At 60.7% G+C, this 56,627-nt stretch carries 51 protein-coding genes (2 of these 51 only partly in view); 23 read left to right on the forward strand and 28 right to left on the reverse strand.

Annotated features, from left to right (window positions below; translation table 11 throughout):
• On the reverse strand, positions 1 to 1,371 hold the 5' portion of the coding sequence (locus tag NH234_RS01985; RefSeq protein ID WP_367255526.1) for an ABC transporter permease. Its footprint begins 228 nt before the window's first position; the window shows 1,371 of its 1,599 coding nt (coding positions 1–1,371); it begins with the start codon at positions 1,369 to 1,371; its stop codon lies off the left edge, out of view.
• A 304-nt stretch (positions 1,372 to 1,675) separates the two neighbouring features.
• On the opposite strand from NH234_RS01985, the gene NH234_RS01990 reads away from it, so the two are divergent.
• On the forward strand, positions 1,676 to 2,689 hold the full coding sequence (locus NH234_RS01990) for an ABC transporter substrate-binding protein (protein ID WP_367255528.1): 1,014 nt from the start codon (positions 1,676 to 1,678) through the stop codon (positions 2,687 to 2,689).
• A gap of 39 nt (positions 2,690 to 2,728) precedes the next feature.
• On the opposite strand, the gene NH234_RS01995 is transcribed toward NH234_RS01990, so the two are convergent.
• Positions 2,729 to 3,649 carry a LysR family transcriptional regulator gene (locus NH234_RS01995; protein WP_039764497.1) on the reverse strand — a complete coding sequence of 307 codons (921 nt, stop codon included), beginning with the start codon at positions 3,647 to 3,649 and terminating at the stop codon, positions 2,729 to 2,731.
• Between the two features lie 181 nt (positions 3,650 to 3,830).
• Between NH234_RS01995 and NH234_RS02000 the strand changes: the two genes are divergently transcribed.
• On the forward strand, positions 3,831 to 4,751 hold the full coding sequence (locus tag NH234_RS02000) for a TauD/TfdA dioxygenase family protein (protein WP_367255529.1): 921 nt from the start codon (positions 3,831 to 3,833) through the stop codon (positions 4,749 to 4,751).
• 48 nt (positions 4,752 to 4,799) lie between these two features.
• Here the strand turns inward: NH234_RS02000 and NH234_RS02005 are convergent, their stop codons facing one another.
• Together NH234_RS02005 and NH234_RS02010 are read right to left on the reverse strand one after the other, a co-directional pair.
• Positions 4,800 to 6,410 (reverse strand): alkaline phosphatase family protein, encoded by a 1,611-nt coding sequence (locus NH234_RS02005; protein WP_367255530.1) that lies wholly within the window; start codon positions 6,408 to 6,410, stop codon positions 4,800 to 4,802.
• Positions 6,411 to 6,511: 101 nt separating this feature from the next.
• Positions 6,512 to 7,456: a LysR family transcriptional regulator gene (locus NH234_RS02010; protein ID WP_085733371.1), complete on the reverse strand. Its 945-nt coding sequence runs from the start codon at positions 7,454 to 7,456 to the stop codon at positions 6,512 to 6,514.
• A gap of 165 nt (positions 7,457 to 7,621) precedes the next feature.
• Here NH234_RS02010 and NH234_RS02015 point away from each other — a divergent pair, with 165 nt between their 5' ends.
• The 13 genes from NH234_RS02015 (at position 7,622) to NH234_RS02075 (ending at position 20,374) form a co-directional block, all read left to right on the forward strand.
• A complete protein-coding gene (locus NH234_RS02015; protein ID WP_367255531.1) occupies positions 7,622 to 9,982 on the forward strand; it encodes a TonB-dependent receptor in 2,361 nt (786 codons plus the stop codon).
• A 23-nt stretch (positions 9,983 to 10,005) separates the two neighbouring features.
• A complete protein-coding gene (locus NH234_RS02020; protein WP_367255532.1) occupies positions 10,006 to 11,349 on the forward strand; it encodes an aryl-sulfate sulfotransferase in 1,344 nt (447 codons plus the stop codon).
• 181 nt (positions 11,350 to 11,530) lie between these two features.
• Entirely contained in the window at positions 11,531 to 11,857 is a 327-nt protein-coding gene (locus tag NH234_RS02025; RefSeq protein WP_007952780.1) for a hypothetical protein, read from the forward strand.
• Between the two features lie 381 nt (positions 11,858 to 12,238).
• Positions 12,239 to 13,051: an energy transducer TonB gene (locus NH234_RS02030; RefSeq protein WP_367255533.1), complete on the forward strand. Its 813-nt coding sequence runs from the start codon at positions 12,239 to 12,241 to the stop codon at positions 13,049 to 13,051.
• Between the two features lie 45 nt (positions 13,052 to 13,096).
• Positions 13,097 to 13,822, forward strand: coding sequence for a MotA/TolQ/ExbB proton channel family protein (locus NH234_RS02035; RefSeq protein WP_085733367.1), 726 nt, complete (start codon positions 13,097 to 13,099; stop codon positions 13,820 to 13,822).
• Between the two features lies 1 nt (position 13,823).
• Positions 13,824 to 14,225, forward strand: coding sequence for a biopolymer transporter ExbD (locus NH234_RS02040; RefSeq protein ID WP_003220570.1), 402 nt, complete (start codon positions 13,824 to 13,826; stop codon positions 14,223 to 14,225).
• Positions 14,226 to 14,393: 168 nt separating this feature from the next.
• A complete protein-coding gene (locus NH234_RS02045) occupies positions 14,394 to 14,975 on the forward strand; it encodes an alpha/beta hydrolase (RefSeq protein WP_085733366.1) in 582 nt (193 codons plus the stop codon).
• Between the two features lie 56 nt (positions 14,976 to 15,031).
• Positions 15,032 to 15,964 (forward strand): sigma 54-interacting transcriptional regulator, encoded by a 933-nt coding sequence (locus NH234_RS02050; protein ID WP_085733365.1) that lies wholly within the window; start codon positions 15,032 to 15,034, stop codon positions 15,962 to 15,964.
• Positions 15,965 to 16,128: 164 nt separating this feature from the next.
• Positions 16,129 to 16,926: a MetQ/NlpA family ABC transporter substrate-binding protein gene (locus NH234_RS02055; RefSeq protein WP_085733364.1), complete on the forward strand. Its 798-nt coding sequence runs from the start codon at positions 16,129 to 16,131 to the stop codon at positions 16,924 to 16,926.
• Positions 16,927 to 17,399: 473 nt separating this feature from the next.
• The gene (locus NH234_RS02060) at positions 17,400 to 18,065 is read left to right on the forward strand and encodes an amino acid ABC transporter permease (protein WP_007918712.1); all 666 of its coding nucleotides are present in this window, start codon (positions 17,400 to 17,402) and stop codon (positions 18,063 to 18,065) included.
• Complete coding sequence (locus tag NH234_RS02065; protein WP_367255534.1) at positions 18,046 to 18,705, forward strand: amino acid ABC transporter permease; 660 nt, start codon at positions 18,046 to 18,048, stop codon at positions 18,703 to 18,705. The genes NH234_RS02060 and NH234_RS02065 overlap by 20 nt, the downstream gene beginning before the upstream one ends.
• On the forward strand, positions 18,702 to 19,499 hold the full coding sequence (locus NH234_RS02070) for an amino acid ABC transporter ATP-binding protein (protein ID WP_085733362.1): 798 nt from the start codon (positions 18,702 to 18,704) through the stop codon (positions 19,497 to 19,499). Before NH234_RS02065 ends, NH234_RS02070 begins: the two co-directional genes overlap by 4 nt.
• Positions 19,496 to 20,374 carry a transporter substrate-binding domain-containing protein gene (locus NH234_RS02075; RefSeq protein WP_085733361.1) on the forward strand — a complete coding sequence of 293 codons (879 nt, stop codon included), beginning with the start codon at positions 19,496 to 19,498 and terminating at the stop codon, positions 20,372 to 20,374. The genes NH234_RS02070 and NH234_RS02075 overlap by 4 nt, the downstream gene beginning before the upstream one ends.
• 46 nt (positions 20,375 to 20,420) lie before the next feature.
• Here the strand turns inward: NH234_RS02075 and NH234_RS02080 are convergent, their stop codons facing one another.
• A complete protein-coding gene (locus NH234_RS02080; protein WP_085733360.1) occupies positions 20,421 to 21,581 on the reverse strand; it encodes an AAA family ATPase in 1,161 nt (386 codons plus the stop codon).
• A gap of 144 nt (positions 21,582 to 21,725) precedes the next feature.
• Here NH234_RS02080 and NH234_RS02085 point away from each other — a divergent pair, with 144 nt between their 5' ends.
• The 3 genes from NH234_RS02085 to NH234_RS02095 are packed head-to-tail and all read left to right on the forward strand — an operon-like array spanning position 21,726 to position 26,934.
• Positions 21,726 to 22,829, forward strand: coding sequence for an efflux RND transporter periplasmic adaptor subunit (locus NH234_RS02085; protein ID WP_367255535.1), 1,104 nt, complete (start codon positions 21,726 to 21,728; stop codon positions 22,827 to 22,829).
• Complete coding sequence (locus NH234_RS02090; RefSeq protein ID WP_367255536.1) at positions 22,826 to 23,890, forward strand: efflux RND transporter periplasmic adaptor subunit; 1,065 nt, start codon at positions 22,826 to 22,828, stop codon at positions 23,888 to 23,890. Before NH234_RS02085 ends, NH234_RS02090 begins: the two co-directional genes overlap by 4 nt.
• Complete coding sequence (locus NH234_RS02095) at positions 23,887 to 26,934, forward strand: efflux RND transporter permease subunit (RefSeq protein WP_085733357.1); 3,048 nt, start codon at positions 23,887 to 23,889, stop codon at positions 26,932 to 26,934. Before NH234_RS02090 ends, NH234_RS02095 begins: the two co-directional genes overlap by 4 nt.
• Positions 26,935 to 26,967: 33 nt before the next feature.
• Here the strand turns inward: NH234_RS02095 and NH234_RS02100 are convergent, their stop codons facing one another.
• The 12 genes from NH234_RS02100 to NH234_RS02155 all read right to left on the reverse strand — a co-directional run bounded on the left by NH234_RS02100 (position 26,968) and on the right by NH234_RS02155 (position 39,044).
• Complete coding sequence (locus NH234_RS02100) at positions 26,968 to 27,594, reverse strand: class I SAM-dependent methyltransferase (protein ID WP_367255537.1); 627 nt, start codon at positions 27,592 to 27,594, stop codon at positions 26,968 to 26,970.
• Between the two features lie 48 nt (positions 27,595 to 27,642).
• Entirely contained in the window at positions 27,643 to 28,287 is a 645-nt protein-coding gene (locus NH234_RS02105; protein WP_065261159.1) for a methionine ABC transporter permease, read from the reverse strand.
• Positions 28,277 to 29,401, reverse strand: coding sequence for a methionine ABC transporter ATP-binding protein (locus tag NH234_RS02110; protein WP_367255538.1), 1,125 nt, complete (start codon positions 29,399 to 29,401; stop codon positions 28,277 to 28,279). The genes NH234_RS02105 and NH234_RS02110 overlap by 11 nt, the downstream gene beginning before the upstream one ends.
• A gap of 2 nt (positions 29,402 to 29,403) precedes the next feature.
• Positions 29,404 to 30,213: a MetQ/NlpA family ABC transporter substrate-binding protein gene (locus tag NH234_RS02115; protein ID WP_007952748.1), complete on the reverse strand. Its 810-nt coding sequence runs from the start codon at positions 30,211 to 30,213 to the stop codon at positions 29,404 to 29,406.
• Positions 30,214 to 30,226: 13 nt separating this feature from the next.
• Positions 30,227 to 31,597, reverse strand: a complete 1,371-nt coding sequence (locus NH234_RS02120) for an LLM class flavin-dependent oxidoreductase (protein ID WP_367255539.1) — start codon at positions 31,595 to 31,597, stop codon at positions 30,227 to 30,229.
• Positions 31,597 to 32,790: an SfnB family sulfur acquisition oxidoreductase gene (locus tag NH234_RS02125; protein WP_085733352.1), complete on the reverse strand. Its 1,194-nt coding sequence runs from the start codon at positions 32,788 to 32,790 to the stop codon at positions 31,597 to 31,599. Before NH234_RS02125 ends, NH234_RS02120 begins: the two co-directional genes overlap by 1 nt.
• Before the next feature lie 38 nt (positions 32,791 to 32,828).
• Entirely contained in the window at positions 32,829 to 34,070 is a 1,242-nt protein-coding gene (locus tag NH234_RS02130; RefSeq protein ID WP_367255540.1) for an SfnB family sulfur acquisition oxidoreductase, read from the reverse strand.
• Between the two features lie 209 nt (positions 34,071 to 34,279).
• Positions 34,280 to 35,044: a hypothetical protein gene (locus NH234_RS02135; protein WP_367255541.1), complete on the reverse strand. Its 765-nt coding sequence runs from the start codon at positions 35,042 to 35,044 to the stop codon at positions 34,280 to 34,282.
• Positions 35,045 to 35,519: 475 nt separating this feature from the next.
• Positions 35,520 to 36,269: an L-cystine ABC transporter ATP-binding protein TcyN gene (gene tcyN / locus NH234_RS02140; protein ID WP_367255542.1), complete on the reverse strand. Its 750-nt coding sequence runs from the start codon at positions 36,267 to 36,269 to the stop codon at positions 35,520 to 35,522.
• Between the two features lie 4 nt (positions 36,270 to 36,273).
• Positions 36,274 to 36,939 (reverse strand): cystine ABC transporter permease, encoded by a 666-nt coding sequence (gene tcyL / locus NH234_RS02145; protein ID WP_085733348.1) that lies wholly within the window; start codon positions 36,937 to 36,939, stop codon positions 36,274 to 36,276.
• Positions 36,939 to 37,739 (reverse strand): cystine ABC transporter substrate-binding protein, encoded by an 801-nt coding sequence (gene tcyJ, locus NH234_RS02150; RefSeq protein ID WP_085733347.1) that lies wholly within the window; start codon positions 37,737 to 37,739, stop codon positions 36,939 to 36,941. Before tcyJ ends, tcyL begins: the two co-directional genes overlap by 1 nt.
• Positions 37,740 to 38,051: 312 nt before the next feature.
• Positions 38,052 to 39,044 carry a D-cysteine desulfhydrase gene (locus NH234_RS02155; protein WP_367255543.1) on the reverse strand — a complete coding sequence of 331 codons (993 nt, stop codon included), beginning with the start codon at positions 39,042 to 39,044 and terminating at the stop codon, positions 38,052 to 38,054.
• 190 nt (positions 39,045 to 39,234) lie between these two features.
• Here NH234_RS02155 and epsC point away from each other — a divergent pair, with 190 nt between their 5' ends.
• Together epsC and betT are read left to right on the forward strand one after the other, a co-directional pair.
• Positions 39,235 to 40,161, forward strand: a complete 927-nt coding sequence (gene epsC, locus NH234_RS02160) for a serine O-acetyltransferase EpsC (RefSeq protein ID WP_367255544.1) — start codon at positions 39,235 to 39,237, stop codon at positions 40,159 to 40,161.
• 288 nt (positions 40,162 to 40,449) lie between these two features.
• On the forward strand, positions 40,450 to 42,411 hold the full coding sequence (gene betT, locus NH234_RS02165; RefSeq protein WP_367257113.1) for a choline transporter BetT: 1,962 nt from the start codon (positions 40,450 to 40,452) through the stop codon (positions 42,409 to 42,411).
• Positions 42,412 to 42,435: 24 nt separating this feature from the next.
• Here betT and NH234_RS02170 read toward each other — a convergent pair whose 3' ends face one another.
• Positions 42,436 to 42,696 (reverse strand): hypothetical protein, encoded by a 261-nt coding sequence (locus NH234_RS02170; protein ID WP_085733343.1) that lies wholly within the window; start codon positions 42,694 to 42,696, stop codon positions 42,436 to 42,438.
• Positions 42,697 to 42,929: 233 nt separating this feature from the next.
• Here NH234_RS02170 and mgrA point away from each other — a divergent pair, with 233 nt between their 5' ends.
• Complete coding sequence (gene mgrA, locus NH234_RS02175) at positions 42,930 to 43,967, forward strand: L-glyceraldehyde 3-phosphate reductase (protein WP_234206254.1); 1,038 nt, start codon at positions 42,930 to 42,932, stop codon at positions 43,965 to 43,967.
• A gap of 48 nt (positions 43,968 to 44,015) precedes the next feature.
• Here mgrA and tauD read toward each other — a convergent pair whose 3' ends face one another.
• The 7 genes from tauD to NH234_RS02210 form a co-directional block, all read right to left on the reverse strand.
• Positions 44,016 to 44,858 (reverse strand): taurine dioxygenase, encoded by an 843-nt coding sequence (gene tauD / locus NH234_RS02180; RefSeq protein ID WP_367255545.1) that lies wholly within the window; start codon positions 44,856 to 44,858, stop codon positions 44,016 to 44,018.
• Between the two features lie 57 nt (positions 44,859 to 44,915).
• Entirely contained in the window at positions 44,916 to 45,755 is an 840-nt protein-coding gene (tauC, locus tag NH234_RS02185) for a taurine ABC transporter permease TauC (protein WP_085733337.1), read from the reverse strand.
• On the reverse strand, positions 45,752 to 46,546 hold the full coding sequence (gene tauB, locus NH234_RS02190; protein ID WP_085733336.1) for a taurine ABC transporter ATP-binding subunit: 795 nt from the start codon (positions 46,544 to 46,546) through the stop codon (positions 45,752 to 45,754). The genes tauC and tauB overlap by 4 nt, the downstream gene beginning before the upstream one ends.
• Before the next feature lie 16 nt (positions 46,547 to 46,562).
• Positions 46,563 to 47,540: a taurine ABC transporter substrate-binding protein gene (tauA, locus tag NH234_RS02195; protein WP_085733335.1), complete on the reverse strand. Its 978-nt coding sequence runs from the start codon at positions 47,538 to 47,540 to the stop codon at positions 46,563 to 46,565.
• Positions 47,541 to 47,714: 174 nt separating this feature from the next.
• Positions 47,715 to 49,298 (reverse strand): glutamate--cysteine ligase, encoded by a 1,584-nt coding sequence (gshA, locus tag NH234_RS02200; RefSeq protein WP_085712708.1) that lies wholly within the window; start codon positions 49,296 to 49,298, stop codon positions 47,715 to 47,717.
• A 215-nt stretch (positions 49,299 to 49,513) separates the two neighbouring features.
• Positions 49,514 to 49,897 carry a PaaI family thioesterase gene (locus NH234_RS02205; RefSeq protein WP_085733334.1) on the reverse strand — a complete coding sequence of 128 codons (384 nt, stop codon included), beginning with the start codon at positions 49,895 to 49,897 and terminating at the stop codon, positions 49,514 to 49,516.
• Positions 49,897 to 52,221 (reverse strand): Tex family protein, encoded by a 2,325-nt coding sequence (locus NH234_RS02210; RefSeq protein WP_085733333.1) that lies wholly within the window; start codon positions 52,219 to 52,221, stop codon positions 49,897 to 49,899. The genes NH234_RS02205 and NH234_RS02210 overlap by 1 nt, the downstream gene beginning before the upstream one ends.
• 360 nt (positions 52,222 to 52,581) lie before the next feature.
• Between NH234_RS02210 and ompR the strand changes: the two genes are divergently transcribed.
• On the forward strand, positions 52,582 to 53,322 hold the full coding sequence (ompR, locus tag NH234_RS02215) for a two-component system response regulator OmpR (RefSeq protein WP_007952694.1): 741 nt from the start codon (positions 52,582 to 52,584) through the stop codon (positions 53,320 to 53,322).
• 114 nt (positions 53,323 to 53,436) lie between these two features.
• Positions 53,437 to 54,750, forward strand: coding sequence for an ATP-binding protein (locus NH234_RS02220; protein WP_085712711.1), 1,314 nt, complete (start codon positions 53,437 to 53,439; stop codon positions 54,748 to 54,750).
• Between the two features lie 35 nt (positions 54,751 to 54,785).
• Here NH234_RS02220 and rimK read toward each other — a convergent pair whose 3' ends face one another.
• The 3 genes in view from rimK to NH234_RS02235 are tightly spaced (at most 50 nt apart) and all read right to left on the reverse strand, a layout consistent with a single transcriptional unit that may run on beyond the window.
• Positions 54,786 to 55,691, reverse strand: a complete 906-nt coding sequence (gene rimK / locus NH234_RS02225; RefSeq protein WP_007949201.1) for a 30S ribosomal protein S6--L-glutamate ligase — start codon at positions 55,689 to 55,691, stop codon at positions 54,786 to 54,788.
• Positions 55,688 to 56,134, reverse strand: a complete 447-nt coding sequence (locus tag NH234_RS02230; RefSeq protein WP_169432582.1) for an ATP-dependent zinc protease — start codon at positions 56,132 to 56,134, stop codon at positions 55,688 to 55,690. Before NH234_RS02230 ends, rimK begins: the two co-directional genes overlap by 4 nt.
• A gap of 50 nt (positions 56,135 to 56,184) precedes the next feature.
• Positions 56,185 to 56,627: the 3' portion of an EAL domain-containing protein gene (locus tag NH234_RS02235; protein WP_367255546.1), read on the reverse strand. 337 nt of this gene lie beyond the right edge of the window; 443 of the gene's 780 nt are visible here — the last part of the coding sequence; its start codon lies off the right edge, out of view; its stop codon occupies positions 56,185 to 56,187.

A 56,627-nucleotide genomic window follows, 5' to 3' on the forward strand; every position in this document is an offset into this window, starting at 1 on the left:
AATCCCCGGCGCGGCGCCCGGCAGCACCAGTCGCCGAAGGCGTTGAGCGAGGTTCAGGCGCAGCACCTGCGCGGCTTCGTTGAGTTGCGGCGAAAGATTGGCGACGCTGCGTTGAGTCGCGACAAACAACGGAAAGAAAGCGGCCAGGGCGACGAACACCCATTTCGCCAGTTCGCCGAGACCGAACCATGCGGTGAGCAGCGGCACCCAGGCGAAAATCGCAATCTGCCGCAGGGCGGCGAGGGTCGGGCCGAGCACGCGTTCGCTGGTGCGTGAAAGACCCAGCAGCAAGCCCAGCACGAGGCCGAGGCCGCCGCCAATCAACAAGCCGCCGAGTGTGCGGCCGAGGCTCAGGGCCATGCCCGAGATCAACGTGCCGTCGAGCAATCCGTTTTTCGTTGCCTCGAGCACCACCCACGGACTGACCAGAATGTTGGCGTCGATCCATTGCTGATCGACCGCCAGTTGCCACAGCGCGAACAGCGCCAGTGGCAGCAGCCACGGCTGCACGCGTTGCCAGCCTTCATAGCGTGGGCCGCGACGAATTTCTGCCGTGGCGGGATGCGGCCAGTGCACCAGTTTCCTGTCAAGCAGACCGATGCCGCGATCCATCGCCACACCGATCAGGCCGATCACCACGATGCACACGAAGACGATGTCGAGCATGAACAACTGACGCGCCCAGACCATCAGGTAACCGATGCCTTCGCTGGAGGCCAGCAGCTCGACGGCAAGTAATGAAGTCCAGCCAGCGGCGAGCGCCAGTCGCACGCCGGCCATGAATGCGGGGAGGGCGGCGGGCAGCACCAGTCGGCGAATCAGCAGGCGTGGCGGCAGGCGTAACACGGCGGCGGCTTCGCGTAGTTTCGGTTGCGCATCACGCACGCCGACCAGCGTGTGCAGGGTGACCGGCACCACGATGGCCTTGACCAGCACCACCAGTTTCAGCGTTTCGCCGATGCCGAAAAACACCATGAACAACGGAATCCACGCCAGCGTTGGCACTTGGGCCAGACCGGCGAAGGTCGGGAAGATGAGGCGTTCGAGGCGACGGCTGAAGCCCAACGCTGCGCCGAGTACCGCGCCGGCGGAAACGCCCGCCAGCAAGCCCCAGAACAACCGTTGCAGGCTGATCCACAGGTGGCTCCACAACTCGCCCTGGGACAGCTCGATCGCACTGTTCCACACCAGTGACGGCGCCGGCAGAATCTGTTCGCTCATCCACTGATTGCGCGCCGCCAGCCACCACAGGGCGAACAGTCCGAGCGGCAATAACCAGGGTAAGACGCGGTGGCTCAGGCTTGGCAAGGTGCGCCGGTTTTTCAACGGCGGTGCGGCCAGTGGCAGGCTGAGCAGGGATTCACGGGCCATGGGTGACCTCCGTTGTCGGGTTGGATCGTGTCAGCGGAATTAGCTGTAAAGTAATCGTTATAAGTAAATTGAAAATTAAGTATTTTGGAGATAAGCAGCGCCATTTAAGGCCTCCAGCCCTGCGCGCATCCAATGCATTCGAAGAATATTTTCGATGCTCTCTCTGCATACCGCTCTGCATGTCCCGACTTTGCTGGCTTAGCTTGAATAGCTATAAAAATGTTCTTTTTAAGTATTTAAGTGCTGATACGGATTGCGCCTACTTTCGGCTCCTCAATGCCCGCCGTGATCAGGAGCCGCACCCATGAACTTTCCTTTCAAACGTGTCATCAGTCTGTTTGCCGCGCCGGCCCTGGCGGGTCTGCTGGCGTTCTCTGCCCAGGCCGACGAGCTCAAGCAAATCAGGATTGCCGTGCCTGATCTGAGCGCGGGTACTCAACACAGCGGCGGGGGCATCGTGGACGTGCTGCGCGATCAGCAGATCTTCGAAAAGGCCTTCGCCGATCAGGGCATCAAGATTCAGTGGAGCTTCTTCAAGGGCGCCGGACCTGTGATCAACGAGGCGTTTGCCAACGGCCAGGTGGATCTGGCCTATCTCGGAGATCTGGCGGCCATCATCGGCAAGTCCAACGGACTGGATACGCGCCTGCTCAGCGCCAGCGCCCGGGGTGTGAAGCAATACCTCGGCGTGGTGCCGGGTTCGGGGATCAAGACGTTGCAGGATCTCAAGGGCAAGCGCGTGGCGATCTTCCGGGGCACCGCGACCCAGTTGTCGTTCGATGCGGCGCTGGCCAGCGTGGGCCTGAGCGAAAAGGACGTGAAAGTGATCAACCTCGATTTCAATGCAGCGGTTGCCGCGCTGGCGGCGAAGCAGATCGACGCGTCGTGGGGCAGCTCCGGGCTGACTGCATTGCAGGCCAAGGGACTGGCCGAGTTGCCGCTTAACACCAAAGACCTCGGTGGCGCCGGCAGCGTGCAGTCGGTGCTGGTGGGTACCGGCAAGTTTGTCGACGGCCATCCGGACGCCGTGGCGAAGCTGCTCAAGGCGCAGCAACAGGCAGTGGAGTGGCTGACTCAGGACAGCAACAAGGACGCTTACGTGCAGCTTGTGTCGGGGCTCGCAAGCTACCCGCCGGTGATCCTGAGCCAGGATCTGAAGGATCAGAATCTGAGCGAAGTATTCCCGTCGACACTGGACCCGCTGTTCCTCGAAAACCTGCAGGGTAAAGTGGATCTGGCGGCGCAGCAGAAGCTGATCCGCAAGCCGTTCAAGGTGAGCGAGTGGGTGGCGCCTGAGCTGGCGGCTGCGAAGCTCTGAGTCATGCGGTCATTCCCGCGCAGAGCGTGGGAATGACCCTCAAACCGCGACGCTGATTTCCTGCTTGTCCACCGCCACCAACGTCTCGATCATCGCTCGCGCTGCCGGTGAAAGCCGGAATCCCGTGCGGCTCACAATCCCGCACCGCGCATTCATGCTCTCCAGATTCTGCGGCAGGTTGCGCCAGTGCAGCAGCGCCAGCGAGCCCTGGGCGATGTCCTCGACAAACGCCTCTTCAGTGCCGACGCCAATCGCGTTGGATTGCAGCACCACTTTCACCAGCGCCGGAAAGTGCTCGGTCTCGATGGTCGGTGAAAAATCGATCCTGCCGCTGAGATTTGCCAGCAGTTTGCGAATCCCCGGCGGGATCAGCGTGGTCGCCAGCGGGTAGTCGAACATGTCGTTGGTCGACAGGCTTTCCTTGGCCAGCAACGGATGCCCCGGCCGGCAGAAAAATACCCCGCGCTTGGGTGTCAGCGGCTGGGTCTGGAAGTTCGGGTCGGACTCGAAATGACGGATGTCGGCGATGAAGAATTCGATCTCTTCGCGGCTCAGGGCACGGCTGAGTTTTTCCCAGTTATCCACCTGAAAGCAGGTACGCACTTTCGGGTGCGCATTGATGAATTGCGCCACCGCGTCCGGCACCAGTTTCACCGCCGGCGCCGGGCCGCAACCAAAGTGCAGTTCGCCGGCATCGAGCTTGGTCATCTGCGTCACTTCGGCGCTGAGCAATGCGGCGCCCTGCACCAGGGTCAGGGCGTGCTGCAGCACCACCTGGCCTTCGGGTGTCGGGCGCAGATCCTTGTTGCCGCGGTCCACCAGCACGCAGCCGAACTCCTGCTCCAGCCCTTGAATGCTGCGGCTGAACGCCGGTTGAGTGATGCCCATGGCGTCGGCCGCGCGGACAAAACTGCGGTGTTCATTGAGGGCGATGAAGTAGCGCAACTGGCGAAGATCCATATGCTTTTCCGGCATCCTAAAAATAGCTCGAAGGCATTTGCGACGAGGGTTGCTTGAGGTTTTAAATGCAAGCTCTTATTCCGTCAATGAAGCATGTGAATATCTATTAGATGTAAATGGAATATAGATAGAGCGTTGTTTCGCTGCCGTCCAACCGCAAGCAGTCGATGAGGGTCTACCCATGAGCAATGCCGCACTCGCTGTAAAACCCGCTGTCCACGCGCTGGACATTCATCCGGTGGCCGGCCGTATCGGCGCCGAAATCCGTGGCGTGCACCTGTCCGGTGAGCTGGATGCCGCGACGGTTGAAGCCATTCAACAGGCACTGGTGCAGTACAAGGTCGTGTTCTTCCGCGAGCAGACTCAGCTCGACGATCAGCGACAGGAAGCCTTTGCACATCTGCTTGGCGAGCCGGTGGCGCACCCAACCGTGCCGTCCCGCGAGGGCACCCGCTACCTGCTGGAACTGGACGGCGCCGAAGGCCAGCGCGCCAACTCCTGGCACACCGACGTGACCTTCGTCGATGCCTACCCGAAAGCCTCGATCCTGCGCTCGGTGGTGGCCCCGGCATTCGGTGGCGACACGCTGTGGGCGAATACTGCGACGGCGTACAACGAACTGCCGACCGAATTGCGCGAGCTGGCGGACAAACTGGTGGCCGTGCACAGCAACGAATACGACTACGCCGGGGCGAAGCCGGATGTCTCGGCAGAGAAGCTCGAGCGCTATCGCAAGATCTTCACCTCGACCGTGTATGAAACCGAACACCCGGTGGTGCGTGTACACCCGATCAGCGGCGAAAAGAGCTTGTTGTTGGGACATTTCGTCAAACGCATCAAGGGTTATTCCCAGGCCGATTCTGCATATCTGTTCGGGCTGTTGCAGAGCCATGTGATTCGTCAGGAAAACACCGTGCGCTGGCGCTGGAAAGCGGGTGATGTGGCGATTTGGGATAACCGTTCGACGCAGCATTATGCGATTGATGATTACGGAACCCAGGATCGGGTGGTGCGTCGGGTAACGCTCAAGGGTGAAGTGCCGGTCGGGGCTTCGGGGCAGCGTAGTCTGACTATCAAAGGCGCTGAGATCGTCGGCGTCTGATCTACCCCTTCACGGGCAAGCCGGCCATCCGGCTTGCCCGCAGTACTTTCACCAGACGCCGATCTGAACGAGCTTTTCGGTCTCCGGCTCTCCATAACGAAACCGCTGCCCCCGTAAATCAATCTCCTGATGACTGATGGTCGTGCGCCGCTTCAACCCGCGTACCCACTCGAACAAATACCCCGCATGCTCCTCGCGCACCGCCGCATACGCCGGATCCGCGCCCAGATCCTGCAGCTCCTGCGGATCATTCAACAGATCGAAAAGCTGCGGCCGGAAGCCGTCGTACGCCAGGTATTTCCAGCGTTCGCTGCGCACCATGGTCATGCGGCAACGGTCGATCGGCTGGCCCAGTCGCTCCCGCGCCGGGGCCTGGAAGGCGTAGTCGTACTCGCTGATCGCGTAGCGGCGCCAGTCCGGGTTTTCACCATGCAGCAGCGGAATCAACGAGCGACCTTCCAGTCGATGCTCGGCGCCCGTCACTCCCAGCGATTCGAGAAAGGTCGGCACGCCGTCGATGGTTTCCGCCAGTCGATCCTCCACAGTGCCCCGCGTGACATCCGCCGCAGCACGCGGGTCGCGCACGATCAATGGCACGCCCACCGCTTGCTCCAGCAAAAACTCCTTCTCGCCCAGCCAGTGATCGCCCAGGAAGTCGCCGTGATCGCTGGTGAACACGATCAGCGTGTCCTCCCAGCGTCCGTTGCTCTGCAGGAAATCGAACAGCCGCCCCAGCTGATCATCGACCTGTTTGACCAGGCCCATGTACGTCGGGATCACCTTCAGTCGTACCGGATCTTTGGAGAAATTCAGGCTTTCCTCATGCTGGCGAAAGGCCTGATAGACGGGGTGGTCGCTTGGAGAGGCATTACGTACCGGTTCGAGAATCGATTTCGTACTGTACAATGTGTGGTACGGAGCCGGTACGATGTAGGGCCAGTGGGGTTTGATATAGGACAGGTGTAAAAACCACGGTTTTTCACCTTGCTCACCGATGAAGTCGATGGCTCGATTTGTAGTGTAGACAGTCTCTGAATGTTGCTCGGGAATTCGCGCCGGCAAATGGGCGTTGCGCATTTTCCAGCCGCTGAGGATCTCGCCATTGTCGCCTTCGGCCGCGTTGGCCCAGTCGTGCCAGGGGTTACGCCCTTCGAAACCTTGCTCGCGCAGGTAATGGGTGTACGGCGCGGATTCGCGTTTGTCATCGAATAACGGGTCGTCGGGGAAGATGCCGTCGTGGCGAAAGTAGGGCTCGAAGCCGACTTCATTCAGCACTTCGGCCTGGGCGCTTTCAGGGTTGATCGCCAGCCGCTGCAAGGCATCCACGTTGGCCGTGGCGTGGGTCTTGCCGACCAGCGCAGTACGAATGCCGTGGGGGCGCAGGTAATCGCCGATGGTCAGCTCTTCCAGCGGCAGCGGCACGGCGTTCCATGCCACCTGATGGCTGCTGACATAACGCCCGGTGTAGGCCGACATCCGCGACGGCCCGCAAATCGTGCCCTGGGTGTATGCGCGGCTGAAGCGCACGCCGGCGGAGGCCAGGCGATCGATGTTCGGGGTGTGCAGATGCGGGTGGCCGTAGCAGGACAGGTAATCGCGGCGCAGCTGATCGCACATGATGTACAGCACGTTGCGCACGGGGTTTTGCGGGTTGGACATGGGGTTCACCGGTCAGAAAGACAGGTGAGGTTTTTCGCTTTCGGCGAGGGTGTTCGGCAAGTGCATTCGGGGAATGCTTGCCATGCATGAAACGCATGGGCTCAGATGGCCAGGTTCGCCAGTGAACACACCTCTTCTTCCACCGCATCGATCGCTTTGATCTGCTCGATCATCGCCTCGGCCAACGGCGACAGCCGATACCCGGCGCGGCTGACAATTCCGTAACGGGTGTAAAGCTCCTCCAGATCATCCGGCAACCCTTCGACCTTCAAACACACCAATTCGCCACGAGCCTGATGCAGCGCATCCGAATAGGCGCCGACGATGCCGATTGCATCGGAGCGCAGCACCACACCGAGCAGGCTGGCGCTGTTTTCACATTCCACATTCGGGACGAAATCCGGGCGGCCACTGAGGTCGACGATGACCTTGCGCAGGTTCGGCGGACGAATGCTCACGGCCAGTGGATAACTCATCAATTGCTCGGCCGAAACCCGATCAAAAGCGGCCAGCGGATGCCCGGCGCGGCAACAGAAATGCCATTTGCGCGGCCGCAATCGGTGGGTCAAGTAATCCGGATCCGCCTCAAAATGCCGGGTGTCGGCGACGAAGAATTCAAACTCTTCGCTTAGCAGCCGCTTGCTCAGGCTCTGCCAGTCATCGACCTGGTAATGCACCCGCGCTTTCGGGTAGCGGCCGATGAAGCTGCCGATCGCTCTCGGGATCAATCCTGCCGCTGGCGCCGGGCCACAACCGAAGCGCAATTCCCCCGCCTCCAGCCCGTTGAACTGACTGATCTCGTTGGCCATTTGCTGTGCACCACTGACCAGTCGCCGAGCATGTTCAAGCAGCACCTGACCCTGTTTGGTCGGCGGTAACTCCTTGCGCCCACGATCCACCAACTGGCAACCGACGCTGTGTTCCAGCGCCTGAATGCTTCGGCTGAACGCCGACTGCGACAGGTTCACCGCCTGCGCGCCCGCAACGAAGCTGCGTTGTTCGGCGAGGGCGATGAAGTGTCTGAGCTGGCGCAAGTCGATATGCATTTTTCACATAAAAAATATCCGGGAAATGCATTGGATATGCATTAGGTCGACTCCTTATAAAGGCAATCTCTTATGCAGTAAATCTTTGTAAAAACATAAATAAATAACTCAAAAGAATATGCGGCACGGAAGATGTCTGCGTGTTTTTTGACCAGGAGCAGCCCCATGAGTCCGTTGAACCTCGCTTCACCGCCGCCGCCACGACGGCTCAAACGTCTGCCCCTGGCCCTGTTGCTGGCGGGGAGTGCCAGTTGGAATCAGGGTTACGCCGATGATGCCCAAACCCCTGTCTCGGCACCCGCAGGCAAAACCGCGACCGCGACTTCGCAACTGGAAACCGTGACCGTCACCACCCGCCGTCGCGAAGAAAGTTCTCAGGATGTGCCGACGCCGATGAGCGTGGTCAGCGGCCAGACTCTGGAAACGCAACGGGTCTATCGCATCCAGGATCTGCAGCAACTGGTGCCCAGCGTCAACGTCGCCTACATGCATGCGCGCCAGTCCAGCGTTTCGATTCGCGGCCTGGGCAACAACCCGGCCAGCGACGGCCTGGAAGGCAGTGTCGGCCTGTACATCGACAACGTTTATCTGGGCCGTCCGGGGATGGCGGTTTTCGACCTGATGGACATCGAACAGCTTGAAGTCCTGCGGGGGCCGCAGGGGACGCTGTTCGGCAAGAACACCACCGCCGGGGTGATCAACATCAGTACTCGCGCACCGAGTTTCACCCCGGAGCGCAGCATCGAAACCTCGGTCGGCGAGGACGGTTACTTCCAGACCAAGGGCACGCTGTCCGGGCCGCTCAACGATGAGCTGGCGGGACGCATTTCCGCCTATCGCACCCGTAGCGACGGCGACATCAAGAACGAATTCAACGGCCATGATCTGAACGGTGGTTCCCGCGACGGTTTCCGGGCGCAGTTGCTGTTCAAGCCCAACGAAAACTTCAATCTGCGCTGGATCGGTGATTACAACGAAGAGGATTCCAGTGCCGGCACCCGCGTGTTGTACAACACCGGGCCGACCATCAATGGCGTCAACCTCTATCAGTCCCGGGCCAATGCTGCCGGCGCGACGCTGGTCAACGGCTCGCACCGCAAGGTCAATCTGGACAACGACCAGCACGTCACGGTGCATCAGGGCGGCACGTCGGTGGAGGCCAATTGGTCGTTGCCGAGCGACTTCACCCTGACCTCGATCAGCTCCTATCGCTACTGGAATTTCACCCCGGCCAACGACGATGGCCTCAACGTCGCAGCGACCTATAACGCCGGCGTGTCGGTGGAGGACAAGCAGTACTCGCAGGAATTTCGCCTCGCATCGCCCAAGGGCGAGTTCTTTGATTACGTGCTAGGCGCGTACTACTTCGGTTCGGATCTGGACAACAAATCCTTCGCTTATTACGGCCCCCAGGCCGACATCTGGAATGGCACGCCACGGGGGGCATTGGCCAACGTTGGCAGCGTCGGTCGCGGCCACATCCAGACCGACAGTTTTGCGCTGTTCGCCCAAGGCACCTGGCACCTGACTCCGCGTCTGGATTTCACTGCCGGGGTGCGAGGCACCTATGAAGAGAAGAACGCCTGGGTCAATCGTGATGCGCCGGTGGGTGGCGCAGCGGTGACCGGCGCCGCTGCCACTGCGCGACGCGGCCGGACCGGCGCCTACGATTCCGGCGATCTGAATCAGTACAGCTCCAGCCCGTCCGGCTTGCTCAACCTCAGCTATCGCATCACCGATGATCTGCTCGGCTACGCCACGTTGTCCCACGGCGAGAAATCCGGCGGGATTAACCTCGTGGTCGGCTCGGCTCCGACCGCTGGCGCCGACTCGCTGTTGATCGGCACCGAACGCGCCAACAACGCCGAACTCGGCTTCAAGAGCACCCTGTGGGACCGCCGCCTGCAGCTCAACGCCAACCTGTTCTGGACCCAGGTCAACGCTTACCAGACCAACGCCTACGACGACGTCAACCGCGTGCAATATCTGACCAACGCCGGTTCTGTGCGCTCGCGTGGTGTGGAGTTCGAAAGCACCGTGATTCCGCTGCGTGGCCTGACGCTGAACTTCAACGGCTCGTTCAACGACGTTAGTTACCTCTCGTACAAGGATGCGCCGTGCCCGCCGGAAGTCAGTCTCGCACCGCGTGCCCCGGCCTCTTGCGACCTCACTGGTCACCAAGTGGTGGGGGCCTCGAAATGGATCGGCAACGCCAACGGCAAATACGAATGGAATCTGGCCAACGGGCTGCAACCTTACGTCACCGGCAGCTACGCATTCCGCTCCAAAGCGGTGGGCACGGTCGAGGATTCCGACTACGGCCAGATCCCGAGCTACGCGGTGGTCAATCTCTCCACCGGCCTGCGCGGCGATTTCAATCAGGGTCAGTGGGACGTCTCGCTGTGGCTGAAAAACGCCTTCGACAAAACCTACTACACGACCCTGTGGACTGGCGGCAACGGCGGCTATGAAGGCTTGCTCGGTACGCCGCGCACCCTCGGCGTCACCGGTCGCTACGACTTCTGATCGATCCCTCAAGGAGCTGCATCATGTTGCGCATCAAAACCGCATTACCGGTGTTGTTGTCCGGCGCAGTGCTCAGTGCCGGGGCGCTCGCCGCGCCCAGTGTTTACCCCACCGGAGTCACCCGTTACGACCCGGCCAAGGCCTTCAATCAATATGTGATCTTCAGCGGTGCCGACAAGCAGACACACCTGATCGACATGAACGGCAACGAGGTCAAGAACTGGTCTCAAGCCGGATTCCCGTCGGCAATCATCGACCCGAAACTGGTCGGTGGCGAGCGTGGCCATGTGTTGCTGCAACTGAGCGACAAGGATCCCGGCAAGTTGGGCTCTGCCGGCAACGGCCTCGGTAATCAGAGCGTCGGCGAGCTGGACTGGAATGGCAAAGTCGTCTGGCAGTGGGGCGATCAGGCACCCGGCGGCGCCGCGCAACAGCATCACGACCTACGTCGTCTGAGCAACGGCAACACCGTGGTGCTGGCGAACAAGGTGCACAAGGTCAAAGGCTTCAAAGTACCCGAGGTGATCGACGATGCGATCTACGAAGTCAGCCCCACGGGCGAGGTGAAATGGCAGTGGCTGGCGTCGGATCACTTGAACAAGTTCGGCTTCACCGCCGAGCAATTGAAGCTGGTGCGTGCCAGTGAAAATCCGGATTACCTGCACATCAACAACCTCAGCCTGGTCGGGCCGAACAAGTGGTTCGATGCTGGCGACAAACGCTTCAATCCGGACAACCTGCTGCTCGATTCTCGCAACGCCAACTTCATTGCAATCATCGACAAGCACAGCGGCAAAGTGGTGTGGCGCCTGGGGCCGAACCTACCGCTGGCCAACCCGAAAACCGCGCAGCAGATTCCGCGTCCGGTGGACCAGTTCGTCGGTCAGCATGATGCGCACATCATCCCGGCTGGGCTGCCCGGTGCGGGCAATCTGCTGGTGTTCGACAATCAGGGTTCGGCGGGTTATCCGAACGTTACGCTGGGGCTGATTTCCGGCTCGCGGGTGCTGGAAATCGACCCGGTGAAAAACGAAATCGTCTGGCAGTACAGCGCCGCCAATTCGAAGCAGCCGGAGTGGGCGTTCTACAGCTCGTTCATCAGCAGCGCGCGGCGCTTGCCCAACGGCAACACGTTGATCGACGAGGGTATGAACGGACGGTTTTTCCAGGTAACGGCCAGCGGCGAGAACGTCTGGGAATACGTCAGTCCCTATCTGGGCAAGGCACCGGGCAGCGACGCGATCAGCAACTGGGTCTACCGGGCTCTGCCTGTGAGTTATGACTGGGTGCCAGCAGGGACGCCGCGTTCGGAGACGGCAGTGATTGCGCCGGCCATAGGTGTGCAACAGACCCATGCCAGTCGTTAGTTATTAGGGCTCTTCCGAATCGAAATAAGTTATGAGCGACATGAATAGTGCATATAGCAATATCGTTGAAAAGTCGCGTGGACAATAAATGAATGTCCAACCATCCTGAGTGTCGTGAGTTTCCAGGAGGAAACTTGCTCTCATCGGAAGACACTTATCCAACGATAAAGGAAATCTCGTTATGTCGAGCATTAATGGCAACTATGTAAACGCTAACGCTGGCGCCAAACTGACGATTACCGATGGCAACGACTCCAACGGCACCTTCAGCGGAAAGTTCAGCCAGAACGGCGTGAACTACGACATCGCGTACGGTCATTACCACTTCCAGAACAGCACCGGGCAGCCTACGATCATTACTTTCGCGGCTCTGAATGACGGCACTGGCTATCAGTCCTGGACCCTGTTCTCGCCGGATCACAACTACTCGAAAGTTCGCGCGGTGGGTTCGCGCACAAACTTTGACGGTGATGTAGTCGGTCTGGCCGGAGAGTTTGTGAAGCAATAAGAAATTCTGCAAGTCGAAGGCCGATGCATTAAAAATGCATCGGCCTTTTTATTTGTCTCTTGAAAAGATTCGTCAACTATCACCTTGGAATTAGTTGTCACTGAATCCCGGGTCATCGATAACCCGATGCCTTGGATGAATACTTTTTATGCCGGGAAAGCATGCCGATTCTGGCGCAACGCTGGAAGCCTTGAGGGCCGTGGCTTTGGTGGAAATGACCGCTTTATATATTCCATAAACGTCTATTCATAACATGAAAGATTACTTTCGGAGATAAGCCTTAAGACCCAATGATTGACCCATCGATCACGCCGTGGGGGATTCAACAAGCGGCGAATCGGCTACGCGAAAAAACGCAAAGAGACCGCAGGGAGTAAATCAATGGGCAATGTCCAGACCGCCGCCAGTGCACAGGAGGTGCTGTGGCGCCAGGCGCCGAGCGGCGAGTTGGTCGATCTCGGCCGGCCCCATCGTGTGCCGTTGGGGCAGCTGCGCTTGCAGCGTGCACCCAAGGGCATTCTGAGCCGCCGCGAAACGATTCTGCTCGGCGTTCTGGCGCTGGTGGTGCATGGCGCGGTGATCTACTGGATCAACCAGCATCCGACGCCGGCACTGCCGATCGTGCCGCCGGAAATTCCACCGATGACCATCGAATTTTCGCGCCCGGCACCCCCGGCGCCGCCTGTGGTTGTACCGCCGCCACCGGCACCTGTGGTCGAGCCACCACCGCCGGTGGAAGACGAACTGGCAACCAAGCCGCCACCAAAACCGAAGCCGGTTCCCAAGCCGAAACCGGTCGCCAAACCGGTACCGAAGCCGGCGTCCAAAGCCATTGAGCAGCCACCGGCTCCGCCACAACCGGCCGCTCCGGTCGCCGCGCCTGCGCCACCTGCACCGCCGGCGCCTGCTCCGGTGATACCGGCCTCGGCCAATGCCGCGTACCTGAAGAACCCGGCGCCGGAATATCCGTCACTGGCCCAGCGTCGCGGTTGGGAAGGCACGGTGTTGCTGCGGGTGCACGTGCTGGCCAGCGGCAAACCGGGCGAGATCCAGATTCAGAAAAGCAGTGGCCGGCAACAGCTCGACGACGCGGCGCTGGACGCCGTGAAGCGCTGGAGCTTCGTGCCGGCCAAGCAGGGTGATGTCGCCCAGGACGGCTGGGTCAGCGTGCCCATCGATTTCAAGATTCACTAAACCGAAACCAAATTCGCGCGAAATGTTTACACGAGGGAACACATCATGACGTTACTGGCATCTCCACTGGAATCCATCGAAAGCGCGGTGATCTGGCTGCTGGTGGTCTTCTCTGTCGTCACCTGGGGCCTGGCATTGCTCAAGGCTGTGCAGTTCGGCCGGTTGAAGGCGCAGGATCGCAAATTTCACAAGCGCTTCTGGGCGGCGTCGAGTCTGGACTCCGCCGCCGAGTTGAGCGAAACCCAACCCGGCGCGGCAGCGCGGGTGGCACAGGCCGGTTATGCGGCGATTCAAGTGGGCGAAGCGCCGCAGGCCAATGACCTGAGCCAGGCGATCAACCATCAGGACCGCCTCGAACGTGCCTTGCGCCAGCAGATCGTCCGCGAGCGGCGTTCGCTGGAAACCGGTCTGGCGGTGGTCGCGAGTATTGGCAGCACCTCGCCGTTCATTGGCCTGTTCGGCACGGTGTGGGGAATCATGGAAGCGTTGAAAGGCATCAGCGCGGCGGGCTCGGCGAGCCTGGAAACGGTGGCCGGCCCGATCGGTGCAGCGCTGGTCGCCACCGGTGTGGGGATTGCGGTCGCGGTGCCGGCGGTGCTGGTTTACAACTACTTTTTGCGTCGTCTGAAACTGACGGCGGCGGACCTGGACGACTTTGCCCACGACTTCTACAGCCTGGCGCAAAAGAGTTCGTTCCGCGTGCTGATCCACCCGACCGCACACAAGGCTGCGGCCCAGGGCAACGCGACAAAAGTGAAGGAGGCGTCCTGATATGGCCTTCTCCACGCAAGACAGCGACGAGGTGCTGAGCGAGATCAACGTGACGCCGCTGGTGGATGTGATGCTGGTGCTGCTGGTGGTGTTCATCGTCACCGCGCCACTGCTGACCAACGCGATACCGATCAACCTGCCGAAGACCGAAGCGGTGGCGCCGGTCGAGCAGAAAGACCCGTTGGTGGTGAGCATCGACGGTGCAGGAAAACTGTTTATCAACAAGGACGAAATCCAGCCGGATCTGTTGGAGTTCAACCTCAAGTCGGCCAAGGCCAAGGACCCGGAAGTGCGCGTGCAGTTGCAGGCGGACGACGGGGTGAATTACGGCGAAGTGGCGCGAGCCATGGCTTCGATTGAGCGGGCGGGCATCACCAAACTGTCGGTGATCACTGCACGATAAGGGTTTCACGTTTTTCCGGGGCCGTCTCCTTGGCAGGGTGCGGCCCCTTTTTTGTCTGAAACTAGATATTCTTTTCAGGTCTTAATAAATAGCTTCTTATTCCTTAACGAATATAAATCCCGTCCCTATACTCGATCAGGAACAGACACGACGCAGGAGAGCTCCCCCATGCGCAATGAATCAATCCGCTATCTGATTGTGCCGGGCTGGCAAGGATCGCCAGAAGATCATTGGCAAAGCCATTGGCAGAATAGCCTGCCCAACAGCGCGCGGGTGGAGCAGGCCGACTGGCTGACGCCGCGTCGTGAAGACTGGGTCGCGGCGCTGGCCGAGGCGATTGCCGCCGACAGCTCGCCGGTGATTCTCATCGCTCACAGCCTGGGCTGCATCACCGTGGCGCACTGGGCGGCCACCGCACCGTTGCAGCACCTGCGTCAGGTACGCGGTGCGCTGCTGGTCGCGCCGGCGGATGTGGAGCGTCCGGCCTGTGTGCCGGCGCTGCGCAACTTTGCACCGATTCCGACCGACCTGCTGCCGTTCCCGAGCCAGGTCGTCAGTTCCGACAATGACGCTGCCGTCAGCGCGCCGCGCGCGCTGGAACTGGCGCGCAACTGGGGCGCCGAGGCAGGGATTCTCGCGGGCGCCGGCCACATCAATGTGAAGTCCGGGCATCAACGCTGGGAGCAGGGATTCGCGTATCTGTATCGCCTGCAAAACCGCATGGAACACCACGCCCGGCGTCGTGCCTGACCAATTTTGTTTTTTCAACGCCCCCGTCTCCCGGCGATTTGGGGCGGGAGTCTGCCATGAGTTTCGAAACCTTCGGCCAGCCGTTGCTGACCTTTCCCGATGCGGAAAAAAGTCCCCTGAGCATTCGCGCCAAGGCGCTGGTGTTCGTTGATCCACGCTCGCGCCAGTTGCGTGAAGAAATGGCCCAGCTCGCACCGCGCTCGACGTCGGTGCTGATTCGCGGCGAGACCGGCACCGGCAAGGAACTGCTTGCCCGCCATATCCACCGCGCCAGTGATCGCAGCGGATTGTTCGTCTCGGTCAACTGCGGGGCGATCAGCCCGACTTACGCCGATGCCGAATTGTTTGGCTACGCCGCCGGCAGCTACAGCGGCTCGGCCAGCAGCCGCGCCGGCTGGTTCGGTTCGGCCAACGGCGGCACCTTGTACCTGGACGAGATCGGTGACCTGCCGCTGCCGATCCAGATCAAGTTGCTCGCCGCGCTGGAAAACCACGAAGTCACCCGCGTCGGTGCCCATCAACCGAGCCCTGTGGATGTGCGGCTGGTGGCGGCGACCAGTATCGATCTGGGGCAGGCGGTGGCGGCGGGGAAATTTCACGAACGGCTCTATCACTATCTCGGCGAGGGACACCTGGAGCTGCCAGCATTGCGCGAGCGGGTGGGCGACATTCTGTCGTTGGCCGAGTACTTCCTCGGCATTTACAGCCAGCGCCTGGATCTTCCTGTGCCGCTGATCAGCGAAGCGGCGCAGCAGGTTCTGGAACAACACAGCTGGCCGGGCAATACCCGGGAGCTGGAAAACGTCATTCATTTTGCGCTGCTGGTGAGCACCGGCGACGAAATCCTGCCGGAGCACCTGAACCTGCACGAGGTGTCTGGACCGCTGGTTCAGATCGAACGTCAGGTGGCGAGCCTCAGCCTCAACGGCACTGCCGATGAACGTAAGGCATTGAAAGAATTGCTGTTGAACCTGAGCGAAGCGTTGTAACCATTTTGTTCAATATGAACAAAATGGAATATGAAGCTGAATAAACGTTATTGTCCGGGAATAAAAAATCCCGGTATTGTCCGCTTCACGTCAGCAGTAGCACATCGCTGGCACTCGTATTAACGCCGTCGTCGATGACGACCGATTTTCGATAAGGACACTGCATGAAAAAGGTTCTGTTGTTTTCCGCATTGGCGGCTGCTCTGACTGCTTCCCTGGCCCAGGCCGGCGAGAAACTGGTAGTCGCGGCCACCCCTGTACCGCACGCCGAGATCCTCGAACTGATCAAGCCGACCCTCGCCAAAGAAGGCGTGGATCTGGAAGTCAAAGTCTTCACCGATTACGTGCAGCCGAACGTGCAGGTTGGCGAGAAGCGGCTGGACGCCAACTACTTCCAGACCAAGCCTTACCTGGACAGCTTCAACGCCGGTAAATACAAGGATGACAAGGCCAAGTACCTGGTGACCGTGCAGGGTGTTCACGTTGAACCGTTCGGTGGCTACTCCAGCAAGTACAAGACCCTGGCCGAACTGCCTGATGGCGCAACCATCGCTATCCCTAACGAAGGCAGCAACAGCGGCCGCGCACTGATCCTGCTGCAGAAGGCTGGTCTGATCGAACTGAAAGATCCGAAAAACGCTCTGGCCACGCCGAAAGACATCGCCAAGAACCCGCACAACTTCAAGTTCAAGGAACTGGAGTCGGCCTTGCTGCCGCGTGTTCTGAAAGAAGTCGACCTGGACATGATCAACACCAACTACGCGCTGGAAGCCAAGCTGAATCCGACCAAGGACGCTCTGGTGATCGAAGGCGCGGATTCGCCTTATGTGAACTTCCTGGTGGCCCGTGAGGACAACAAGAACAGCGACGCCATCAAGAAACTGGCCGCTGCCTTGACCAGCCCGGAAGTCAAAGCGTTCATCGAGAAGAAGTACAACGGCGCGGTACTGCCGGCGTTCTGACCTGACGCGACAACAACTCCCTTCAAAGTTGAAAAAAACGCCGATGACCAGCGATGGTCATCGGCGTTTTTGTGTGTGCGGGTGAGGGGGTCTAAAGCTCAGGCTATCCCGGTTTTCAACGCCCGGCGCAACGCCACCAACAATTTCACGATTTCCTGCGGATCCAGTCGCTGCGGCACTTTTACGTCCATGTTCTCTTCCTTGTTATGGGGTGGGCCGGGGGAGTCTGGCCAAAAGCTGTTCGTCCTTGGAGGGCTTTTATGCAAAAAAGATCCGTCCTACAGCGCTGGGGACAATAGCCTTCCTCCTTCTTCCCGGCAAACCCGTCGATTAGTTTTTTTGCGTGATATCAATATGCTTTAACGGTATTTAAATTCTTCTTTTTATACCTTTAAAGTCGGTGCCTGCAGGACAGCTACCCGCTGTCCATGGACTGCACCACGGTCGCTTACCGAGCGACGTCAGGATGATTCATGACCTTCGATTACGCATTTATCCTCAGCACCCTGCCGGCGTTTTTAAAAGCCGTGGGCGTGACGCTGCAGGTCGGTTTGATCGCCATCGGCACCTCGCTGCTGGTAGCGCTGCTGAACGCGACAATTCTGGTGTTTCGCACGCCTTACCTGCAAAAACTGGTCGGGCTGTATGTCGAGTTGGCGCGCAACACGCCGCTGCTGATCCAGCTGTTCTTCGTCTACTTCGCGTTGCCAGCCTTGGGGATCAAGGTTTCCGGATTCACCGCCGCGATCATCACCATGACGTTCCTCGGCGGCGCTTACCTCACCGAAGTGCTGCGCGCCGGCGTCGATGCGGTGCCCCAGGCGCAGCTTGAGTCTGGCCGTTCCATCGGCCTGTCCCACGGGCAGTTGCTGCGTTACGTGATCCTGCCGCAAGCGGGAATACTCAGCCTGCCGTCGCTGTTCGCCAATTTCATTTTCCTGCTCAAGGAGACCACCGTGGTCTCGGCCGTGGCGGTGCCGGAGATTCTCTACACCACCAAAAGCTACATCGCGCTTTACTACAAAACCTACGAAATGCTCGCCGTGCTGACGCTGATCTGCGTGCTGTTGTTCCTGCCACTGTCGCTGCTGTTGAGCCGTCTGGAAAGGAGGCTCCAGCATGGCCAGTTCGGGTCTTGAACTGCTCTGGGTGTCGTTGCCGCAATTGGCCAAAGGCGCGGGGCAAACCCTGTCGATCTCGTTCCTGAGCATTGCCGTCAGCACCGTCGGCGGCGTGCTCTACGGCGTACTTCGCACGCTCAACGTGACGTGGCTGAACGCGCTGCTGCGGATCTATCTGGAGCTGTTCCGGGCGATCCCGGTGCTGGTCTGGTTGTACCTGCTGTTTTTTGGCCTGCCGATTTTCTTCGGCCTGAGCCTGCCGAGCTTCTGGTGCGCGGTGCTGGTGCTGTCGCTGTGGGGCGCAAGCGAGGTCGGCGAAGTGGCGCGCGGTGCACTGCATTCGTTGCCGCGCGGGCAGCGTGAAGCGGGGCTGTCGATCGGTCTGAATGCGACGCAGCTCTACGGCTACGTGCTGTTGCCTCAGGCGCTGAAACGCATGACGCCACCGACCATCAACGTCTACACGCGGATCATCAAGACCAGTTCGCTGGCGGTGCTGATCGGCGTGGTGGATGTGATCAAGGTCGGTCAGCAGATCATCGAGCGCACCTACGAATCGGTGCTGATCTACGGCGCGCTGTTTCTGTTTTTCTTTTTCATCTGCTATCCGCTGTCGGCCGCTTCGCGCGTGCTGGAGCGGCGCTGGACGCAAGCATGAATGCATTGATCGAGTTTCAGGGTTTCAACAAATTCTTTGGCGAACAGCAGGTGCTCAAGGGCATCGACCTGCAAGTGAAGTCCGGCGAAGTCATCGTCATCCTCGGCCCCAGCGGCTGCGGAAAAAGCACCCTGCTGCGTTGTCTCAACGGTCTGGAAGTTGCCCACGGCGGCAGTCTGAAATTCGCCGGCCGCGAGCTGCTGGACAAGGCCACCGACTGGCGTGAAGTGCGTCAGCAGATCGGCATGGTGTTCCAGAGTTATCACTTGTTCCCGCACATGAGCGTGCTCGATAACTTGCTGCTCGGCCCACTCAAGGTGCAGAAACGCGAACGCCGCGAAGCCCGGCAGCAAGCCGAAGCATTGCTCGAACGCGTCGGCCTGGCGGACAAGCGCGATGCCTTCCCGCGCCAGCTCTCCGGTGGCCAGCAGCAACGCATCGCCATCGTCCGCTCGTTGTGCATGAACCCGCGAGTCATGCTCTTCGACGAAGTCACCGCCGCCCTTGATCCGGAGATGGTCAAGGAAGTGCTGGAGGTGATTCAGGGCCTGGCCCGCGAAGGCATGACCCTGTTGATCGTCACTCACGAAATGGCCTTCGCCCGCGCGGTGGCCGATCGCATCGTGTTCATGGATGGCGGGCGCATCCTTGAACAGAACCCGCCCGAGCTTTTCTTTACGAACCCGCAAACCGCACGCGCGCAGCAGTTCCTGGAGAAGTTCTCCTACGTCGAAGCACTGACTTCAACGACTTCGCCCACAACGTCTCAAACCAAGGAACTGGAACTGCCATGAAAACTGCCAAAGCCCTATTCGCACTCCCGCTGATCAGCCTTGCGCTGCTGGCCGGCTGCAACAAGACCGAAGAACCGGCCAAGCCGAAAGTCGCCAGCGAAAGCACCGCGCCGGCCGGTTATCTGGACAAGATCAAGGCCCGCGACAAACTGATCGTCGGCGTGTTCACCGATAAACCGCCGTTCGGTTTCGTCAATGAAGCAGGACGCTATGTCGGCTTCGATACCGACATCGGCCGCCAGTTTGCCAAGGATCTGCTGGGCGATGAAAACAAGGTCGAGTTCGTGGCCGTGGAACCGGCGAGTCGCATTCCGTTCCTGCAAAGCGACAAGGTCGACCTGATCCTCGCCAACATGACCGTGACCCCGGAGCGCAAGGAAGCGGTGGAATTCACCAATCCGAATCTCAAGGTCGCGGTACAGGCGCTGGTGCCGCAGGGCAGCGACGTGAAGAAGCTGGATGACCTGGCGACCCGCACCACCATCGTCACCACCGGCACCACCGCCGATATCTGGCTGACCAAGAACCACCCGGACTGGAAACTGCTGAAGTTCGAGAAGAACTCCGAGTCCCTGCAAGCCTTGGCCAACGGCCGTGGCGATGCCTACGCCCAGGACAACCTGGTGTTGTTCAGCTGGGCCAAGCAGAACCCGGGCTACCGCGTGCTGGATGAAAAACTTGGCGCCGAAGCCCCGATTGCTCCGGCGGTGAAGAAGGGCAACATTGAATTGCGCGACTGGGTGAATGCGGAGTTGGCCAAGCTTGGGGAAGAGAAATATCTGCTCAAGCTGTATGACCAATATGTGCGTAAAGAGCTGAGCGATGACACCAAGCCTGAGAGCGTGATTGTCGAAGGCGGGAAATGGCAGGGCTGAACCGATGCTCGTTCCCGCGCATGCGTGGGAACGATCGATCAACAAGCTAATCCGGCCAGTTCCACGCCGGCTCATCCAGAACCCTCTGCCCGACGATCCCGGTCTGGCCGAGGGTTTTTTCCAGCACGATGCAATTGCATTCCTCATCTTCCTGTAACGCCGAAATCAATCGCCGTGCGTGTGAAACCACCCACACCTGACATTCCTGCGATGCGCGAATGATCAACCGCGCCAGCGCCGGCAACAGATCCGGATGCAGACTGGTTTCCGGTTCGTTCAATACCATCAGCGACGGCGGACGTGGCGTCAGTAGCGCTGCGACCAGCAGCAGATAACGCAGCGTGCCGTCCGACAACTCAGCCGCCGACAATGGCCGCAACAATCCTTCCTGAAAAAACTCGATGGCAAAGCGTCCGCCGGCCAGCGGTGCGATGTTCAACCGTGCGCCAGGAAACGCGTCGCTGATCGCAGTCTGCAGCGCCTCGGGATCGCCGATTTCGCGGATGGTCTGCAAGGCTGCCGCCAGATCGCGGCCGTCGTGATGCAGCACCGGCGTGCGTGTGCCGAGTTGCGGCTGGCGCACCGGGGCGTCGGCGTCGCTGCGAAAGTGATCGTAGAAGCGCCAGCGGCGGATGAACTCGCGCATCTGAAACACTTCCGGCGAGGTGCGCAGGCTGCCGACCTGATCGAACAGGCTGTCGAAGTTCGGCGTGTGCTGCGCCAACACGTCCCAGCCGCGACCGTCACGGGTGCGGATCATTGGCCCGTCGCGATCCACCAGCAGACTGGCCGGGCGATAGAGTGGCCCGGCCCAGATGCATTCCTTTTTGATTTCCGGGTCGAGGGAAAAGAACGAAAGGGTCGGCTCGGGCAATCCAAGGGCAATCGAATAACTGAAATCCTCTCCGGCAAACCCCAGCCGCAGACGTTTCACACCCTGGCGGACTGTCGATTGAATCGGCACTTCGCCATTGCGCATGCGCCGGCTGATGGTTTCCGGCCCGGCCCAGAACGTCGAGTCCAGCCCGCCCTCACGGGCCAGCGCATTGACCACGCCGCCCTGAGCGGTTTCCGCCAGCAGTCGCAGCGCCCGGTAAAGGTTGGACTTGCCACTGCCGTTGGGGCCGGTGATCAGGTTTAGCCTTCCCAGCGGGATCACCAATTTATTGATCGAGCGGTAATTGGCTACCGCGAGGGTCTTGAGCATGAAAGTCCTTCCTGGATGCCCTGAAATCCGGGTCAGGATACCCGTTGCACAGAATTGCATAGATCGCCCGGACGAAGGTTGAACCCTGTTCTAAGCTCACAGTCGTATCGTCACTTGCACGTTCGTACACAGGAAGGAGTCTGCATGGCGAGTCCCGGATTGAAAACAGCGGTCATGCTGAGCCTGCTTGCTTTGCTCGCGGCCTGCAGCGAAAAGAAGCCGCCCCAGGAATACCTGCCACGGGTCTTTGTGCAAGAGGTCAAACCCGCGGACTTCGCGGCATCCGTGACCCTCACCGGCGATGTTCAGGCCAGGGTGCAGACCGAATTGTCATTCCGGGTCGGCGGCAAGATTATCCAGCGCATGGTCGATGTCGGTGACCGTGTCTCGGCCAAGCAAGTGCTTGCCAAACTTGATCCCAAAGATTTGCAGACCAACGTCGACTCCGCTCAGGCCCAGGTGTTGGCCGAGCAGGCGCGGGTCAAACAGAGCGCCGCCGCGTTCGTCCGCCAGCAGAAACTGTTGCCCAAGGGTTACACCAGCCAGAGCGAATACGATTCCGCGCAGGCCGCATTGCGCAGCAGCCAGAGTGCCTTGAGCGCGGCCCAGGCACAGTTGGCCAACGCCAAGGATCAACTCAGTTACACCGCGCTGATCGCCGATGCGCCAGGCATCATCACTGAGCGTCAGGCCGAAGTCGGCCAGGTGGTTCAGGCCACCGCACCGATTTTCACGCTGGCCCGGGACGGCGACCGCGACGCGGTGTTCAATGTTTACGAATCGCTGCTGGCCGAGCGCCCGGCCGAACGTTCGATTGTCGTCAGTCTGCTCGATAACCCACAGATCAAAACCACCGGCACCGTGCGTGAAATCACCCCGGCGGTGTCGGCGCAGTCCGGTACGGTGCAGGTCAAAGTCACCCTCGACAGCCTGCCGCAAGGTATGCAGCTCGGTTCGGTGGTCAGCGCCACCGCCAAGGGCAGCGGTAAATCGGCGGTGGAATTGCCGTGGTCGGCCCTGACCAAAAACATCAGTGAACCCGCTGTGTGGATGGTGGACGACAAGGGCGAGGCGCAACTGCACAACGTCACTGTCGGCCGTTACCTGACCGGTCACGTGATCATCAGCGCCGGGCTTACGGGCGGAGAGAAAGTGATCATTGCCGGCGGGCAACTGCTGCATCCGGGCATGAAAGTCGAGATCGCCGAGAACACCTACAAGGAACTGCAACCGGGAGCACAGCCATGAAGCCTTTGTGGTTGATGTCCATCGGGCTGCTGCTGGTTGCCTGTTCCAAGAGCGAGCCACCGCCCGAACCGGTGCGGCCGGTGTTGTCGATCAAGGTCGAAGTACTGAACGAAGAAAACCTCGGTCGTTTCGCCGGCAGCATTCAGGCGCGCTATGAGAGCAACACCGGTTTCCGTGTTGGCGGGCGTATTGCCAGTCGTAACGTCGATGTCGGCGCCGAGGTGGAGAAGGGTACTTTGCTCGCCACCCTCGACCCGTCTGACCAGCAGAACCAGTTACGTTCGGCTCAGGGTGATCTGGCGAAAGTCGAGGCGCAACTGATCAACGCCCAGGCCAACGCCCGGCGTCAGCAGGCGCTATTTGATCGCGGGGTCGGCGCTCAGGCGCAACTGGACATCGCCACCACCGATTTGAAAACCACCCAGGCATCCCTCGACCAGGCGCGGGCGGCGGTCAACCAGAGCAAGGATCAGCTCGGCTACACCGAACTGCGCTCCGACCACAAAGCCGTGGTCACCGCGTGGAACGCCGAGGCCGGACAAGTAGTGACGGCCGGTCAACAAGTGGTGACGCTGGCGCAACCGGACATCAAGGAAGCGGTGATCGATCTGCCGGACACGCTGGTCGACCAGATCCCCAGCGATGTGGTGTTTCTGGTGGCCGCGCAACTCGATCCGAGCATCAACACCACCGCCGTCATCCGTGAAATCGAACCGCAGGCGCAAAGCGCCACCCGCACCCGTCGTGCTCGGTTAACCCTGGCCAGCACACCACCTGGATTCCGCCTCGGTACGGCAATCAGCGTGACCCTCAGTTCAGCTATCAAGCCGCGAATCGAATTGCCCGCGACAGCCCTGCAAGAAGCCGACGGCAAAACCCAGATCTGGGTGATCGACCCGCAAAGCAAAACCGTCGCCCCCCGTGACGTCAGCGTGACCAGCCGTACCGACAGCACCGTGATACTGGCCGGCGGGGTCAAGTCCGGCGAGCGTGTGGTAAGCGCCGGCGTCAACAGTCTCAAGCCAGGGCAAGCCGTGAAACTCGACGAGGACAGTCAATGAAAGGGTCTTTCAATCTCTCCGAATGGGCCCTCAAGCATCAGTCGTTCGTCTGGTACCTGATGTTCGTTGCATTGCTGATGGGCGTGTTTTCCTACTTCAATCTGGGACGTGAAGAAGACCCGTCGTTCACCATCAAGACTATGGTGATCCAGACCAAATGGCCGGGCGCAACCCAGGAAGAAACCCTCAAGCAGGTCACCGACCGTATCGAGAAAAAACTCGAAGAACTCGACTCCCTCGATTACGTGAAAAGCTATACGCGCCCCGGCGAGTCAACGGTCTACGTGTACCTGCGCGACACCACCAGCGCCAAGGACATCCCGGAAATCTGGTATCAGGTGCGCAAGAAGATCAACGATATTCGCGGCCAGTTTCCCCAGGGAATTCAGGGGCCGGGATTCAACGATGAGTTCGGTGACGTGTTCGGCTCGGTCTACGCGTTCACCGCCGACGGCCTGACGATGCGGCAACTGCGCGATTATGTGGAGCAGGCGCGGGCCGAGATTCGCAACGTGCCGGGGCTGGGCAAGATCGAGATGGTCGGCCAGCAGGATGAAGTGATCTATCTGAACTTCTCGACCCGCAAACTCGCGGCGCTGGGCATCGATCAGCGTCAGGTGGTGCAGAGCCTGCAATCGCAGAACGCGGTGACCCCGGCAGGTGTGATCGAGGCCGGGCCCGAGCGGATTTCGGTGAGGACCTCCGGGCAGTTTGCCTCGGAAAAGGACCTCGCTGAGGTCAATCTCAAACTCAATGACCGTTTCTATCGTCTGGCCGATATCGCTGAAATCAGCCGTGGGTATGTCGACCCGGCGTCACCGGAGTTCCGCTTCGACGGCAAACCCGCCATCGGCCTGGCGATTGCCATGCAGAAGGGCGGCAACGTCCAGGCATTCGGTAAAGCCCTGCACGCACGTATCGACCAACTCACCGCCGACCTGCCGGTAGGCGTCGGCGTACATACCGTCTCCGATCAGGCAGTGGTGGTGGAAGAGGCCGTCGGCGGTTTCACCAGTGCGCTGTTCGAAGCCGTAGTCATCGTGCTGGTGGTGAGTTTCATCAGCCTCGGCGTGCGCGCCGGGCTGGTGGTGGCGTGTTCGATTCCGCTGGTGCTGGCGATGGTGTTCGTGTTCATGGAATACAGCGGCATCACCATGCAGCGGATTTCTCTCGGTGCCTTGATCATCGCCCTGGGTCTGTTGGTGGACGACGCGATGATCACCGTGGAGATGATGGTCACGCGCCTGGAGATGGGCGAGACCAAGGAGCAGGCGGCGACATTTGCCTACACCTCCACGGCGTTTCCGATGCTCACCGGTACGCTGGTGACCGTGGCCGGTTTCGTGCCGATCGGTCTGAACGCCAGCTCGGCGGGTGAGTACACCTTTACCCTGTTTGCGGTGATCGCGGTGGCGATGCTGGTGTCATGGATCGTCGCGGTGCTGTTCGCCCCGGTGATCGGCGTGCACATTCTCAGCACCGATGTGAAGCCCCACGAAGCCGAGCCGGGGCGCATCGGGCGAGCCTTCAATCACGGTTTGTTGTGGTCGATGCGCAACCGCTGGTGGTGCATCGGCATCACCGTGCTGTGCTTCGTGCTGGCGGTGTTCTGCATGCGCTTTGTGCAGAATCAGTTCTTCCCGTCTTCAGATCGCCCGGAAATCCTGGTCGACCTCAACCTGCCGCAAAACGCCTCGATCGATGAAACCCGCAAGGCGGTCGACAAGCTCGAAGCCACGCTCAAGGGCGACCCGGACATCGTGCGCTGGAGCACCTACATCGGTCAGGGTGCGATCCGTTTCTACCTGCCACTCGACCAGCAATTGCAGAACCCGTACTACGCGCAACTGGTGATCGTCAGCAAAGACTTCAAGGCCCGCGAAGCCTTGAGCCAGCGCCTGCGTGATCGCCTGCGCAAGGATTTTGTCGGTATCGGCAGTTATGTGCAGGCGCTGGAAATGGGCCCGCCGGTCGGTCGGCCGATCCAGTATCGAGTCAGTGGCAAAGACATTGACCAGGTGCGCAAGCACGCCATCGGTCTGGCCACCGAACTGGACAAGAGTCCGCACATCGGCGAGATCATTTACGACTGGAACGAACCCGGAAAAGTCCTGCGTATCGATATCGCCCAGGACAAGGCGCGCCAGCTCGGACTGTCTTCGGAGGATGTGGCCAACCTGATGAACAGCATTGTCAGTGGCTCGCCGCTGACCCAGGTCGATGACGATATCTACCTGGTCAATGTGGTCGGGCGGGCGGTGGATTCCGAACGCGGTACACCGGAAACCCTGCAGAACCTGCAGATCGTTACGCCCAACGGCACTTCGATTCCGCTACTGGCCTTCGCAACCGTGCGTTATGAACTGGAGCAGCCGCTGGTGTGGCGTCGCGACCGTTTGCCGACCATCACCATCAAGGCTTCGGTGCGCGATGAAATTCAGCCGACCGATCTGGTGAAAGTCCTCAAGCCGACCATCGATGACTTCGCCGCCAAACTGCCGGTGGGCTACAAGGTCGCCACCGGCGGTACGGTCGAGGAAAGCGGCAAGGCCCAGGGGCCGATTGCCAAGGTGTTGCCGCTAATGCTGTTCCTGATGGCGACTTTCCTGATGATCCAGCTGCACAGCGTACAGAAGCTGTTCCTGGTGGCCAGCGTTGCGCCGCTGGGGCTGATCGGCGTGGTGCTGGCGTTGGTGCCGACCGGTACGCCGATGGGCTTCGTGGCGATCCTCGGGATTCTGGCGCTGATCGGCATCATCATCCGCAACTCGGTGATCCTCGTGACGCAGATCGAGGAGTTCGAGCACAAGGGCTACTCGCCCTGGGATGCGGTGGTGGAGGCGACCGAGCACCGACGTCGGCCGATCCTGCTCACCGCAGCGGCGGCGAGCATGGGCATGATCCCGATTGCCCGGGAAGTGTTCTGGGGGCCGATGGCCTACGCGATGATCGGCGGGATTGTGGTGGCGACACTGCTGACGCTGCTGTTCCTGCCAGCGCTGTATGTGGCCTGGTACAAGATTCGCGAGCCGAAGAAAAACTAGATCAAAAGCTCCCTCACCCTTGGGTGAGGGGAGTCAGATCTTGCGCCAGACACTCGCCAGCCACGGCTGCTGCTCCCGCGGCAGCCCCGCAGGCCGGTAGTAATGCTCAAGTTCCACGAATCCAGCGGCAGTCAGTAACCCGCGCCAGGCTTCCAGATCGTGGTACGAGCCATAACGCGGCCCGTTCCAGCCTTCACGGTTGTCCCCGCGTGGATTGGAACTGAACAGCACGCCACCCGGCTTGAGTGTCCCGCGTAACTGCTGCAGAACCCGTGGCAATTCCTGCAACGGTACATGAAACAGCACCGCGTTGGCGAAGATCCCGTCGAAGTGTTCTGCCGGCAGATCCAGCTTCAGGAAGTCCTGGCACCACACCTCACAGCCACTGTCCTCCCGAGCCATCTGCGCGAATTTTTCTGCACCGTCGAGGCCGACGGCGATGTGACCCATCCGTGTGAAGGTCTGCAAGTCCCGGCCCGGCCCGCAGCCGAAGTCGAGAATGGAAAACGGCGCTTCAGCCTGAATATGCCGCAGCAGGGCGTCGATGTTCTGACTGACATCATGGTCGCGGGTGCCTTCACGAAAATCCTCAGCCACCGCGTTGTAGTGGCCGAGGGTAGTGGAGGTGATCTGTTCCAGATCGGTTGGGGTCTGTTTCATGGTCGCACTGCGCTGGCAAAGGATGTTGCCGACTATACGCCATGCAATTCAGCGCTTGTTCAACCCTCGCGCCAGACGGTCGCCGCCCAGTTGAATCACCGCCACCAGCGCCACCAGGAGCACGATCACGGTCAGCATGATCTGGCTGTCGAAGCGCTGATAGCCGTAGCGATAGGCAATGTCGCCCAGACCGCCGGCGCCAATCGCTCCGGCCATCGCCGATGAGTTGATCATCGTCACCAGCGTAATGGTGAACCCGCCAACGATGCCCGGCAGCGCTTCGGGCAACAACACGTGCCAGACGATATGCCAGCGCCGGCAGCCCATGGCTTGCGCGGCTTCGATCAAGCCGTGGTCGACTTCGCGCAGGCTCACTTCGGCGATTCGCGCAAAAAACGGCGTGGCTGCAATTGTCAGGGGTACGACTGCCGCCCACACACCGTAGGTGGTGCCGACGATCAGCCGGGTGAACGGAATCAGCGCGACCATCAGGATCAGAAACGGAATCGAGCGAAACAGGTTCACGAACGCCCCCAGCGCGCGATTGAGCACCGGGGCTTCGTAGATACCACCCTTGTCGCTGGTGACCAGAATCACCGCCATCGGAATCCCGGCGAGCAATGCAATCAGCGACGACACGCCGACCATCAGAAACGTGTCGATGAAACCCTGCAGCAAGCGATCAAACCACATAACCCAGCACCTCCGTGTGTTGCGCCCATTGGCTGGTACGCTGACGCAATTCCTCGGCGTTCAGTTTCGAGCCTGCCACCGCAAGCAACAGTTGCCCGAGCGCGTGGCCCTGAATCCGTTCCACGCCGCCCTGGAGCAATTTCACTCGGCCACCGAGGTCAGCGAACAGTGCGGCCAGATCCGGCTCGTCCTGCTGGCTGCCGGTGAACTGCAAACGCAGCACCACGGACGCGTCGGATGACGACGGTTGCGCCTGCAAACGGCTTTGCAACTCTTCAGGCAAGGCGTGTTGCAGCGGTGCGAGCAAGGTCTGGCTGACCTCGTGTTGCGGGTTGCCGAACACTTCCCAGACCGGGCCCTGCTCGACGATGCGACCATGTTCCAGCACGACGACGCGGTCGCAGATCTCGCGGATCACGGCCATCTCATGAGTGATCAGCACGATGGTCAGGCCCAGGCGTTTGTTGATCTCGCGCAGCAGACCGAGGATCGACTGGGTGGTTTCCGGATCCAGCGCCGAAGTGGCTTCGTCACACAGCAGAATGTCCGGGTCGTGCACCAGCGCGCGGGCGATGCCGACGCGCTGTTTCTGCCCGCCGGACAATTGCGCCGGATAGGCCTTGTGCTTGGCCTGCAGGCCCACCAGTTCCAGCAGTTCGCGAACCTTCTTGTCCCGCTGTTCCTTCGGAACACCGGCGACTTTCAGCGGCAATTCGACGTTCTGCCACACCGTTTTTGCCGACATCAGGTTGAAGTGCTGGAAGATCATGCCGATCCGCCGACGCAGGGCGACGAGGCGATCCTCGTCGTACTCGCCGATGTCCACCTGATCGATCAGCACCCGGCCCGAGGTCGGTTGTTCGAGGCGATTGATGGTGCGGATCAGCGACGACTTGCCGGCGCCGCTGCGGCCGATGATGCCGAACACTTCACCGCGCTGGATCGCCAGGTCGATGCCCTGCAGGGCTGCGACCGGGCCTTGTTTGCCGTCGTAGGTTTTACCGAGCCCGATGAAGCGCACGTGGGCGCGGTTCAGTTCGGGATGCAGTTCAGTGCGTTCCGCAAACGCGGGTGGCTCTGGAAGATCCAGTCGCCGTTGAATGGCCGCGGTCATCCTCAGCTTTCCCAACCGGCCTGGTACAGCTTGCCGTGGGCCTTATCCAGCGCGGCGCGAACGGCCGGCGAATGCTGGTAGATGTCGACGAACTTGATCAGGCGCGGGTCGGTTTTGCTCTTCGGCTGGATCACGAACTGGATCACGTATTCTTTGTGATCGAGGCCGTCGAACAGCAGCGCAGAGCCGGCATCGAACGTCTTCGCCAGACGGATGTAGGCCGGGTAGCCCTGGACCAGATCGGCGTCGTCGTAGGCGCGCACCAGTTGCACGGCTTCGACCTGGAGGATCTTGATCTTTTTCGGGTTGGCGACGATGTCGTCCTCGGTGGCCTTGTAGCCGACGCCCGGTTTGAGGGTGATCAGACCGGCCTTGGCGAGCAGTTGCAGACCGCGTCCGCTGTTGATCGGGTCATTGGCGATGGCGACGCTGGCGCCTTCAGGCAACTCGTCGAAGCTTTTGTATTTCTTCGAGTACAGGCCGACGTTGTTGATGATCCCCGGGGCGAACGGCACCAGGTCGAAACCGGAGGCGGCCTTGGCATTTTCCAGGAACGGGATGTGCTGGAAGTAGTTCACGTCGATGTCACCGGCAGCGAGGCTGACGTTAGGGGCGATCCAGTCAGTGAACTCCACCAGTTCGACTTTCAGGCCTTGCTTGGAGGCCTCTTCGACGGCGGCTTCCAGCGGAATCGCGAAGGCTGCGGTGGTGCCGATTTTCAACGGCGCGTCGGCGGCGAAAACCGCCGAGCTGAACAGGCCGAAGGCCAGGGCCAGTGCTTTGACTGGGTGGGACAGGAGCTTCTTGGTCATGGTGGTTTTCCAGTCAGTGCGAGGAGGTGTGTCGGTAGTGGGCGCCGGTGTGTTGCTGCGGCAGATGCGCTTCGCCATGAAACAGTTTTTCCCGCAGGCTGCCGGTGTCGTACGCGGTCTTGTACGAGCCGCGTCGTTGCAGTTCCGGAATCACCAGATCGATGAAATCCACATAGCTTTCCGGGGTGACGATGCGGGTCAGGTTGAAGCCGTCGAGGCCGGTTTCGGCGATCCACGATTCCAGTTCATCTGCCACTTGCTGCGGCGAGCCGACCACGGTGATGTAGCGCCCGCCAAGGGCGTGCTGGTCGAGCAATTTGCGCCGGGTCCAGTCGTTGTTCTGCAGGTTTTTGGTGGCGGACTGGATCGCGTTGCTCTTCACGTACTGGATCGGTTCGTCGATTTCGTACTGAGAAAAGTCGATGCCGGTGGAGGCTGAAAAATGCGCCACACCTGCTTCGGCACTGGCGTAGCTGAGGTATTCGGCATGCTTGGCCCAGGCCGCTTCTTCGGTCTCGCCGACGATCACGTTGAGGCCCATGAACACTTTGATGTCCTCAGGGTTGCGACCCGCTTCGACGGCGCTGGCGCGGACCTTGTCCACCTGCACTTTGGTTGATGGCTTGTTCTGACCGCTGATAAACACGCACTCGGCATGGCGCCCGGCAAACAGCAGACCGCGATCCGAACTGCCGGCCTGGAACAGTACCGGCGTGCGCTGCGGCGAAGGTTCGCACAGGTGATAACCCTCGACCTGATAGAACTCGCCCTTGTGCTCGACCTTGTGCACCTTGTCCGGCTGCGCGTAGATCCGCTGCTTTGGGTCGTGGAGCACCGCACCGTTCTCCCAGCTGCCTTCCCAGAGTTTGTAGAGCACTTCGAGGTACTCGTCGGCCTGGTCGTAACGCCGGTCATGTTCGACCTGCTCGCTCAGGCCCATGGCTTTGGCGGCGCTGTCCAGATAACCGGTGACGATGTTCCAGCCCACCCGCCCACGGCTCAGGTGATCGAGGGTCGACATGCGCCGGGCGAACAGATACGGCGGCTCGTAGGTGAGGTTGGCGGTCAGGCCGAAACCCAGGTTTTTGGTCACGGCGGACATGGCCGATACCAGCAGCAGCGGATCGTTGACCGGCAGCTGGATCGACTCTTTCAGGGTGACGTCCACCGAGTTCTGATAGACGTCGTACACGCCGACGATGTCGGCGATGAACAGTCCGTCGAACAGCCCGCGCTCCAGCAACTGCGCCAGTTCGGTCCAGTATTCAATGGTCTTGTATTGGGTCGAGGTGTCGCGTGGATGGGTCCACAATCCGTGGTTTATATGGCCGATGCAGTTCATGTTGAACGCATTGAGCAGGATCTTCTTTTTCGCAGCGCTCATCAGATGGTCCCTCGCAGCGGAGGGTTTTCATCGTTGAGGTAGTAATTGCCCACCGCGTGATATTTCCAGCGTACCGGGTCGTGCAGGGTGTGCACCCGGGCGTTGCGCCAGTGGCGGTCGAGGCCGTGTTCGATCAGGGTGGCCTGGCTGCCGGCCAGTTCGAACAGGGTGCTGCCGGCGGCCAGAGAAATTTCGGTGCTGATCGCCCGTGCTTCGGCGACGGCAATCGAGGCTGCTGCAACCGTCTCGGCGTTGGTCTCGGTCTGCGCTGCATCGAGGTATTCGCCGGCGCGTTCGAGCAAGGCCTCGGTGGCGTGCAGACGAATGCTCAGATGGCCGAAACTCTTGAGGGTCAGTGGGTCTTCGGTGGCTTTGTCGTTACCCGAGTCGATCCATGGCCGGGTCTTGCTGCGCACGAAGTGCAGCGCATCTTCGTAGGCGGCGCGGGCGATGCCGGTATCGATGGCGGCGTGAAGGATCTGCGCCAGCGGGCCGACCGGAGTCGGGCGCTCGAAAGCGCTCTGGAAAGGAATGACATCTTCGGCCGCCACATACACGTCTTCGAACACCACCGAACCGCTGCCGGTAGTGCGCTGGCCGAAGCCGCTCCAGTCGTCGATCACGGTCAGGCCTTTGCTGTCGCGCGGGACGAAGGCCAGTTGCTGCACACCGTTTTCATCGACCACCGAGGTCGGGATGCGCTGGGCGTAAATGGCGCCGGTCGCATAGAACTTGCGACCATTGATGCGATAACCGCTGCCGTCGCGTTTCAGGCTGGTAACCCGGTCGTGGGCAGTCTTGGTGCCCAGTTCCGCCAGGGCATTGCCGAAGCGCTGACCAGCGAGGACTTCGGCGTACAGGCGTTGTTTCTGCTCGTGGCTTCCGTTCACCCGCAGTACTTCGAGGGCATAGAAATGGTTCTGCGGAATCTGCCCCAGCGAGCCATCGGCCTGGGCAATCAGGGCGATGACTTTGGCCAGGGTCACGTTGGACACGCCGGCGCCACCGTACTCCTTGGGCACGCTGATGCCCCACAGGCCGGAGCGGGAAAACACGTCGAGTTCCGGCAGCGGCAGGCGGCGTTCGCGGTCGCGCAGGTTGCTGTCGCGCTGGAAGTCTTCAGCCAGGTCGCTGGCGACGATCAGGGCTTGCTCGTCGCTGGTGATGACCGCGACGGGATGGGAAAGAGTCATGTGTTTCTCCAGAGATCTGGTCAAAAGTGTTCTGGTCGTCAGATCCAGGAATGGCGAGCCGGAAGTTTTCCGTTCAGGCGCCAGGCGCCGACTGCGTGGTACTTCCAGCGCACCGGGTCGTGCAGGGTGTGTACCCGGGCGTTGCGCCAGTGACGGTCGAGGTTGAATTCGGCGAGGGTGGCGCGGCTGCCGGCCAGCTCGAAGAGCTTTTCGCTGGCCAGCAGTGAGATCTCGGTGGTCAGCACCTTGGCTTCGGCCACGGCAATCGAGGCACGGGCGGCGGACTCGGCGGTCAGCGGCGCGGCATGCACCTGATCCAGCACTTGCCCGGCCTTGCGCAGCAGCGCCTCGGCGGCGTGCAGTTCGATTTTCAGTTTGCCGATGTCGGCGATCACGTAGAGATCGTCGCTGGCGCGCTCGACCTTGGCGTCAATCCATGGCCGGGCGCGGGTCTTGACGAATTCGATGGCGTCATCAATGGCGCCACGGGCGATGCCGGCGTCGATGGCCGCTTGAATCAGCTGCGAAACCGCACCCTGGGTGTTGGGCTTTTCGTTGATCTTCCAGTTATCCACCACGAGGCCTGCATCGACCCGCACGTTGTGCAAAAGAATCGTGCCGCTGGCGGTGGTGCGCTGGCCGAATCCCGACCAGTCATCGACGATGCGCAGGCCCGGCGTACCGCGACGGACGAAGGCCAGTACTTGCTTGCCATCGTCGTTGAGCGCCTTGACCGCTACCCAGTGGGCGAAGAGGGCGCCAGTGGAGTAGAACTTCTGGCCATTGATCACGTAGTCATCGCCGTCGGCGGTGATGCGCGCTTTCAGTTCCAGCGTGTCCTTGGTGCCGCGCTCAGGCCCGGCGTTACCGATGCGCCAGCCTTCGAGCACGCTCTTCAGCAACTGCTGTTTCTGCTCTTCGGTGGCGCTGCCGAGGATCAGGTTGATGATCCCGAACTGGTTCTGCGGGATTTGTCCCAGCGCCGGGTCGGCCGCGGAAATGATCGCGAACACCTCGGCCAACGTGACGAAGGAAACCTGCGGACCGCCGAACTCGCGCGGGATGGCGATGCTGCCCAGGCCGCTGCGGGTGAACTGTTCGATTTCCGCCCACGGCAGCTTGCGCTGGCGGTCGCGTTTGGCGGCCTGCACGCGGGCGACTTGCGCCAGTTCATGTGCTGCCTTGATGGCTTGGGCGTCGTTGCGCAGCACTTGCGCGGGCAACAACAACGGGGCGACGTCCAGGTCACTCTGGACGTTTGCGTCTGCCAGACTGGACATCAGTGCCACTCCTTGGCTGCACGCAATGCCCTGGCGAATTGCACTGGGGTGATTGTGTTCCGGACCATGTTACCTACCTCACATCTCATGAAAAACGCCGCAAAAGTGCGGCGAACGAAAGAATGTCCGGTGGTCCGGTTCATATACCCTAAGCGTGTATAAATATTAAATAAACTAACTTTTAGGAATATGTATAGAAGATCAAAAGCTCACTCGGCCTTGCGCTCCGCGGCCATGGGAATCTGTTTCAAGGGCACTTTCAGATAAGGATTCACGCAACCGATTTTCAGCGTCTGTGACGTCGCCCAACGCGAGTTGTTGCCGACCCGGTCGATGATGCAATAGCTCACGTCCAGCCGCAGGTCTTCGCCAGCTTCGACGATGATCGCCGGGGGTACCCAGACCTGAATGCCGTGACCGACGTCGGATTGGGCAATACGTGGCAGATCCATGCGCACGTCGCCCCAGCGCAGGGTGATTTCGTCACCCTCGGCCATGTTCAGGTAAGGCTCGATGGTCAGCGGGACGCCGCGTTTGATCTGGTTCGGGTTGACCCCGCGTCGGCGAATGACCTCGGGAAGACTGACCGGCAGCAGGTACTGGTTTTCCTCCGAACAGTCTGCCGCGAATTGCCCGCCCGGGCAGTCGAGTTTGACCTGAAACCGGGCGCTGGCCGACAGCGCCGGGTTTCTTCCGACCTGCATCACCCGGTAATGCACACGCGGCGAACCGCTGATGATGAAGCTTTCCGGTACCCGCAGGCTGACCGTGTTTCCGACATCCCCGGCATTCAGCACGCGGGAAGCGACGTAGCAGCCATCCCAGAACAGCTCGATCAGGTCGCCGCCGTCCATGTCGTGCCAAGGCTCGATGTCGACCGACAGGTTGGCGGCCGCCATGAGGTTGATACCGGCCCCGTGGGATTTTTCCAGGGTCGGTGGTGCCAGCAGCGGGGTGTTTGAAATGCAGGTCATCGGTTTCTCTCCTTGAAGCCTTGCAGCGAAGTCCGTTTTCGAAAGAACGAATGGCGTGAATTAACAGGCAATAAAACTTTGGCGTTTCGTACAAGTTTTAAAGTGTCTTGTTGGACTAGCGTGCGCCGGTCGTTGACTAGATAAGAGTTAGCCGGGAGAGGTGTCAAGCGAGTGAAATTAGTTAACTCGTGAATTACGGATTAATCAGAAGGTTCCTACATTGTCGCGGCCGTCAGCCTAGGCATTGTGAAGAAGAAAGCTACAGGTTGCTGCGGTCTTTAGCCTGTTTTGCTGTGTGTTATGCCTAAGCGGAAAATCAAGGCACGGCGAATTTTACGCGCAGCGAACGTGTTGCAGGACATATATATGTACTGCATTTTGAGGCGCTTGATTGTTAGTGTCTGGAAGGGAAGTTGTACTTTTGGAAAGACACTACTTCCATCCGTGGAAGTGAGTGATAGCACTTGCGAAGTTGTCAGCCGTTGTTGCGAAACTTGCTGAGAAACTGTCGTGTACGCTCTTCTTTCGGATTGGCAAACAGCGCTTTGGCTTCGCCTTGTTCGACGATCACGCCCTTGTCGAAAAACACTACGCGGTTGGCCACGTCACGGGCGAACGCCATTTCGTGAGTCACGATAACCATGGTGCGTTTTTCTTCAGCCAGGCCGCGGATGGTCGCCAGTACTTCGCCGACCAGTTCCGGATCGAGGGCCGATGTCGGCTCGTCGAACAGGATCACTTCGGGCTCCATCGCCAGCGCCCGGGCAATCGCCACGCGCTGTTGCTGACCACCGGACAGGCGCCGTGGATAGGCGTCTTCCTTGCCCGCCAGGCCGACCTTGGCCAGCAGTTTCTTGCCCAGGGCAATAGCTGCGTCGCGCGGCATCTTCTTGACCACGATCGGGCCTTCGATGACGTTTTCCAGGGCGGTACGGTGGGGGAACAGGTTGAAGTTCTGGAACACGAAGCCCACGTGCTGGCGCAGATTGCGCACCAGGCTTTGCTGCTGGTTCAGCGGGCGACTGGTATCGATCTCGATATCGCCGACCTTGATCCGGCCGCTGGTGGGTTGTTCGAGGAAGTTCAGGCAGCGCAGGAACGTCGTTTTTCCCGAGCCGCTGGGGCCGATGATTGCCACGACCTCGCCTTCTTTTACTTCAAGATCGATGCCGTTGAGCACGACTTGACCCTTGAACTGCTTTGTCAGTTTTTCCACGACAATCATGGGGTCAGGACTCCTGGTCGTGCCGATTGACCCGCTCTTCCAACTTGTTCTGGAAGTGCGAAAGCACCGTGGCCAGAATCCAGTAGATCAGCGCGGCGGCAAGATACATGGTGAAGACTTCGAAAGTCCGGGCAGTAATCAGCTGCGCCTGACGGAACAGCTCCGGGACCTGAATGGTGGCGGCCAGTGCGGTGTCCTTGACCAGTGAAATGAAGCTGTTGCCCAGCGGCGGCAAGGCTGTGCGCATCGCTTGCGGCAGGATGGCCCGGCGCAGGGTCTGCGCGCGGGTCATGCCGATACTCGCAGCTGCTTCCCACTGGCCGCGCTCGATCGAACCGATCGCGGAGCGCAGGATTTCACAGGCGTAGGCAGCCATGTTCAGCGAGAAGCCGATCAGGGCCGCCGGCAGCGGATCGAGTTCCAGACCCATTTGCGGCAAGCCGTAATAGATCACGAACAGTTGCACCAGCAACGGCGTGCCGCGAAAGAACGACACGTAGATGCGGGCCAGCCAGCTGACCGATTTGAAACGCGACAGGCGCATCAACGCCAGGCCAAAGCCCAGCAGCAGGCCAAAGAACATGCCGCCGAGGCTGAGGACTACCGTGTAGTACGCGCCCTTGAGCAGAAAGGGCGCGGAGTCCAGTGCGAGTTGGAAAGCTGCTTCCATTATTTAGTGACGTCAGCTTGGAAGTACTTTTCCGAGATCTTGGCCAGAGTCCCGTCGGCACGCAGCTCGTCGAGGGCCTTGTTCACGGCTGCCAGCAGCTCAGGCTCGCCTTTGCGCAGGGCGATACCGGACTCCTGACGGGAGAATGCCTGACCGGCCGCTACGGTTTTCGGAGCTTTCTTGGCGTATTCAAGTGCGGCCAGACGGTCGATCAGAATCGCGTCGGTACGGCCGTTGTTCAGGTCGGCGAACTTGGTCGGATCATCGTCATAGGTGCGCACGTCAGCACCCGGCACATTGGCGCGAACCCATTGTTCGTAGTTGGTGCCCAGGCCCACGCCGACTTTCTTGCCGGACAGGTCGGCGGCGGTCTTGATGTTCAGCGCAGCTTCCTTGTCCTTCAGCACCAGCGCCTGAATCCCGGAGATGGTGTAAGGCTCGGAGAAGTCATACTTCTTCTTGCGCTCGTCGGAGATGGTCACCTGGTTGACTACAACGTCCAGACGTTTGGATTCCAGCGCGGCGAGGATGCCGTCCCACTTGGTTGGCTGGATCTTGGCCTTGACGCCCAGCTTCTTGGCCAGGGCTTCGGACAGCTCGACTTCGAACCCGGACAGTTTGCCGTTCTCGTCAACGAAGCTGAACGGTGGGTAAGTGCCTTCCAGGCCGACGTTGATAACGCCTTTGTCCTTGATCTGTTGCAGTTGCTCACCGGCAACGGCGCTGCTGATCAGACCGGCGCTCAGTGCCAGGCCCAGCGAACCTACCAGCAGATTTCGACGTAGTGCGGAAAGAATCATGACAAGCCCCTGTGTTTTCTTATGGAAGACGCTTAAGGAAAGTTGGCGAATCCGGGAGTTGAACGACAGCGCTATCCTGCCTTAAAGCAGCTTATGCGTCTCTCGCGAAATTCGCCTGCGGCGAGACTATATGACGGCTCTTTTAGAATGGAAAATAATGAATTTTCCATTTGTTATTCTTTTGCGGAATATTTGTTGTTGTTTTCCTAGTACTCCCTGGCTCCGCGTTCCCCTTTCAAAGGGGACGCGGAGCGTCCCGGGCTGCATTCCCACGCAGAGCGTGGGAATGAGCGCTTCGGTACGCGCTTCGAACTACAGAAAGTCCTTGTATGCGAACAACGCCGGAGCGCCGCCGGTGTGCAGGAAGATGATCGGACCGTCATCGAAACGCCCGCGACCGATGCCGTCGAGCAACCCGGCCATGGCCTTGCCGGTGTAGACCGGATCGAGCAGCACGGCATCCTGGCTGGCCAACAGTTTCACTGCGGCCAGCGTTCCGGCATTCGGCTCGCCGTAGCGCGGGCCGAAGTACTCGTCCCACAGCTCGACTTTGAAAGTCTCCGGTAATGCCACACCCAACAGATCGGCAGTACGCTCGGCCAGGCCCTGCACTTTCGGGCGCTGATCTTCTTCGCTGCGCGAGACGGTCACGCCGATCACCGTCAGTTGCGGCAGCGCTTCGCTCAAGGCCAGTGCCAGGCCGCTGTGCGTGCCGGCGCTGCCCGAAGCCAGGACCACGGCGGAAAATTGCAGGCCGGTATCCTCGATCTGCTGCGCCAGTTCCAGGCCGGCCCGTACATAACCCAGTGCGCCAATGGCGTTGGAGCCACCAATCGGCACCAGATAAGGCTTCTTGCCGTTGCTGCGCAAGCGCACGGCGAGGGCGGCCAGTTGTTCGTCGGCGTTGTCGAGGTTGTCGACCAGTTCGACCTTGGTGTCGAACAGATCCAGCAGCAGGCGGTTGCCGTTGCCGGTGTAGTTGCTGTCGTCGGTGCCCAGCGGATTTTCCAGCAGCGCCACGCAACCCAGGCCGAGTTTCGCGGCCAGCGCGGCGGTCTGGCGCACATGGTTCGATTGCAGTGCGCCGGCGGTAATCAGGGTATCGGCGCCTTGTGCCAGGGCATCGGCGGCGAGGTATTCGAGCTTGCGCAGCTTGTTGCCGCCCATGGCCAGCGGCGTCAGGTCATCGCGCTTGATGTAAATGTCGCGGCCAAGCCAGGTGGACAGGCGTTCGAGTTTTTCCAGTGGAGTCGGTTGGCCGAGCAGGTCGAGGCGGTTAAAGCGGTCCAGCTGTTGTTTGATCATGAGTCCGTACTGATGCAAGGAGATGTCAGGACTATAGGCACGCCGATTTACCGGGGCAACCGTCAATCGCTTATAGCCAAATGTGCTTAAGCCAGCACTATCGGTTCTTAATTCGCCCCGGTGGCGTTGCCGTAAAGTAGTCGCCGTTGACGCGGCCAGACAGTCCGGCCGCCCGTGAGGAGTCTTTACCGTGAACGAGCGTTCCAGCCATTGGCAATTGCAGACCATCGTCAGCCAACTGCGTACCGCGCGGGATCAGTGGCGTGCGCAAAATGGCCGTGCGTCCGGCGAGCAGGGCGGGCGCGAATTGCCGTCCCGTGATGCGATGGCGCAGATCCTGGAAGCGCTATGCGGCGCACTGTTTCCGATGCGACTGGGGCCGGTGGATCTGCGTGAAGAGAGCGAGGACTTTTACGTCGGCCACACCCTCGACGTCGCCTTGAATGCGCTGCTGGCCCAGGCACGACTGGAACTGCGTTACGTCGCCCGCCACAGCGCCCGGGATGACAGCGAAGTCGAGGCGCAAGCCATCAGGATCATTCAGGATTTCGCGTTGGCGCTGCCAGGCCTGCGCAGTCTGCTCGACACCGACGTGCTGGCCGCGTATCACGGCGACCCGGCGGCGCGCAGCGTCGATGAAGTGCTGCTGTGCTATCCGGGGATTCTGGCGGTGATCCACCATCGTCTCGCGCACCATTTGTATCGCGCAGGCCTGCCGCTGCTGGCGCGGATCAGTTCGGAAATCGCCCACTCGGCGACCGGTATCGATATCCATCCGGGCGCGCAGATCGGCCGCAGTTTCTTCATCGACCACGGCACTGGCGTGGTGATCGGCGAGACCGCCATCATCGGTGAGCGCGTCAGGATCTATCAGGCGGTGACCTTGGGCGCCAAACGCTTCCCGGCGGACGAGGACGGCCAGTTGCAGAAGGGCCATCCACGCCATCCGATCGTCGAGGACGACGTGGTGATTTACGCCGGGGCGACGATTCTCGGGCGGATCACCATCGGCAAGGGGTCGACCATCGGCGGCAACGTGTGGCTGACCCGCAGCGTGCCGGCCGGGTGCAACCTGACCCAGGCCAATCTGCAACATGATGACGGGACGCAGAAGTAATTTTCCTGTCCGTTCGTTCCCGCGCAAGACGGGAACGAATGCCCTCGCCACAGCGTCATACCCCTCCCTGAGCCAGCGTACGAAACTTACCGCTGAGCCCTGCGATTAGTCCTGAGCGTGCTATCCATGTTTAACTTGAACGTTCATTCAAGTTAAACCGGCGGTTCGCTGCCCGCTCACAACAGGAGGCTTGCCTTTGCTGAGTCCGATCATTTCAGCCATTTTCCACCCCCTTGAGGTGCACCGTTCATGAGTGCATCGTCTACCCCCGCCAGCGGTCTGGTACGGATGAATCCGCCGGTGTTCTGGTTCGCCGCGACGGTGATCCTGCTGTTCGGCCTGACGGTCATCGCCATGCCGGAACAGGCCGGCGCCTGGCTTCTCGAGGCGCAAAACTGGGCGGCCAACACGGTCGGCTGGTACTACATGCTCGCGATGACCCTGTATCTGGTCTTCGTGGTGGTCACCGCGTTATCGGGCTACGGCAAGATCAAACTCGGTGCCGACCACGACGAACCCGAATTCAGTTACCTGTCCTGGGCCGGCATGCTGTTCGCCGCCGGGATCAGCATCACGCTGTTTTTCTTCTGTGTGTCCGAACCGCTGACCCACATGCTCCAGCCACCACAAGGCGAGGCCGGTACGGCGGAGGCGGCGCGTCAGGCGATGCAGATCCTGTTTCTGCACTGGGGCCTGCACGGCTGGGGCGTGTTCGCGTTCGTCGGCATGGCGCTGGCGTATTTCGCCTACCGGCACAACCTGCCGCTGGCCCTGCGTTCGGCGCTGTACCCGCTGATCGGCAAGCGCATCAATGGCCCCATCGGTTACGCGGTGGACGGCTTCGGCATCATCGCCACGGTGTTCGGCCTCGGTGCGGACATGGGCTTCGGCGTCCTCCATCTCAACTCCGGTCTGGACTACCTGTTCGGCATCGCCCATACCCAGTGGATTCAGGTCGGCCTGATCACGTTGATGATGGGCGCGGCGATCATCGTGGCCGTCTCCGGCGTGGATAAAGGCGTGCGGGTCATGTCCGACATCAACATGCTGCTGGCCTGTGCGCTGCTGCTGTTCGTGTTGTTCGCCGGCCCCACACAGCATCTGCTCAACACGCTGATCCAGAACCTCGGCGACTACCTCGGCGCGTTGCCGATGAAGAGTTTCGACCTCTACGCCTACGACAAACCGAGCGACTGGCTCGGCGGCTGGACGGTGTTCTACTGGGCCTGGTGGATTGCATGGTCGCCGTTCGTGGGCCTGTTCATCGCACGGATTTCCCGTGGCCGGACCATCCGCGAATTCGTCTTCGGCGTGCTGCTGATTCCGCTCGGTTTCACCCTGGCGTGGATGTCGATCTTCGGCAACAGCGCCATCGATCAGGTGCTCAACCACGGCATGTCGGCACTGGGCATGTCGGCTCTCGACAACCCGTCGATGACCCTTTACCTGCTGCTGGAAACCTATCCGTGGAGCAAGACCGTCATCGCGGTGACGGTGTTCATCAGCTTCGTGTTCTTCGTCACCTCTGCCGACTCCGGCACCGTGGTGCTCTCGACCCTGTCGGCCAAGGGCGGCAACCCGGATGAAGACGGGCCGAAATGGCTGCGGGTGTTCTGGGGCGCGATGACCGCGCTGATCACCAGTGCGCTGCTGTTCTCCGGCAGCATCGATGCATTGAAATCAGCGGTGGTGCTGACCTCGCTGCCGTTCTCGCTGATTTTGCTGCTGATGATGTGGGGCCTGCACAAAGCCTTCTATCTGGAGTCGCAGAAGCAGATCGCGCAACTGCATTCGCTGGCGCCGGTCTCCGGCTCACGACGCGGCAAGGGCGGCTGGCGTCAGCGCCTGAGCCAGGCCGTGCACTTCCCGTCGCGGGACGAGGTGTACCGCTTCATGGACACCACGGTGAAACCGGCCATCGAAGAAGTGACGGCGGTGTTCGTCGAGAAGGGGCTGAATGTCGTTACGCAACCCGATCCGGCTCATGACAGCGTCAGCCTGGAAATCGGTCATGGCGAGCTGCACCCGTTCATCTATCAGGTGCAGATGCGCGGTTACTTCACGCCATCGTTCGCCCATGGCGGCATGGGCTCCAAGCAGCTCAACAACCGCCGCTACTATCGCGCCGAAGTGCATCTGAGCGAGGGCAGTCAGGACTACGATCTGGTCGGTTACACCAAAGAGCAGATCATCAACGACATCCTCGATCAGTACGAACGGCACATGCAGTTCCTGCATCTGGTGCGTTGATCGAAGCAGGGCGCCGGGACGGATTCAGGTCTCGGCGCTCAGCACCATGAACAGCACCATCGCCGCAATCGGCACGCCGAACACGGCACTGCCGATGGCAATCTCCGACCCCAGCGGCTGCCCGGTGTGCACCACGCCGACCGCACCATTGATCACCGTCAACGCCAGCCACAACGCCGCGAAGCCATAGGCCAGCGTCTGCCGGCTGAAGCCGATGCGCTCGCCGATATAGAACATCAGCGCCAGCAGGATCAGGCCGAAGAAGATGATGATTGCGGTGTGCATGGTGGGTTTCGCCTGAAGGTTGGGGGATGAAAGAGTGACTTTGCATCTGTTGAGCATAGGTCAGCCTTCAATCCTTTCTCTCGCCAGCCTTCGGGGCTGCATCGACGATGGGCAGATTTTTTTGAAACGTTTCAGCAATTGGTCGTATCACGGGTCTATCGGTGTTCCACACGGCGTATGCTGGGCGGCCTGTGAAAGTCGATACCCGTTCAAGACCGACAAGAGAGGATTCGATGACTTACACCGCTGCCGAAAACCGCTATGACTCCATCCCTTACCGCCGCGTCGGACGCAGCGGTCTGGTGCTGCCGGCGCTGTCCCTGGGCCTGTGGCACAACTTCGGCGACAGCACGCCGATCGACACCCAGCGCGCGTTGCTGCGCACTGCGTTCGACCTGGGGATCAACCACTTCGACCTGGCCAACAACTACGGCCCGCCCTACGGCAGCGCCGAGACCAATTTCGGTCGCCTGCTGCGCGAAGACTTCAAGCAGTATCGCGATGAGCTGATCATCTCCAGCAAGGCCGGTTGGGACATGTGGCCCGGCCCTTACGGCCAGGGCGGCGGTTCGCGTAAATACGTGCTGGCGAGCCTCGACCAGAGCCTGCAACGCCTCGGTCTGGACTATGTGGATATCTTCTATTCGCACCGCTTCGACCCGGACACCCCGCTGGAAGAAACCGCCAGCGCCCTCGCCACTGCGGTACAGCAGGGCAAGGCTTTGTACATCGGTATTTCGTCGTACTCCGGGGTGAAAACCCGCGAAATCGCCGCGCTGCTCAAAGAGTGGAAGGTGCCGTTGTTGATTCATCAGCCGGCCTACAACCTGCTCAATCGCTGGGTGGAAAAGGACCTGCTCGACACCACCGACGAGCTCGGCACCGGCGTGATTGCATTCACCCCGCTGGCGCAGGGTCTGCTGACCGACAAATACCTCAACGGCGTGCCGGCGGATGCGCGGGTCAATCGTCCGGGCGGTGGTTCGTTGCAGGCTTCGCACTTGTCCGAGGCCAACATCGCTCACGTGCGGGCATTGAATGAAATCGCCAAGCGTCGTGGCCAGAGCCTGGCGCAACTGGCATTGGCGTGGACGCTGCGGGATCCGCGAGTGACCTCGGCGCTGATCGGCGCGAGCCGGCCGGAGCAGATTGTCGAGAACGTCGGGGCGTTGAAAAATCTGAGTTTCAGTGCGCAGGAGTTGGCGGAGATTGACCGGTTTGCCCAGGAAGGTGGGATCAATCTTTGGGAAAAGCCTTCGACGGCGGAATAACAGAACGCTGATCGTTCCCACGCGGAGCGTGGGAACGATCAAAAAGGCTCAACGAAAAAACGGCACATCCCCCAACACCGTCGCCCGCTGCATCACCCGCCGCGCCGGGCGGTAATCATCCACCGCGTAATGCTGCGTCACGCGGTTGTCCCAGAACGCGATGTCATCCTTCTGCCAACGCCAGCGAATGGTGAATTCCGGCCGCGTCGCGTGGGCGAACAGAAACTTCAGCACCGCTTCACTCTCGGTTTCCGACAACTCATTGATCTTCGATGTGAAGCCTTCGTTGACGAACAGCGAACGGCGTCCGCTCACCGGGTGCGTACGAATCACCGGATGCGACAGCGGTGGATTCTTGCGCCGCGCCTCTTCCCACTGCGCCAATGCCTCAGGCGTGTTGCCATAGCGTTCCAGCGGAAACGAGCGGGTGAAATCGTGAGTCGCAGTCAGCCCTTCGAGCATCGCCTTCATCGGCGCCGACAGCGCTTCATAGGCTGCAATCCCGCTGGCCCACAACGTGTCGCCACCAAACTCCGGCAACAGCTTGGCGCTGAGCACCGCGCCCATGGCCGGGGTCGGCAGGAAGGTCACGTCGGTGTGCCAGATTGCGTTGTCGCGCACGTCGGTGACGGCGGTGTCGAGGATCAGCACTTCCGGTTGTTCAGGCACATTCGGGTAGATCGGGTGAATGTGCAGATCGCCGAAATAGTGCGCGAAGCGCGCCTGTTGCGAAGGCTCGATCGGCTGATTGCGGAAGAACAGCACCTGGTATTTGAGCAGTGCCTGCTCAATGGCGTCGCGCTGTTCCAGGGTCAGCGGCTGGCTGATGTCGACGCCGCTGATCTGTGCGCCGAGGGCCGAGCTTAACGGGGTGATGTTCAGGCTGCTCATGGTGGTTCTCTTCAATTCCGGGGCCCCGAAACTGTCGGGGTAGTCAGTGCTGAAAAATCAGTGGGCCTGGCCGTGCCACGGCACCAGTTTGCGTTGCAGGGCGCGCAGGCCCATCTCCATCGCGAAGGCGATCAGGGCGATGACCAGAATCCCCAGCACCACCACATCGGTGACCAGGAACTGCGCAGCCGACTGCACCATGAAGCCCAGGCCGCTGGTGGCCGCGATCAGTTCGGCGGCGACCAGCGTCGACCAGCCGACACCGAGGCCAATGCGCACACCCGTCAGAATGTCCGGCAGGGCACTTGGCAAAATCACGTGGCGGATCAGTTGTGCGCGGGTGGCGCCAAGCGATTGCGCGGCGCGCAGTTTGGCCGGGTCGACGGTGCGCACGCCGGTGGCGGTGGCAATCGCGATCGGGGCAAAAATCGCCAGGTAGATCAGCAGCACTTTTGACAACTCGCCGATGCCGCACCAGATCACGATCAGCGGCAGATAGGCGAGTGGCGGAATCGGCCGGTAGAACTCGATCAGCGGATCGAGCACGCCACGGGCGATGCGGTTGGCGCCGATGGCAATGCCCACCGGCACGGCGGTCAGAATCGCAAAGCCGAGGCCCAGACCGATGCGGCTCAGGCTCGCGCCCAAGTGCTGCCACAACGTCGAATCCATGTAGCCCGACGTCGCCAGCAACCAGCCTTTTTGCAACACGGCCGAAGGTGGCGGCAGGAACAGCGGTTCGATGACGCCGGTGGCGGTTACGGCCCACCAGATCACCAGCAACGCAAACAGGGTCAGCAGGCTGATCCAGCGGGTACTGAGGCTGCGGCGCACGGGAATCACCACCGAGGTGGCGGCAGGTTTTACTGCGGTGGCGGAAACGTCGTAACTGCTCATGCGCGCTCCTGCCGTTGAACGGCGCTGCGTTGCGAGAACACTTTGGCGAGCACGTGTTCGCGGGTTTCGATGAAGCGCGGATCGGACTTGATCGCCCGCGCCGATTCGCCGGCGGCGTAGCGCTTGCCGAAATCCAGGTGCAGGCGCTCGACGATCTGCCCAGGATTCGGCGCGAGCAGAATCAGGTCAGTGGCGAGGAACACCGCTTCTTCAATGTCGTGGGTAATCAGGAACACCGGTTTGGCGGTGCGTTGCCAGACTTGCAGCAACAGCTCCTGCATCTGTTCGCGGGTGAAGGCGTCGAGGGCGCCGAAGGGTTCGTCCATCAGCAGCACACGCGGGTCAGCCGCGAGGGCGCGAGCGAGGCCGACACGTTGCTTCTGGCCACCGGAAAGCTGCCAGATACGACGCTTTTCAAACCCGGAAAGATCGACCAGCGCGAGCATTTCCCGGGCGATCTGTTCGCGTTTGTCCTTGGCCACACCGGCCAGTTCGAGACCGAAGGCAACGTTGGCCAGCACGTCCTGCCAGGGCAGCAGGGCGTCGTCCTGGAACACCACGCCGCGCTCGGCGCTCGGGCCTTTGACCGGCACGTTGTCGAGGGTGATACGACCGGCGCTCGGTTCGACGAAACCGGCAATCAGGTTCAACAGCGAAGTCTTGCCACTGCCGGACGGGCCGAGGGCCACCAGCAATTGCTGAGGGCCGAGGGTCAGGGAAATGTCGGACAGTACCGGTTCAGGGCTGCCGGGATACTGTGCGCTGATGCGCTCCAGCTGTAGCAAGGCCATCGCAATTAACTCCCGATCAGTTGGTGATGTACTTGGGGGTGACGTACGGCGCGTAGTCCGGCAGTACCGCTTCGACCTTGCCTTGCTCCTTGAGGAACGCAGCGGTGTCGGTGATGGCTTTGGTGGTCGGCGCGCCGAGGTCACTGACCTGATCCGCCGCCAGCGGGTAGACGTTGCCTTGCAGCAGCAATGGAATGTCGCTGGCCTTGGCGCCGGACAGTTTCACCAGTTTGTCGACGTTGCTCTTATTGGCGATCCAGGCTTTCGGATCCTTGCGGTAGTCGGCGTAGGCGTCGAGGGTGACCTTGGCGAATGCAGTGACGATTTCCGGATGCTTCTCGGCGAAGTCCTTGCGCACGATCCACGCATCGAAAGTCGGCGCGCCGAACTTGGCCAGTTCGCCGGAGGTGATCAGCACTTTGCCGTTTTCCTTGGCCACGCCCAGCGCCGGATCCCAAACGTAAGTGGCATCGATGTCACCGCGTTTCCACGCGGCAATGATCGCTGGCGGGGCGAGGTTGAGGACGGTGACTTTCGAAGGATCGATGTTCCAGTGCTTGAGCGCGGCCAGCAGGCTGTAGTGCCCGGTGGACACGAACGGCACGGCGATTTTCTTGCCGACCAGATCCTGCGGCGTCTTGATGCCGGAGCCGTCGCGGGCGACCAGCGCTTCGGCGGCGCCGATCTGGGTGGCGATGAGGAAGGTTTCCACCGGGACTTTGCGGGTGACGGCAGCGGTCAGCGGGCTGGAACCGAGGTAGCCGATCTGCACGTCGCCGGACGCGATGGCCGAGATGACGTCCGCGCCGTTGTCGAACTTGCGCCAGCTGATGTCGGCCTTGGTGGCTTTCTCGTAGGCGCCGTCGGCCTGGGCGACTTTTGCCGGGTCGACGGTGGTCTGGTAGGCGACGGTGAGGTCGGCGGCCTGGGCCAGGAAACTCGCAGCGGCCAGAGAGGCCACGGCCAGCAGGCGAAGCGGGACATTCAGTTTCATTGAAGAGCTCCATATCAGGCGACCGAGGATCGGCGTGAAAGGAGACTAAATGATCTAAGAAACTAAAAATAAATAACTTTTTAGACTTAGCTTATGAGCGGAAAAATCTAAGGGAGAGAACGTGATCGTTCCCACGTGGACGGTTCGACGTGGGAACGATCAGAGGAGGAGGTGTCAGTTGCTGATCGCCAGAATACTTGCCTGATACGACCCGACAAACACGTCGAAATCCCCCACCTCGTTCTGCTCCAGTTCAGCCTGTTGCGCCAGCGATGACCGTGCCAGCTCTTCGAACTTCGCCTGTTCGTCAGCCGCCAATGGCTCGCTGCGGAAGAACTCGGCGTGGGCCTGGCTCTGGCGCAGGGAGAATTGCGCGAAGCTTTCCTTGTGCTCGGCCATCGCTGCCAACACCTGGGCCGACGGGGTCAGGGACGAATCCTTGACCTTGGCCAGTTGTGCGTCGAGTGCCTTGCTGTGAGCATCGCCGCCATGGCTTTGATCCAGCAGCGCCGCCAGCGGAGCGATTTTTTCCAGCAGCTCTGCCGCCCATTCCTTCATGTCGACCGGTTGGCCGTCGCGCTGCAATTGCAGGCCTGGGCGACGACCTTCCTTGACCACGCTGAGGAAGTTGGAGGTGGCGTTGCCGCAGCTGATGTTGGTCAGCAGCGGGCTGTCGTTCAGCGCGCAGTACAGCAGGAACGCGTCGAGGAAGCGCGACTCGGTGAGGTCGATGCCCATCGGCAGGAACGGGTTGATGTCCAGGCAGCGCACTTCGACGTACTGGATGCCACGGGCCATCAAGGCCTGGATCGGCCGCTCGCCGGTGTAGGTCACGCGTTTCGGGCGGATGTTCGAGTAGTACTCGTTTTCGATTTGCAGGATGTTGGTGTTCAGTTGCACCCACTCGCCATCCTGGTGCGTCCCGACTTCGACGTACGGCGCGTACGGCGTGGCCACAGCCTTGCGCAGGCTGTCGGTGTAGCTTGCCAGGTCGTTGTAACACGGCGTCAGGCCGGCCTGGGCGTTGCTCTGGTAACCAAGGTCGCTCATGCGCAGGCTGGTGGCGTAGGGCAGGTACAGGGTGTCCGGATCCAGCTGTTCCAGCTGATGCGAACGGCCGCGCAGGAACCCCGCGTCCAGCGCTGGCGAAGCACCGAACAGATACATCAGCAGCCAGCTGTAGCGGCGGAAGTTGCGGATCAGCGCGATATAGGACGACGACTGGAAATCCCGGTCGGTGCCGACGAAGCCTTCGGCTTCTTTCAGCAGCGGCCAGAGTTTTTCCGGCAGGGAGAAGTTGTAGTGAATCCCGGCAATGCACTGCATGGTCTTGCCGTAACGCAGGGCCAGGCCCTTGCGGTAGACGTACTTGAGCTGACCGATGTTGGAGGTGCCGTAATAGGCGATCGGGATGTCTTCCTCGGCCGGCAACGGGCACGGCATCGATGGACTCCACAGGTACTCGTTGCCGAGTTTGCTGTAGGCAAAGCGATGAATCTTGTCCAGGCTCGCCAGCGTGTCGGCCGGGTCTGGCAGGGCAGGCGTGATGAACTCCAGCAGCGACTCGGAATAGTCGGTCGTGATCTGTTCGTTGGTCAGCGCGGAACCCAGGCTTTCGGGGTGCGGCGTTTGCGCCAGTCGACCCTCGCCGGTCACGCGCAGGCATTCACGTTCGATGCCGTGCAGGCACTGTTCGAGCAGAGAGAGGTTGGCGCGCTCACCGAGCAGAGCCAGGCGGCGGTTGAGAAGTTCGCTCAATTTGGATTCCTTCACGCGTCAGTCGCCCCAATATGGGGGTGGGCAGGACGGTCTACAAGGGTGAAGTTGAAACTGGCGTTTTCGCCTGGTTTTTCGGGCCATGAAAGCCCCATTGGAAACGCCAACTTCAGTCCCTGAATCTGGCAGACGCGGGCGAGGAAAACTCCGACGCTGCGATCACAGCGCCGAAATTAACTCAAAATGATGAACAACATCTACAGGACAGCGAACGTGCCTTGTGCTTTTGCGACCAGTTTGTCGCCCTGCATCACGTCGGCTTCGACCACCAGCGTGCGCCGGCCCGGGTGGATCACCCGCGCCGTGCACATCACCTCGCCTTCGGAGACGGCGCGGATGTAGTTGATCTTGCACTCGATCGTCGCACTCTGCTGGTCAAAGCCGTGGGTGCTGGAACAGGCCAGCCCCATGGCGATATCGACCAGACTGAACAGCGCGCCGCCGTGCAGCTTGCCGCCACGGTTGCGCAGTTCCGGTTCCAGCGCCAGGGCGACCTGTGCCACCCCGGTTTCCAGGCTGTGCAGGCGGCAGCCCAACAGCTTGAAAAACGCGCTCTCGACGAGCCCGGCCGGAATCTCCATCAGCGTTTCTTCAACTGCTTGGCGTTGGCGAACAGCGACGCCATCGCGTTATTGGCTGGAGCCGCCGGGGTGCTTTCCTTGCGCGGAGCCGAACCCTGCGACTGGCGTGGCGCCGAGCCCGGGCGCGAGCCACGGGCGCCGTCGATTTTCTCGCCCGGAGTGTCGCTCATGCGCATCGACAGGCCGACGCGTTTACGCGGGATGTCGACTTCCATGACCTTCACTTTCACCACGTCACCGGCTTTCACGGCTTCGCGCGGATCCTTGATGAATTTCTCCGACAGCGCCGAGATGTGTACCAGACCATCCTGATGCACGCCGATGTCGACGAACGCGCCGAACGCGGTCACGTTGGTCACCACGCCTTCGAGGATCATCCCCAGTTGCAGGTCTTTCAGGTCCTCGACGCCTTCCTGGAATTCGGCGGTCTTGAACTCCGGACGTGGGTCGCGACCCGGTTTTTCCAGTTCCTGCAGGATGTCGGTGACGGTGGGCAGACCGAAGGTCTCGTCGGTGAACTTCTTCGGATCCAGGCGCTTGAGGAACGCGGCGTCGCCGATCAGCGAGCGGATGTCGCGGTCGGTTTCAGCGGCGATGCGTTGCACCAGCGGATAGGCTTCCGGGTGAACGGCCGAGGAGTCCAGCGGGTTGTCGCCGTTCATCACGCGCAGGAAGCCGGCGGCCTGTTCAAAGGTTTTCTCGCCCAGACGAGCAACTTTCTTCAGCGCTGCACGGGTCTTGAACGCGCCGTGCTCGTCACGGTGAGTCACGATGTTCTGCGCCAGGGTCGCGTTGAGGCCGGAGATCCGCGCCAGCAGCGCCACGGACGCGGTGTTCACGTCCACACCCACGGCGTTCACGCAGTCCTCGACCACGGCGTCCAGGCCGCGCGCCAGTTTCAGCTGCGACACGTCGTGCTGGTACTGGCCGACACCGATGGATTTCGGATCGATCTTCACCAGTTCGGCCAGTGGATCCTGCAAGCGACGGGCGATGGACACGGCGCCACGGATCGATACGTCCAGATCCGGGAATTCCTTGGCCGCCAGTTCCGATGCCGAGTACACCGATGCGCCGGCTTCGGAGACCATGACCTTGGTCATTTTCATTGCTGGATATTTTTTGATCAGTTCGATGGCCAGTTTGTCGGTTTCACGGCTGGCGGTGCCGTTGCCGATGGCGATAAGGTCGACTGAGTGCTTGGCGCACAGGGCGGCCAGGATGGCGATGGTCTGATCCCACTTGTTGTGCGGCACGTGCGGATAAACCGTGGCGTGATCCAGCAGCTTGCCGGTGGAGTCGACCACCGCGACCTTGCAGCCGGTACGCAGGCCCGGGTCGAGGCCCAGAGTGGCGCGCGGGCCGGCTGGGGCGGCCAGCAACAGGTCGTGCAGATTGTGGGCAAATACGTTGATCGCCTCGGTTTCGGCGCCGTCGCGCAGCTCGCCCAGCAGGTCGGTTTCCAGGTGGGTGTAGAGCTTGACCTTCCAGGTCCAGCGCACCACTTCACCCAGCCATTTGTCGGCCGGACGGTTCTGGTTCTGGATGCCGACGTGCTGGCCGATCATGCCTTCGCACGGGTGCAGGGTGCCCGGCAGTTCCTCACCGACTTTGAGTGCGGAGCTGAGAATGCCTTCGTTGCGGCCACGGAAAATCGCCAGCGCGCGGTGCGACGGCATGCTTTTCAGTGGTTCGTCGTGTTCGAAGTAGTCGCGGAACTTGGCGCCTTCCTCTTCCTTGCCGGCGATGACGCGGGCGCTGAGGGTGGCTTCCTGCTTCAAATAGTTGCGCAGTTTGTCCAGCAGGTTGGCGTCTTCGGCGAAGCGCTCCATGAGGATGTACTTGGCGCCTTCCAGCGCTGCCTTGGCGTCGGCCACGCCTTTTTCGGCGTTGATGAAGCGTGCGGCTTCGGTTTCCGGGGCCAGGCTCGGGTCGTTGAACAGACCGTCGGCCAGCTCGCCGAGGCCGGCTTCCAGGGCGATCTGGCCCTTGGTACGGCGTTTCTGCTTGTACGGCAGGTACAAGTCTTCTAGGCGGGTCTTGGTGTCGGCGAGTTTGATTTCGCGCTCCAGCTCAGGGGTGAGTTTGCCCTGCTCCTGGATGCTGGAAAGAATGCTGATGCGCCGTTCGTCGAGTTCTCGCAGGTAGCGCAGACGCTCTTCCAGATGACGTAGCTGAGTGTCATCGAGGCTGCCGGTCACTTCTTTCCGGTAACGGGCGATGAAGGGAACGGTAGAGCCTTCATCGAGTAGCGCGACGGCCGCTTCGACCTGTTGCGGGCGTACGCCGAGTTCCTCGGCGATGCGGCTGTTGATGCTGTCCATAAAACCACCTGACAAATTGTGAAAGCAGGCTCGCAGGCGCATAAATAAGGGCCCGGAGTCTGGTGGGGCGGCCTGACGCTTGCCGCTGCCTGGGTCAACAGGCATCCCATTGACCCGTGAAATCGAACAATTACTGCGGCGACCCGGAAAATAAAGGACGGCCACCTGCGGTAACGATTCAGACGTTGCCTGGCACAAAAGGCCGCGCATTATAACCGGCGTTCTGTCATTCGGGGGCGACGCGGTCTGTAGGCTCAAGCCCCGGTTTTCTGGCAGTGAAGGAAAAATCTGCTAACAATGCACACGGTGCGTATAACGGCAGCTACGCCATAATGCGCGCCGAGCTAAAAGGAGTATCCAATGAGCAGCACTGCACAAACTGCTGAAGGCGAAAAAATTCTTATTGTTGACGACGATCCGGGGCTGAGCAGCCTGCTGGAACGCTTCTTCGTCAGCAAGGGCTACCGTGCCCGCGCCGTACCGAACACCGAGCAGATGGATCGTCTGCTGTCCCGTGAAGTGTTCAACCTGGTCGTTCTCGACCTGATGCTGCCGGGCGAAGACGGCCTGACCGCTTGCCGTCGTCTGCGTGGCGCGAACAATCAGATCCCGATCATCATGCTCACCGCCAAGGGCGACGAACTGAGCCGGATCAAGGGGCTGGAACTGGGCGCCGACGATTACCTGGCCAAGCCGTTCAACCCGGACGAGCTGATGGCTCGCGTCAAAGCCGTGCTGCGCCGTCAGGCCGCACCGGTGCCGGGCGCGCCAGGCAGTGAAGAAGAAAACGTCACGTTCGGCGACTACGTACTGTCCCTGGCCACCCGCGAACTCAAGCGCGGCGATGAAGTGCACATGCTCACCACCGGTGAGTTTGCGGTACTCAAGGCCCTGGTGATGAACGCCCGTCAGCCGCTGACCCGCGACAAGCTGATGAACCTGGCCCGTGGCCGGGAGTGGGATGCCCTGGAGCGTTCCATCGACGTGCAGATTTCCCGTCTGCGCCGGATGATCGAACCCGATCCGTCCAAACCGCGCTATATCCAGACTGTCTGGGGCGTGGGTTATGTGTTCGTGCCGGATGGCAACTCCACCAAGTGACGGGTGATTTGTAGGAGCGGGTCTGCGGGCAACGGTCGAAAGTGCCGGCTCCGCAGACTCGCTATCCGCAATATGCGAGCATTGCTCGTTCCTGCAAGTGCGTAGCGGTTATCCATGAAAACCCCTGTCTGGTTCCCCCAAAGCTTCTTCTCCCGCACCCTCTGGCTGGTGCTCATCGTCGTATTGTTCTCCAAGGCACTGACCCTGGTTTATCTGTTGATGAACGAGGATGTGCTGGTGGATCGCCAATACAGCCACGGCGTCGCCCTGACGCTGCGTGCCTATTGGGCCGCCGATGAAGAGAACCGCGCGAAGATCGCCGATGCCGCGACCCTGATACGGGTGGTCGGTGCCGGTGTGCCGGAAGGCGAACAGCACTGGCCGTACAGCGAAATCTACCAGCGGCAGATGCAGGCGGAACTGGGTGCGGACACCGAGGTTCGACTGCGCATGCATTCGCCGCCGGCGTTGTGGGTGCGCGCTCCGAGCCTGGGTGACGGGTGGTTGAAGGTGCCGTTGTACCCGCATCCGTTGCGCGGCCAGAAAATCTGGAACGTGCTCGGCTGGTTCCTCGCCATCGGTCTGCTCTCGACTGCGTCGGCCTGGATTTTCGTCAGCCAGCTTAACCAGCCATTGAAGCGTCTGGTGTATGCCGCGCGGCAGCTCGGTCAGGGCCGTAGCGTGCGCCTGCCGATCAGCGATACACCCAGCGAAATGACCGAAGTTTATCGCGCCTTCAACCAGATGGCTGAAGACGTCGAACAGGCTGGTCGTGAACGAGAACTGATGCTCGCCGGGGTTTCCCATGACCTGCGGACGCCGCTGACCCGATTGCGATTGTCACTGGAATTGATGGGCGACCGCACCGACCTGACCGACGATATGGTGCGTGATATCGAAGACATGGACGCGATCCTCGACCAGTTCCTCGCGTTCATTCGCGATGGTCGGGACGAATCCGTGGAAGAAGTGGATCTGAGCGATCTGGTGCGTGAAGTCGCGGCGCCGTACAACCAGAGTGAAGAGAAAGTGCGTTTGCGCCTGGAGCCGATCCAGCCGTTCCCGCTGCGCCGGGTGTCGATGAAACGTCTGCTGAACAACCTGATCGGCAATGCGTTGAATCATGCCGGCGGCAGTGTGGACGTTGCGGCCTATGTGTCCGGTGACACCAGCGCGCCGTACGTGGTGCTGAGTGTGATGGACCGTGGGGCGGGGATTGATCCTTCCGAGCTTGAAGCGATCTTCAACCCGTTCACCCGCGGCGACCGGGCGCGGGGCGGGAAGGGCACCGGGCTGGGGCTGGCGATTGTGAAGCGGATTGCTTCGATGCACGGTGGCAATGTCGAGTTGCGCAACCGCTCCGGGGGCGGGCTGGAGGCGCGGGTGCGCTTGCCGCTGGGATTGATGCTGCCGCGGGACGCGGTTTAAGTTTCAGGCGGCCTTGCGGCCGCCTGATTCAAGGTTCAACCCTTGCCTTTTGTGCGGGTCATGTTCGGTCCGCCATTCTTCTCAAGGTGCTCGATGATGATCCCCGCCACGTTCTTGCCCGTGGTGGTTTCGATCCCTTCCAGACCCGGTGACGAGTTCACTTCCATCACCAGCGGCCCGTGGTTGGAACGCAGAATATCGACACCCGCCACCGCCAGCCCCATGACCTTGGCAGCGCGCAACGCGGTCATGCGTTCTTCCGGGGTGATCTTGATCAGGCTGGCGCTGCCGCCCCGGTGCAGGTTGGAGCGGAATTCCCCGGGCTTGGCCTGACGCTTCATCGCCGCGATCACCTTGTCACCGACCACGAAGCAGCGAATGTCCGCGCCGCCGGCTTCCTTGATGTATTCCTGCACCATGATGTTCTGCTTCAGGCCCATGAACGCCTCGATCACCGACTCCGCCGCCGTCGCGGTTTCGCACAGCACCACACCAATGCCCTGAGTACCTTCCAGCACCTTGATCACCAGCGGCGCGCCGTTGACCATGTCGATCAGGTCGGGAATGTCGTCCGGCGAGTGGGCGAACCCGGTCACCGGCAGGCCGATACCCCGGCGTGACAGCAATTGCAGCGAACGCAGCTTGTCCCGGGAACGGGCGATGGCCACCGATTCGTTGAGCGGAAACACCCCCATCATTTCGAACTGGCGCAGCACTGCGCAGCCATAGAACGTCACCGATGCGCCGATCCGCGGGATCACCGCATCGAAACCTTCCAGCGGTTTGCCGCGATAGTGGATCTGCGGCTTGTGGCTGGCGATGTTCATGTAGGCGCGCAAGGTGTCGATCACTACCATTTCATGCCCGCGTTCGGTTCCGGCTTCGACCAGACGGCGGGTGGAATACAGACGCGGATTGCGCGACAGCACAGCGATCTTCATGCAACACCTGTGGAGGAGGTAGATACCGGGAACACCGGCTTGTCTTGTACATACTTGATGCCCGGATTGACCACCAGTTGGCCGTCGATCAGGGCTTTGGAACCTAACAACAGGCGATAGCGCATGGACTTGCGGCAGGCGAGGGTGAACTCGACCGGCCAGACCCGATCACCGAGGGCCAGGGTGGTGCTGATCACGTAGCGCACCTGGGCCTGGCCGTTGGAACTCTTGATGGTCTTGCGGGTGACCAGCGGCGCTTCGCAACGCCGGTGGCGCAACTGCACCACCGTGCCCAGGTGCGCGGTGAAGCGCACCCATTTCTCGCCGTCCCGTTCGAACGGCTCGATGTCGGTGGCGTGCAGGCTGGAGGTGCTGGCACCGGTATCGATTTTCGCCCGAAGGCCCGCGACTCCCAAGTCCGGGAGCGCCACCCACTCGCGCAGACCGACAACGGTCAAATGGTCAAATGTCTTCAATGGAAAAAAACCAACAATTAATGCGCCCACGCTCCAGGGGAAACCTGAGCTAACGCTTTGAATGCAGGCTTGGCGAACCAGAATCCCTGCATCAGAAATATTCCGCAGTCCGCCAGGAAATCCCGTTCACCAGCGCTTTCTATGCCTTCGGCGATGACTGTAACGTCCAACTCCGCACAGATTGTGACAATCCCCCGAACGATAGCCTGACGAACACGGTCACGGTCGATATCGCGAATCAGCGCCATGTCGAGTTTGATCAGGTCCGGCTGGAAATCGGCCAGCAGATTGAGCCCCGAATAACCGGCGCCGAAATCGTCGATGGCCGTCTTGAAGCCGAATTCGCGGTATTCACGCAGAATATTGGTCAAATGGCGATAGTTATCTACGTGCTCGCTTTCCAGTGTTTCGAAAATCAGCCGGTCGATCGGGAAATTGTGTTTCCTGGCGGCCTCCAGGG

The sequence above is a fragment of the Pseudomonas sp. stari2 genome (assembly GCF_040760005.1).
Lineage (GTDB): Bacteria > Pseudomonadota > Gammaproteobacteria > Pseudomonadales > Pseudomonadaceae > Aquipseudomonas.

What these genes read in the sequence shown, in the direction of transcription:
- NH234_RS01990 (WP_367255528.1), top strand. Translation starts at nt 1,676, where the DNA reads ATGAACTTTCCTTTCAAACGTGTCATCAGTCTGTTTGCCGCGCCGGCC.
- NH234_RS01995 (WP_039764497.1), bottom strand. Translation starts at nt 3,649, where the DNA reads ATGGATCTTCGCCAGTTGCGCTACTTCATCGCCCTCAATGAACACCGC.
- NH234_RS02000 (WP_367255529.1), top strand. Translation starts at nt 3,831, where the DNA reads ATGAGCAATGCCGCACTCGCTGTAAAACCCGCTGTCCACGCGCTGGAC.
- NH234_RS02005 (WP_367255530.1), bottom strand. Translation starts at nt 6,410, where the DNA reads ATGTCCAACCCGCAAAACCCCGTGCGCAACGTGCTGTACATCATGTGC.
- NH234_RS02010 (WP_085733371.1), bottom strand. Translation starts at nt 7,456, where the DNA reads ATGCATATCGACTTGCGCCAGCTCAGACACTTCATCGCCCTCGCCGAA.
- NH234_RS02015 (WP_367255531.1), top strand. Translation starts at nt 7,622, where the DNA reads ATGAGTCCGTTGAACCTCGCTTCACCGCCGCCGCCACGACGGCTCAAA.
- NH234_RS02020 (WP_367255532.1), top strand. Translation starts at nt 10,006, where the DNA reads ATGTTGCGCATCAAAACCGCATTACCGGTGTTGTTGTCCGGCGCAGTG.
- NH234_RS02025 (WP_007952780.1), top strand. Translation starts at nt 11,531, where the DNA reads ATGTCGAGCATTAATGGCAACTATGTAAACGCTAACGCTGGCGCCAAA.
- NH234_RS02030 (WP_367255533.1), top strand. Translation starts at nt 12,239, where the DNA reads ATGGGCAATGTCCAGACCGCCGCCAGTGCACAGGAGGTGCTGTGGCGC.
- NH234_RS02035 (WP_085733367.1), top strand. Translation starts at nt 13,097, where the DNA reads ATGACGTTACTGGCATCTCCACTGGAATCCATCGAAAGCGCGGTGATC.
- NH234_RS02040 (WP_003220570.1), top strand. Translation starts at nt 13,824, where the DNA reads ATGGCCTTCTCCACGCAAGACAGCGACGAGGTGCTGAGCGAGATCAAC.
- NH234_RS02045 (WP_085733366.1), top strand. Translation starts at nt 14,394, where the DNA reads ATGCGCAATGAATCAATCCGCTATCTGATTGTGCCGGGCTGGCAAGGA.
- NH234_RS02050 (WP_085733365.1), top strand. Translation starts at nt 15,032, where the DNA reads ATGAGTTTCGAAACCTTCGGCCAGCCGTTGCTGACCTTTCCCGATGCG.
- NH234_RS02055 (WP_085733364.1), top strand. Translation starts at nt 16,129, where the DNA reads ATGAAAAAGGTTCTGTTGTTTTCCGCATTGGCGGCTGCTCTGACTGCT.
- NH234_RS02060 (WP_007918712.1), top strand. Translation starts at nt 17,400, where the DNA reads ATGACCTTCGATTACGCATTTATCCTCAGCACCCTGCCGGCGTTTTTA.
- NH234_RS02065 (WP_367255534.1), top strand. Translation starts at nt 18,046, where the DNA reads ATGGCCAGTTCGGGTCTTGAACTGCTCTGGGTGTCGTTGCCGCAATTG.
- NH234_RS02070 (WP_085733362.1), top strand. Translation starts at nt 18,702, where the DNA reads ATGAATGCATTGATCGAGTTTCAGGGTTTCAACAAATTCTTTGGCGAA.
- NH234_RS02075 (WP_085733361.1), top strand. Translation starts at nt 19,496, where the DNA reads ATGAAAACTGCCAAAGCCCTATTCGCACTCCCGCTGATCAGCCTTGCG.
- NH234_RS02080 (WP_085733360.1), bottom strand. Translation starts at nt 21,581, where the DNA reads ATGCTCAAGACCCTCGCGGTAGCCAATTACCGCTCGATCAATAAATTG.
- NH234_RS02085 (WP_367255535.1), top strand. Translation starts at nt 21,726, where the DNA reads ATGGCGAGTCCCGGATTGAAAACAGCGGTCATGCTGAGCCTGCTTGCT.
- NH234_RS02090 (WP_367255536.1), top strand. Translation starts at nt 22,826, where the DNA reads ATGAAGCCTTTGTGGTTGATGTCCATCGGGCTGCTGCTGGTTGCCTGT.
- NH234_RS02095 (WP_085733357.1), top strand. Translation starts at nt 23,887, where the DNA reads ATGAAAGGGTCTTTCAATCTCTCCGAATGGGCCCTCAAGCATCAGTCG.
- NH234_RS02100 (WP_367255537.1), bottom strand. Translation starts at nt 27,594, where the DNA reads ATGAAACAGACCCCAACCGATCTGGAACAGATCACCTCCACTACCCTC.
- NH234_RS02105 (WP_065261159.1), bottom strand. Translation starts at nt 28,287, where the DNA reads ATGTGGTTTGATCGCTTGCTGCAGGGTTTCATCGACACGTTTCTGATG.
- NH234_RS02110 (WP_367255538.1), bottom strand. Translation starts at nt 29,401, where the DNA reads ATGACCGCGGCCATTCAACGGCGACTGGATCTTCCAGAGCCACCCGCG.
- NH234_RS02115 (WP_007952748.1), bottom strand. Translation starts at nt 30,213, where the DNA reads ATGACCAAGAAGCTCCTGTCCCACCCAGTCAAAGCACTGGCCCTGGCC.
- NH234_RS02120 (WP_367255539.1), bottom strand. Translation starts at nt 31,597, where the DNA reads ATGAGCGCTGCGAAAAAGAAGATCCTGCTCAATGCGTTCAACATGAAC.
- NH234_RS02125 (WP_085733352.1), bottom strand. Translation starts at nt 32,790, where the DNA reads ATGACTCTTTCCCATCCCGTCGCGGTCATCACCAGCGACGAGCAAGCC.
- NH234_RS02130 (WP_367255540.1), bottom strand. Translation starts at nt 34,070, where the DNA reads ATGTCCAGTCTGGCAGACGCAAACGTCCAGAGTGACCTGGACGTCGCC.
- NH234_RS02135 (WP_367255541.1), bottom strand. Translation starts at nt 35,044, where the DNA reads ATGACCTGCATTTCAAACACCCCGCTGCTGGCACCACCGACCCTGGAA.
- tcyN (WP_367255542.1), bottom strand. Translation starts at nt 36,269, where the DNA reads ATGATTGTCGTGGAAAAACTGACAAAGCAGTTCAAGGGTCAAGTCGTG.
- tcyL (WP_085733348.1), bottom strand. Translation starts at nt 36,939, where the DNA reads ATGGAAGCAGCTTTCCAACTCGCACTGGACTCCGCGCCCTTTCTGCTC.
- tcyJ (WP_085733347.1), bottom strand. Translation starts at nt 37,739, where the DNA reads ATGATTCTTTCCGCACTACGTCGAAATCTGCTGGTAGGTTCGCTGGGC.
- NH234_RS02155 (WP_367255543.1), bottom strand. Translation starts at nt 39,044, where the DNA reads ATGATCAAACAACAGCTGGACCGCTTTAACCGCCTCGACCTGCTCGGC.
- betT (WP_367257113.1), top strand. Translation starts at nt 40,450, where the DNA reads ATGAATCCGCCGGTGTTCTGGTTCGCCGCGACGGTGATCCTGCTGTTC.
- NH234_RS02170 (WP_085733343.1), bottom strand. Translation starts at nt 42,696, where the DNA reads ATGCACACCGCAATCATCATCTTCTTCGGCCTGATCCTGCTGGCGCTG.
- mgrA (WP_234206254.1), top strand. Translation starts at nt 42,930, where the DNA reads ATGACTTACACCGCTGCCGAAAACCGCTATGACTCCATCCCTTACCGC.
- tauD (WP_367255545.1), bottom strand. Translation starts at nt 44,858, where the DNA reads ATGAGCAGCCTGAACATCACCCCGTTAAGCTCGGCCCTCGGCGCACAG.
- tauC (WP_085733337.1), bottom strand. Translation starts at nt 45,755, where the DNA reads ATGAGCAGTTACGACGTTTCCGCCACCGCAGTAAAACCTGCCGCCACC.
- tauB (WP_085733336.1), bottom strand. Translation starts at nt 46,546, where the DNA reads ATGGCCTTGCTACAGCTGGAGCGCATCAGCGCACAGTATCCCGGCAGC.
- tauA (WP_085733335.1), bottom strand. Translation starts at nt 47,540, where the DNA reads ATGAAACTGAATGTCCCGCTTCGCCTGCTGGCCGTGGCCTCTCTGGCC.
- NH234_RS02205 (WP_085733334.1), bottom strand. Translation starts at nt 49,897, where the DNA reads ATGGAGATTCCGGCCGGGCTCGTCGAGAGCGCGTTTTTCAAGCTGTTG.
- NH234_RS02210 (WP_085733333.1), bottom strand. Translation starts at nt 52,221, where the DNA reads ATGGACAGCATCAACAGCCGCATCGCCGAGGAACTCGGCGTACGCCCG.
- ompR (WP_007952694.1), top strand. Translation starts at nt 52,582, where the DNA reads ATGAGCAGCACTGCACAAACTGCTGAAGGCGAAAAAATTCTTATTGTT.
- NH234_RS02220 (WP_085712711.1), top strand. Translation starts at nt 53,437, where the DNA reads ATGAAAACCCCTGTCTGGTTCCCCCAAAGCTTCTTCTCCCGCACCCTC.
- rimK (WP_007949201.1), bottom strand. Translation starts at nt 55,691, where the DNA reads ATGAAGATCGCTGTGCTGTCGCGCAATCCGCGTCTGTATTCCACCCGC.